Source organism: Chryseotalea sp. WA131a, from assembly GCA_025370075.1.
Lineage (GTDB): Bacteria > Bacteroidota > Bacteroidia > Cytophagales > Cyclobacteriaceae > ELB16-189.
The window spans coordinates 1,211,104-1,268,774 of the sequence record CP073016.1; the positions used below are offsets into that span (position 1 = coordinate 1,211,104).

The window sequence follows — 57,671 nt, forward strand, 5'->3', positions numbered from 1 at the left end:
ATTCTATACGATCCTATCCACATCCTATTTGGCGTAGGCTACTTTGATCTGAACATGAATGATCCCAATTATTATTTTTTGAATTTCGTATTCGTAGCCTGTTATTTGATTATTGCAGGATGCACCTTTTTTTTGAAGGTGAGTTTTGAAAAAGCAGAAAACGAAAACGTTGCCCTGATTTCGGCATTATCCAAACGAGAGCAAGAATTACTTCATGCCAAACAGATTATTGAAAAGCAAAGTGACGAATTAACAATCGAGAATGTGAGCTTAAATCAAGAGCTTATCACCAAAAACGATCAATTGACCGCTACCAACGCAGAACTGATCCGTCACAACAACGAACTGCAACAATTTTCATACACGGTATCACATAACTTGCGTGGACCGGTGGCTAGTTTATTGGGATTGATTAACCTCACCAATGCCAATACGCTAAGCGAAGACCACCGTGAATTGGTAGAACATCAGAAAAAAGCAATTGCCAGTTTAGATGCCACGATTCGCGACTTGGGAAATATCATAGATATTCGCAATGCAGTGTCAAAAGTAAAACAACAAGTACGATTTCAAGAAGAGCTTGATCATATCATCACCTTGTTGCAAAGGGAAGTTGAAAAAAACAATGTTTCCATAGATGCCAATTTTGACAATATAAAGGAGATTTATTCCGTTCGCCCTATGGTGAGCAGTATCTTGTACAATTTGATCAGCAACGCCATCAAATACCGATCACCCGAACGCAAACTTAAAGTTTCAATAAAAACGGAGCGAGTAGATTCTTTTGTGAAAATTTCTGTTTCAGATAATGGTTTGGGATTGGACATCAATCGTTTCAAAGAAAAACTTTTTGGATTGTACAAGCGATTTCACACACATGTGGATGGCAAAGGGCTTGGTTTGTTCTTGGTTAAACTGCAATCCGAATCGCTAGGAGGACGAGTGGAAATTGACAGCGAACTTGGCGTGGGTTCAACTTTCAACATTTATTTGGCCGACACCATCAATCCCGATCATCAGATCATCATGGATAAAGAATGGGGAAAGTTGTTCTACGATGCCACGGAAGATACTGCATACGTCATCTGGAAACGAGCACTTACATTGGTTGAATTTAAAGAATTTTTTCAGCGATGTATAGATTACAATAACACCCAACCATGTAACAATTGGATTGTGATCATCAATGAAGGGACAAAAGCAGAAAAGGCAGATGAAGAATATGATAAGGCACGTATGGATTTTATCAATGAGATGAAACGATCGCCTTTAAAACAGCTAGCCTACGTGATCGCAAGAGAAAATGAACCTGAGGACTATGAAAACTATAAAAAGAAACTGATCAACTTTTACCAAGGTCGAATCAAATTTTTTAACAACTTAGCTGAAGGTAAAAATTGGATTCAACAGAATCGCCAAAAGTAGTTAACTGCAATTCTTCTCGCAGTACAAATGCCTTTTTCATTTTTCTTGATTAGCCTTGGCAACTCCGAAAAATCAAGCGTTTACATTCCATCGCTGAAGGCGGCCCCTATCATTTGGTGCGCCTCCTAAATGACGCCATCGACATCAGCCACCACTGCCGCCAACGCCACTTGCTCCACAAACTCGCGGATACCAATGCTGTGCGAGGGGTCGGCCAGCAGTAAGTTTTAATTGTATGAGTATATGCCTTTAATTTTTTTTACAAACTGATCTGTATCCTCCGCAATATTCTTGCTGTTCTTCATTAGTGATACAAAAGCGCTTCCTACAATTGCCCCAGAACTGTATTGGCAAGCTTGCGAAAAAGTGGCCGGATTTGAAATACCGAAACCTATCAAAAAGTGATTCTTCAACGTTAGATTTGCCAACTTTGCAAAGTAGTTAATTTGTTCATCTGCAAAAATTCCCTTTGCTCCGGTGGTACTTGATGAAGATACCGCATAAATAAAACCATTCGTGGCTGCATCTATTTTTCTGATTCGTGCTTCAGAAGTGGTGGGCGAAATCAAAAAGGTATTGCAAAGATTGTTTACTTCGAATATCGTTCGATATGAATTCTCAAATTCAATCATGGGCATATCCGGCAAGATTAAACCATCTACACCTGCCTTGGATGCTGCCCGGCAAAATGCTTCCATCCCAAATTGCATAATTGGATTCAAGTACCCCATCAAGATAATCGGCAGTTCAACCACTCTTCTGATTTCGGCTACTTGTTCAAGAAGTAGCTTCACGGTCATTCCGTTTTGCAAAGCGATGTTGTTGCTTTCTTGAATCACGGGGCCATCGGCTATTGGGTCTGAAAATGGGACGCCAATTTCGATGATGTCTGCACCTGCTTTCTCCAAGGCAATTGCAATGGCTATCGTATCCTTTAAATTTGGGAAACCAGCAGTATAATAAACTGAAAGCAGGTTTTGCTTTTTCGTTTGAAACAATTCAATAATTCTATTTTTCATTTTCCTCAAAAAATCCAAACACTAAAGTGAATCTGAGACAGCACATCTCATCATGCATAAGCACAAATCAAATTCACAAGCCACAAATCAAAAAAAACTTAACTCAAAATTTAGAAAATCAGTACTTCCCCCATTTAATATACGTTTCCAAATCTTTGTCTCCCCTTCCCGATAAATTGATGACTACCACGTCATCTTCCGCAAACTCAATCTTCTTCAAAACCGCTATCGCATGGGCAGATTCAATGGCTGGAATAATCCCTTCTGTGCGGCTCAATTCAACTCCAGCTTCCATCGATTCATCATCGGTGGCACTCATAAAGTTTACCCGCCCCGCTTCAAACAAGTGCGCATGCTGCGGGCCAATACCCGGGTAATCCAAACCCGCTGAAATAGAATGTGGCTCTACTACTTGCCCATCGTCCGTTTGCATCAACAATGTTTTACTTCCGTGCAAAACGCCTGCTTTGCCCAAGGCTGTAGTAGCTGCCGAATAGCCTGAGTCAATGCCTTTTCCTGCTGCCTCTACTCCCATCAGGTTCACATGTTCATCATTTAAAAAATAATAGAACGCTCCGGCTGCATTGCTTCCTCCGCCAACACAGGCAATCACATAATCAGGAAAAGGATTGCCCAATTCGGTTGTCAACTGCTTCTTTATTTCTTCACTGATCACCGACTGAAATTTCGCCACCATGTCTGGATAAGGGTGTGGCCCCACCACCGAGCCGATGATGTAATGTGTATCGGTTGGATTGTTGATCCAATGGCGCATGGCTTCGTTGGTGGCATCTTTTAAGGTCTTACTGCCGCTGATAGCGGGAATCACTTTCGCGCCAAGTATGCGCATGCGCTCAACGTTGGGTCGTTGACGAGCCATATCCAATTCACCCATGTACACCATGCACTCCATGCCCATCAATGCACACACGGTAGCCGTGGCCACACCGTGCTGTCCCGCTCCAGTTTCGGCAATGATTTTCTTTTTGCCGAGCTTTTGAGCAACCAAAATCTGGCCAATGGTATTGTTGATTTTGTTCGCACCTGTGTGGCAAAGGTCTTCACGCTTTAAATAAATTTTCGCGTTGTACCGCTCCGATAATCGAGCAGCATAATACAATGGCGTTGGCCTTCCTACGAAATCGCGGAGCAACTGCTCAAACTGTTTTTTAAATGCTGGGGTTGAAATGATGTTCAAATAGCTGGCACGAAGCTCTTCCACATTAGGGTACAACATTTCGGGGATAAACGCTCCACCAAAATTTCCATAGTACCCATTTTCATCCACTTGATAATTCATCTTGTACGATTTATGATTTTAGAATTAAGAGTTTAGAATTGATGCTTCTAAATAGTTCATTATGTCTTTAACAGATTTGAGATTTTTGATTCCAGGAGAATGCTCTACTCCGCTGTTGAAATCGAAGCCAGCACAATTCATATCCTCTAACGCGGACACATTGGTTAAGTTATTCGAATTCAATCCTCCGCTCAGTAAAAAAGGAACTTTCTGGTTGTACTTCTTCAACAGCGTCCAATCAAACGAAGCATTGTTGCCTCCATATTTTTTTCCTTTGGTATCGAAAAGAAAGTAATCAACGTGTGGTTGATAGTCAATCGCGAAATCAAAGTCAAATTCAGCATCGATGCGAAAAGCCTTAATGATTTTCAAGTTGTATTTCTTCAACTCGATTAGCTGCTGAACCGATTCATCTCCATGCAACTGTATAAAACTTAAACTATGTTTTTCGGAAAATCGCAAAATTTCACTACTCGTTTCATTTACAAACACGCCTACTTTATCGATTGTATGAGGAATAACAGGCATCACAAAATCATTACCTACAAACCGTGGTGACTTTTCATAAAAAATAAACCCCATCCAATTAGGCGAAAGCCTAGCCACCTCAACAATATTTGTCGGGTCTTTCATGCCGCAGATTTTTACCAATTTTTTCATCTCCAAAATCTCACATCTAACTTCTCACATCCTCCAATCTTTTCAACTGCCTCACAAACTCCTTCGCAGCCTCTTCAGGCCTATTGTGTTGCATAAAATTCTGACCCATTAAAAAACCTTCGTACCCAAACTTCTTCAATTCAACAATGGCTTCTGGTGATTCGATTCCACTCTCGCTCACCTTCACAAATAAATTGGGAATATGAGCGGCCAAATCACGAGAAACATCCAAGCTAACATTAAAAGATTGCAAGTCGCGATTGTTGACACCGATTAAATCGATCTCATCTGTAATGCTGCGTTTCAATTCCTCTAGCGAATGTACTTCCAATAAAACCTCTAAGCCCAATTGCTTTGCTTGGATGGCAAATTGCCGTATCTCCTCTGGTGAAAGTACCGCAGCAATCAATAAAATGGCATCTGCCCCAATGGACTTTGCTTCAATGATTTGATATTCGTCAACGGTAAAATCTTTGCGCAGGATGGGGCAGAAATTAAACTTGCGCGCGATTGTCAAATCATCGTTGCTTCCACCAAAAAATTCTTTATCGGTAAGAACCGAAAGTGCTGAAGCACCCGCCTGCATGTAACCAATGGAAGTTCGCTCAACAGAAACAGAATTATTGATCATACCTCGGCTGGGCGACTTTCGTTTTATCTCGGCAATGATTCCTGATTTATCGCTGCGCTGAATGCATTTCTTTAGCGAAACGGTGGGCGATCCGAAATAAATACTTTGCTCCAACAACTTCGTTGGATACAGCGATTTCCGATCGGCAACTTCTTTGCGCTTGTGCTCAATTATTTGGTTCAGGATATTCATTTTGTCAATTCGGTAATTCGCTGATTAGAAAATTTGAAAATGAAACTAGGTGTTTAACAATCTTTTGAAGCAATCTAGTGCTTTGCCAGATGTTAGTGATTCTGCCGCTCTCGCCATTCCTTGAGCAATACCTGCTGATTGATTGGCGCAATACAAGGCCATGCCTGCATTGGCAACCACCACCGCGTTTTGTTGCGGAGTTCCCTTTCCTTCCAATATTTGCATGAATAATTTTGCTGAGTTCTCTACCGTATCACCACCTTTAATTTCACTCAGCGTAAGTTTAGTCAAACCTAACTCGCGCGGGCTCATTACTTTCTCTCCATTGTTTGAGTAAAATTTAAAAGATCCTGTCAGCGAAATATTAAACGTATTTTTTCCATCTCCACCTGTGCCGCATACATCCATCGCGGGCACATCTAGTTTAACAGGTACACACAATTCCAACATAGCATCGCGAAAGCCCTCCAACTCTTCTGTCTTGATGCTGCGCATCATGTACACGGTCATGAAAGAAGACATTTGCGCGGGGTTGTATTTTCCAGAAGCCAAGTCAACCAACACCGGCCGGGCGGTTTCTTTGGTGAGCGAATGATGGTCAATTAATTCATTTAGTACCGTATTCATATCTTAGGAATTAGGACTTGAGGCTTAGGGTTGAATAGTGAATGGTCGTTGGTCAATAGTAAGTGGTAAGTAGTCGCATTTTCAAATTATATCATTTTCAAATCTTCAAATTGATCTATTTCAAATTGATTTATTCTCAAATTAACAACCAGTTCTTCATCATCTGTTTTCCATATTCCGTCATGATCGACTCGGGGTGAAACTGCACACCACGCACATCATATTTTTGATGAGCGATTGCCATCACCAAGCCTTGTGCATTGTTGGCCGTAATTTTAACTTCCACAGGCAACGTGTTCGGATCTACCACCCACGAGTGGTAATGACAAACGGTAAACTCCATCGGCAACGAATCAAACAATTTTTCTTTGCTATCCATAATCTGCAAAGTAGAGGTAACCCCGTGCAACACATTGGGCAGGTTATACAAAGTACCGCCAAAACTTTCGGCAATGCCCTGATGACCGAGGCACACGCCCAAAATACTCTTGCTTGGTGAATATTCTTTGATCAAGGCTTTCATTATACCCGCCTCTTTCGGAATGCCCGGGCCGGGTGAAAGCAATATTTTATCATACCGACTCACATCTTCCAATCTGATTTCATCGTTGCGATAAATATCCATTGCATAATCTAACTCACGAATGATGTGAACCAGGTTATAGGTGAAAGAATCGTAATTATCGAGGACTAGAATTTTCATCTTTAAAAAAGAAGTTAGGAGTTAGGATATCGGAGACACTAGTGTATGCTTATTTCTACTTCTTAATCTCATATTTCGGTTTTGTTTCATTATAATTAACTTCTAAATCAATTCCGCCATTCCGATCGCCTTTCGCAAAGCAGCTACTTTATTATTCACTTCTTGCAGTTCGCTTTCGGGCGATGACTTAGCGACCACGCCAGCACCTGCTTGAAATACAAGTTGATTGTTTCGGCTCAAAAAAGTCCGAATCATAATGGCGTGATTAAAGCTATTGTCAAAACCCAAGAAACCAATTGCTCCACCATAAAATTCTCTGTTCAAGTTTTCATATTGATTTATTAGCGAAAGTGCCATGGGTTTGGGTGCGCCCGATAGGGTGCCTGCCGGAAAGGTATCGGCCGCCACTTGTAGCGTACTTGCTTTCTCTTTCAACTTTCCTGATACCTTTGAAACCAAGTGAATGACATGCGAATAATATTGAATCTCTTTGAACACTTCTACCTGTACGTTTTCAGAGCTGCGGCTCAAATCGTTCCTTGCCAAATCCACCAACATCACATGCTCGGCATTTTCTTTCTCATCGAGGCTCAACTTTTCTGCTAATGCGGCATCTTCCCCATCGTTTCCGGTTCGCTTAAATGTTCCGGCTATTGGGTAAATATGTGCCTCGCCATTTTTGATTTGTATTTGCGCTTCAGGTGATGAACCAAAAATTTTGAAACTTCCAAAATCAAAATAAAAAAGATAAGGCGATGGGTTAATCGATCGCAGTGCCCGGTAAACATTAAATTCATCTCCCCTAAAGGGTTGAAAAAATCTGCGCGATAGCACGATTTGAAAAACATCGCCTCGATGGCAATGGGTAATTCCTTTTTCCACCATCGCTACATATTGCTCATTGGAAAGGTTTGATTTTTCCGTTTCCGTTGCCTCAAAAGAAAAGGTTGCAAATCGGTTGCTGTAAATAAGTTTTTCTAGTCGATCAATTCCACCCCGTGGTTGCTCGAATCCTTTTACCTGGTTTTCAAAAAGATGCAACTCATTGCTGAAATGATCGATCACAATTACATACCGAAACAATTTGTAAACGGCATCAGGAATGGAGCCCTGACTACGCTGTATGTCCACCTTTTCGAAGAAGCGAATACTATCGTACGACAAGTAACCAAAAAAGCCTGCGTACGGATACTTGGAAAGGCCAGCTTGATAGGTGAATGTATTTTTAAAATCTTCTAACGCTTGCAATACCTCATCTGGAGAAATTTGTTTGATCACCTCTCGCCCATCCGGAAAAGTTAACACCAGCGACTGATCGGCAAGAGTAAAAGAAGCCACGGGGTCGCAGCCTATAAACGAAAGACTATTTTCATGACCATGATAATCAGAGCTCTCCAATAGCACACTTCCGGCATACACATCGCGGAGTTTTAAATAGATATTGACCGGTGTTATGGTATCGGCCAATAACCTGCGAACGGATGTTACAAGTTCAAAATTCATTTTCTCAACTGGTTTAAAATAAAAAAACCCGCCCCGAGGGTATCGGAGCGGGCTTTTATTAGTTTTTATTTTACTTATAAAGCAGCATGGCACCCACCCTGTTCAGGTTGCTGCCACCACCAAATCATAGTAAAGTTAAATTTCATTTTATGCGGTTGCCTTCTTTGCCACTTTTTTCACTTTCTCTTTTCCTTCTGTAGCCACTACTTTTTTCTTAGAGGCTGATCGCTTCAGTCTTTCCTTAATTTGCTTCTTTCTGCGAGAGTTGCCGTAGCTACCGATTGATATCTTTCCTTTTTTTGATTTTTTGTCCCCTTTACCCATAAATAATGATTATGCCGCAATAATAGGCACTCTTTTCAAAATAAAAAAAGTAATGCAAACAAAATCTCGATTAATCGGTTAATTTTAAAAGAGATTAAATCATGATTTATGGCCAAAGCTACCGTTGAAGTCATTGCCGCGCTGCGAAATACCGCAAAGAAGTTAGAACAAAACAACCAATACCAATGGGGGCATATGGGCTTGTGCAACTGTGGATTTTTGGCACAAGAGGTTACGAATTTAAGCAAAGTGGAAATCCACACACGTGCCATGCAAGGACATGGAGATTGGACCGAGCAACTGAACGACTACTGCCCTACCAGCGGGCTGGCGATGGATAATCTTATCTCGGAATTGATCCGGTTTGGGTTTGATGCAGATGACTTAATGCATTTGGAAAAATTGTCGGACGGCAAAGTGCTTTCTCAATTGCCATTGGAGAAAAGAAACCTCCGATACAATTCCAAAAAAGATGCCATTGCTTATCTGAGTGCGTGGGCAAATCTGCTGGAAGAGGAATTGATTGGAAACATCAGCCTTTCAGATCTGCATGCAAAAAAGTTGGCTGTATTATAATGGCCAAATCCAACAACATCATTCACCAATATTTTAAAAAAGAATTAGGCGGAAACAAGATATTGGTGAAAATCAATCCGATCTATTTTACGGGCACAGAGATTACCGTTACCCCTGATGGCTCCGAAATGCGTGAGCTAGAGTTTGATTCCCAACTATTTGACGATCTGAAGCACGATGGTTTTGCAGAGGTAAACGCCATCGAATTTAATCTTTATTTGGCGGGCTTACTTTGAGTGTTATCTTTGCAGCGGCAAACTGGCACGACCAGCTCCTGCTGAACTCCCCCAGGATCGGAAGGTAGCAAGGGTAGGCGGTTGTAGCGGTGCGATGTTAGTTTGCCATTTTTATTTTCTGATCGGGTCGGGTTGAATCAGAAACCTGCAAGCAAGATTTAAAGCTCATCTGATTATCCCTTATCTAAGAGTTGCTACTTAGCTCTGTTATTTAGAAATCAATCCCGCTAGGGATTTAAGGTTTGTAAAATGGTTATGGTTATGGTTAGCGAACCCGTCCCGCTAGGGACGGAATGTTTATTCCAACGTTATTATGGCTATTCAAAAAAGCTAAAACCAATGAGGTTCAATTATTTCATTTTAGTCTTAACATATATCAATCCCGCTAGGGATTTAAGGTTTGTAAAATGGTTATGGTTAGCGAACCCGTCCCGCTAGGGACGGAATGTTTATTCCAACGTTATTATGGCTATTCAAAAAAGCTAAAACCAATGAGGTTCAATTATTTCATTTTAGTCCTAACATATATCAATCCCGCTAGGGATTTGATGTGTCTTGTCCTGAAATAGGTTGACACTAAAGTCAACCCAAATGAATCACATACAATTAAAAGAAAGTATTATTGCGGAGTATTTATCCACTGGGTTAAGTTTTCGCAAATTGGGCTCCAAATACGGGGTGAATTTTCGTAACGTTCACCGCTGGGTAATGCAATACCAAGGCCGCATGAATAAATCAGCAATTAACAAACGTACAAAGGCCATCGCAGATTTAGCCAAAGAAGCTCTACCCACAGATGTAAAACAGCTTCAATCGGAACTGCGTAAGGCCCGGCTGCTTAATGAAGTTCTCACTGAAGTAATTAACATTGCTGAAGAGGAACTTGGCTTGCCGATCCGAAAAAAGTCTGGCACCAAGTAGTTTTAAGAATTGTTCAAAGAACGCCTTCCCAATCTATAGGGATGCTTTGTTCATTACTTGGTTATAGTCGACAGGCGTATTACCAGCAAATTAAAGTTCAAGCACGGGAAGCCTTGCAAGAGGATTTACTGGTGCAAGAAGTGGTGCGCATCCGCAAAACACAAAAACGGATTGGCACTCGAAAGTTATTGATCATGATGAATGTTTTTATGCACAACCATGCGATCAGCATAGGCCGTGATGCCTTCTTTGAGATATTGCGTAACCAAGGGTTATTGGTTAGAAAAAGAAAACGCTCCAAGCCCCAAACAACGTTTTCCAATCACTGGCTGCGAAAGTACCAGAACCTCATTATTGGTTTTGTTCCCAATGCACCTAACCAACTGTGGGTAAGCGATATAACCTATATCCATTTAGAAAAAGGCTTTGCCTATCTGAGTTTGGTTACAGATGCCTACAGCCACAAGATTATTGGGTTTTATCTCTGCGAAGATCTTTCTGCTAAAGGATGTGTGCTGGCATTAAAAATGGCATTGAAGGGTAACCCCTCCCATGATAACCTTATCCATCATTCTGATAGAGGGCTACAATATTGTAGTCATGATTATGTGTCATTATTGGAAGAAAACCATATTCAAATTTCGATGACACAAAACGGTGACCCTCTTGAAAATGCAATGGCCGAAAGAGTGAATGGAATTCTTAAAGATGAATTGTTGGAGATTTGTTATCCAACTTTTGCTCAGGCACAGGTAGCGATCGCGTCTGCCATTAGTATCTACAATTTCCAGCGGCCACATTCCAGTGTGGATATGCTCACTCCTGTTGTAGCGCATACTAAATCAGGAGAGCTGAAGAAGCATTGGAAGAATTACTATGTGATTAACAAAAGAAAGGAGGCTGTTGTATGTGAAAATGCCTAACGGCAGGTTTTGAAAGGCATAAACCAGAACGCGTATTGCAAGGTAAAATCCGCCCATTGACTGTAAAGCCATGGGCGGATTAATACGCTATCTGACCAGGGTTATTCCTGATGGGTTGCTCCTCAGCATTGCCCACGTCCGCTTCACCTGGTTCAACAAATGTAAACGGTTTGCAGGATTAAACTTTAAGTGTAAACTTGAGGCAGAATTAATCATTAAAAACTGTCAACTTTTTTTAGGACGAGGCAATGTTTGTAGAATGGTTATGGTTAGCGAACCCGTCCCGCTAGGGACGGAATGTTTATTCGGCTGGTTTTAGGATAAATCGTTCGTCAAAAGCCACCTCGAATTTCTCCAATAATTGTTTGTATTCTTCAATAAAAGATGTCTTAGCGTGATGCCTTTTTTGATTCATTATATAATTGTAAACGCTGTCTATTTGGCTATGCCCATAAGAAAAAGCACCATACCCTTCTTGCCATTGAAATTTGCCTTTGATAAAACCTCTCTTATTGATCCATTCTGATGATTCCCCTTTCACCACGCGCATTAAATCAGACATGGATTGTGTGGGATGTAAACCGACAAACATATGTAAGTGGTCTGGCATTCCGTTGATGGCTATCATCTTATGTTTGGTGTTCTTGACAATACCAGTGATGTATTTGAAAAGCTCTTCTTCCCAAGACGCCTGGATTAAACTGATGCGATTTTGAACTGCAAAAACAAATTGGATGTGAACTTGCGTATAGGTATTGGCCATTTCTTTCCAGGTTTCCGATAAAACATTCCGTCCCTATAGGACGGCTTCTTCAACGTTCGTTTTTCTACAAAGATAAAGTCCCTCACGTGACTAACCACAGAAAGAGTTTAACAGCGAAGCGAGTTCTACTTTTGAATAATCCTGTTCTTTACGATTGCGAATCGATTCAGGAGGGTTAAACCTTAGGCCTTTACGTGAGAATTTAACCAAGCCCAATTGCCTTCTCCACCATTTTTTTAGATCCTACATAAAACGGGGTGCGTTCGTGCAAATCTTTTGGTTTTATTTCCATCACCCTTCCTTTACCGTCTGATGCCATGCCGCCAGCTTGCTCGGCAATAAACGAAAGCGCATTGCACTCATACATCAATCGCAACTTGCCTTTTGGGTCTTTTGCCGTAGCCGGATAAATGTAAATACCGCCCTTCAACATATTGCGATGGAAATCCGCCACCAGCGAACCGATATAACGAGCCGTATAATTGTTGTCTTTGCAATATTGAATGTACTCTTTTACGGGTGGTGAAAATGAATTGGCAGAGCCTTCGTTGATCGAATAGATTTTTCCGTTCTCTGGCATGGTCATATCGGGGTGCGATAAAACATATTCGCCTAACGTAGGCTCATAGGTAAAACCATTTACCCCGTGGCCAGTAGTATAAACCAACATCGTGGAAGAACCGTACAAAATATAGCCAGCCGCCACTTGCTCTTCGCCTGTTTGTAAAATGTCACTTTCATTGATGGGCTCACCTTCTTTGCTCTTTCGTCTGTAAATCGAAAAAATAGTGCCGATGCTCACATTCACATCAATGTTGGAGGAACCATCCAGCGGATCAATGGCAATCACATACTTGCCTTCGTTGGTTAGATCCACAAACGATTCGGTCTCTTCGCTGATCAATGCGCAAGCCTCCCCTCCTTTAGTAAGTGCGCGGGTAAATCGTATGTTCGCCAACACATCCAATTTTTGTTGTTGCTCGCCACCTGTGTTTTGGCTGCCCATCGCACCCATAATATCGATCAAACCAGCTTTGTTGATCTCGCGGTTCACCACTTTGCTGGCCAACGCAATGTCGCGCAGCAACTGCGAAAGTTCACCGCTGGCATATTGAAATTGATCTTGATTGTTTTTGATAAATCGATCGAGTGCGGTACCGATGGGCAAGGCAATGCGAGAAGCTTCCATGTGTTTTGCTAAATTTGGCCACAAATATATATTGCAAACGTTTGAAATAAAGTAAAATCGATGGATATCTTTAAGTTTGGAGGTGCTGCCCTTCAACAACCTGACCGCCTTCGTCAAGTAGCCTACATCATTCAACAACAAGCTCAGGGGCAAGCAGGTCAAAAATTGGTGGTAGTGGTTTCGGCCATGGGTAAAACAACCAATGCGTTGGAAGAAGTGGTCGCATTGGCCTTGGCAAAAAAAAACTTTGCATCTGAGTTGGAGAAAATAAAAAGCTACCATTTTCAACAGGCAGATGCCTTGCAACTTGAAAAAGTAAAACCTGAATTGGAAACTATTTTTCGCGATATAGAATCCACGGCTGCACAATTGGGCGAATACGATTTTATTTACGACCAAGTCGTTTCGCAAGGCGAAATAGTATCATCGATTATTGTTGCCCATTATTTAAAATCGCAGGGGATTGATGTGTGTTGGGAAGACGCCCGGACATTAATCAAAACAGACAATGCTTACCGCGAAGCAAAAATAAATTGGCGCGAAACAGAAAATAGAGTCAATCGATTACACAGCCAATCGATTACCCTTACACAAGGTTTCATTGGCTCAACCGACCAAAATTTTACTACTACGCTGGGGCGCGATGGGTCGGATTTTACGGCTGGCATTTTTGGCTATTGCCTGAACGCCAAATCAGTTACCATTTGGAAAGATGTGCCTGGTGTAATGAGTGCCGACCCTAAGCGAAGAAAAAATGCAATTGTTTTTGAAGAGCTTCCGTACAAGGAGGCGGCCGAGATGACCTACTTTGGTGCATCGGTCATCCACCCCAAAACCATTAAGCCTTTGGCCAACAAAGGCATTTCACTGTATGTAAAAAGTTTTATTGACCCTGGTTTACCTGGAACGAAAATCCATGAATGCCGTGTAGATAAATTGCCACCATTGATTGTGTACAAAGAAAATCAATGTTTGATTTCGTGCAAGGTTACCGACTACACGTTTGTTGACGAACCGCAATTGGCCATCATTTTCAAATCCATTAGCGACCATAACGTGCGCATCAACCTGATGCAAAACTCTGCCATTTCGTTTTCGTTCTGTGTGGATTATCGCGAAAGCAAGATCATGAAATTGATTGACGATTTAAGTCAACAGTTTGAGGTGTATTTCAATACCCACCTCACCTTGATCACCATCAAAAATTATGACACTAAAACGGCTGCCGAGTTTAGCGGACTAAAGGGTGTAATCTTAGAACAATCGTCACGATCTACTTTACAGGTTTTGTTGAAAAACTAGAATCCTATACTTAATATAACTTTACGCAAGCAGTTGCTTAGTAGCTCGTAGGATATAAAAGCGCAAAAATTAACGATAAACTCTTCACGGGAACATCCGCCATCAAAATTCTTTCTACATCGAACTGCGAAACGACAATCACAATACCCAAATTCTTTTTCTTAGATTTGAATTTTTAAAATAGACCCAATGGAATTAATAAAAGTAACGGAACAACGAGAGCCCTTTGTAGCAGTGGTAGAACTCAACCGCCCCAAAGAACTGAACGCCCTTAACCATCAGTTGATGCAAGAGTTGCTTACCGCCCTTCAGCAACTGGACAAAAACGAAAATGTGCGCGTCATCATCCTCACCGGAAATGAAAAAGCTTTTGCAGCCGGTGCCGACATTAAACAAATGGCCGACAAAACGGCTATGGAAATGTTGATGATTGATTCCTTCAGCACGTGGGACCAAATCAGAAAAACAAAAAAACCGATCATCGCAGCGGTAAGTGGTTTTGCGTTGGGTGGTGGCTGCGAACTGGCCATGATGTGCGACATCATCATCGCCTCTGAAACAGCCAAGTTTGGCCAACCCGAAATAAAAATCGGTACCATACCCGGTGCGGGCGGCACGCAGCGGCTAACCAAAGCATTGGGCAAAGCAAAATCGATGGAGCTTATTTTGAGCGGTCGCTTCCTCTCTGCCGAAGAAGCTGTTTTCTATGGCTTGGCCATTAAAGTAGTACCTGTTGAAATGTATTTGCACGAAGCAATTACACTCGCCAAAGAAATTGCTCAGATGAGCCCCGTGGCTGTGCAGTTAGCGAAGGAAGCCATCAACCGTTCGTTTGAAACCCAACTGGATGAAGGCCTCGCATTCGAGCGGAAAAACTTCTACCTCACTTTTGCCAGCGAAGACCAGAAAGAAGGGATGAAGGCATTTGTGGAAAAGCGCAAACCCGAGTATAAAGGAAAATAACTAACTAGGGTCGCTGACCAACGTGCGCCCAATATAAATAATGTTACAGCTAGCTAAAGCAAGTTGTTGGTCAGCGACCAACAACAATCCATAAATAAATTTTAGACCAACGACAACTGGGGGCTCATCTTGCCCGCTTCCGCCAAAGTCCCCGAGGCGGGAGACTCTGCGGAGAAGAAAGTCATTTAGTAACTCTCCTATTTATTTCCGAAATCAAGGACTCCTTATCAGCTTTACTTAATCTCCTCGTGCTAAAACTTTGAGTTTCATCATTCTTCATCACAAAGACAATAAAATCATCATAGTTGCCAGTCTGTTCATAAGCCTTTCTTATGCTAGATATTTTAATTTCCTTTTTATAGGAAACTCTCCAACTGTTAGAAATAACTAAATAGGAATCAGTCAAAGCAAAAGCATTCATTGTATTTTTAAAACCAAAGTATAGTACTCCGTTTAAAAGAATCAAGTATGCAAAAGGTTTAAAATCTAATAACAAATCAGATTCAATTAAATAATATAGAAAGGCAATATTCCCAACAAAAAAGGATAGACTTACTATAAAATCACTTGGTTTATATTCTAATGCTTTCACTTTTTCTTTGAACTCTTTGTTGCATTTTCTAAATTTTCCAATGTTCACGTTGGTCGCTGACCAACGTGCGCACAATATAAACAAACATTACAGCTAGCTAAAGCAAGTTGTTGTTTAGCGACCAACAACAACTCAAAAATAAATTTTAGACCAACAACAACTGGGGGAAGGTCACTTACAAAATCTCTCCATTTCATTTTTAATAAGCTCGATATCAGTATCACTAAATAACGTACTATCATTCCAATAATTATTCTGAATAAATAATGTACTATCAAATATTATTTTCTTGTTGAGAAATAAGCACGAACTTAGATAGGTTTTATTAACCTTTATCGCGTTATACATCATTGCCATTTTTTGTCTGTCTGTATACTTATGATTCAAATCCACGCCTAGATCAAAAAAACCAAAACAAAAATTTGTAGAAGTAGCAAACGAAGTCACCTTATCAGCAAAAGATCTAAAACTTTGCTCTTCCAAATGAAAAACCCATTGCTTTAAATATAGGGAATCGTTGTTTTGCCAAGCTCTATCCAATTCGTTAACATCGAACACAAATTCTTGTCTCTTGACATGTAACCCATCGCCACAAACAGGAGGCTCTCTCTTACAACTTAAACAACTAAGGCAAAATAATATAACTAACCTTCTCATTTCTTTTTGGGTTTATCTTGCTGCTTTTTCGGTGAATTAGATTTCGAGCTCGATTTATCAAATTGACTAACCAGAGTCCCCGAGGCGGGCGACTCTGCGGAGACGGAAACTGCCGAACTGACATCAAAATACTTCACAAAAGCCTTAAAATCCTTAATGCGCTCGCTATCGGGCGACAGTCTATCCCTTATAAAATCTTGATAGACATCTAAAATTTCGGCATACCTGGGATTTTTGGTAAGCTTTGCAAGAACTATCCCTGTGGTCATTTGCCATGGTACATGAGGATAGTAAGTGAGCAGCCTCATTGGTTCCCCTTTCCTTACCCAGCTATTTGTAATGAAATCAGCCTTTTGGATTGTATTTGTCTTTTCAATAAAGCTTAAAGCACCATTTCGGAAAAATTTTTTCATTAGTATTGACAACGCCCTATCTATACTCTTTTCATTTGGTTCCAACTCTATCTGCAGGCAATCATTGTCATTGAAAAAACCATCTTTATTCTTAGGGTTTAACGCAATACCCAACCTAGATGACATCGCTAAGTAATCTTTAAAATACTTGGATTCCCATGACACCACTTTCTTCGCAAGTTCAGTTACCTCATCATAACTTGCAATGATATCTGACTCCAAGGCAATGTTTTTTTCATAGTGCAAAAATCTAACGCCAAAAATATGATGCACCTTGTCTCCATTCAAAATGAAATCAGCATTATGCTCCTTGTCCAAATCAATTCTGTTTACTTCAAAGTTGTGTAAAATCAATTCTTTGCTAAGTCGATCTACTAGAGTTTTTTCAATAAGCTTATGCTTCATGGCCACTATTTGATTTTTTCAAAGAACTGAGAAATTTTTCTGCCCGCAGGATTTAGTTTGACTTTGCTGAAGTTATGTTCAACCTTTTTCTTATCAATTTTCACCCCCTCGCCAATTCTCTTTCCAATATCCTTTCCCTTCAATGTAACCTCTTCGCCCGCATTATAGCGTTTTTGGTTTTCTGTCGGCCTACCAGTATTTGTTTTCGCCTCAATTGTCTCTATGACTTCCCAATGTTCACGTTGGTCGCTGACCAACGTGCGCACAATATAAACAAACATTGCAGCTAGCTAAACCATGTTGTTGGTCAGTGACCAACAATAACAACCCAAAATACGAGAGTTTTGTTTACGCTTTGTGTTATTGCTGCAGAAGTTGCCACGAAACAGATTAAAAAGCTAAAAGTATTTTCTTCAATAGAATGATGTGTTCACGCAATAAGATATGTAAATTTGAACAGTAAATTAAGCTAGTTTGATCTTCTATACACTTGGCATCCGTCTTTTGGCCATCCTTTATCGATTGGCCGTTCCGTTTAATCTGAAAGCCAAGCAGTTTGTAAGAGGCAGAAAGAATCTTTTTGAAAAATTAAGTGCCCGGTTCACAGGCAACTCCTACAAAATTATTTGGGTGCACTGCGCCTCGTTGGGCGAATTTGAACAAGGCCGGCCCATCATTGAACTCATCAAAAAACAACGGACGGATATTAAAATATTCCTTACTTTTTTTTCTCCTTCTGGATATGAAATTCGTAAAAATTACGAGGGGGCAGATTTCATTTATTATTTACCTTGGGATACCCGCAAGAATGCTGAAAAATTTATTGCCATCACCAAGCCTTCGCTCGCCATTTTTGTGAAATATGAATTCTGGTACAATTATTCAAACGAGTTAAAAAAGAAAAACATTCCGTTGGTATCTGCTTCCTGCATTTTACGGCCCAATCAAGTTTTCTTTAAACCGTATGGCGGTCTTTTCAGAAAAATACTCAAGAACTTTACTGCCTATTACGTTCAAAATTTAGAGACAAAAAAACTGTTGGCTTCTATCGGGATACCGAGCACCATTGCAGGCGATACACGGTTTGATCGTGTGCTGCAGATTATTGCCAACGCAAAAGAAGTGCCCCTCGCCAAAGCTTTTAAAAACGAGTCGCAACTTTGGGTAATTGGCAGTTGCTGGCCAGAAGATTTGGAAGTGTTGTCTTCTTTTATTCACGACCATTCGTATCATTTAAAATTTATCATTGCCCCGCATGAAATCAACGAAAAGTTCATAGTGGAAATTGAACGTTCGTTGCAAGTAAAAACCATTCGTTTTTCCAAAGCCAGTTTTGATAATGTGGCCGATGCTTCTGTCATGATTATCGACAATATCGGCATGCTCTCAACGCTTTATCGGTATGGGGAAGTAGCCTTTGTTGGTGGGGCTTTTGGCGATGGGCTGCACAATATATTGGAGGCTGCATGCTATGGGGTGCCCATTTTCTTTGGCGACAAGAATTACGAAAAGTTTCAAGAAGCGCACGACCTGATTATGCGTGGCGGGGCATTTGAAGTAAGCGGCTATTCAGACTTAAAGTCTAAGTATGAATTGCTGAACAATAAGCCAGAAAATTATCTGCTGGCGTGCGAGGTAACAAAATCATATGTTGAGGAGAACCGTGGCGCCACCATAAAAATTGTGGACTATTGTTTAAAGCTTGTGTAACATGACAGGCATCGTTCTCAAATCTACAGGATCGTGGTACGAAGTGTTGGTAGGAACTACACTCATGCAAGCAAGAGTACGGGGCAAGTTGCGCTTGGATGACATCAAAGAAACTAACCCGGTTGCAGTAGGGGATTGGGTAACGATAGAAGCAGAAGGCACCAATGGCGTAATATCCGAAATACAGCCACGTAAAAACCAAATGCTTCGCCAATCGGTAAAAAAAACGGGGCACTCACATGTATTGGCTGCCAATGTTGATCAAGTGTTGTTGATGGCAACCCTTAAGCAGCCCCGCACTTCATTGGGTTTCATCGATCGCTTTTTGGTATCAGCCGAATCTTTCCGCATTCCGCAAGTGCTGTTGTTCAATAAGAAAGACTTGTTGAATGAGGCATCATTGGAAGATCAAAATATCCTTATCCAATTATACAGTTCATTAAATGTTATTACCCATAGTTTACAAGCCGTTTCCGATGATTTGACTTTTGTTCATCAATTGCTAGCCGACAAGGTAACACTCATTGCGGGTCACTCTGGCGTGGGTAAGTCTACCTTATTGAACCGGTTGTCCTCTACCATCCAACAATCCACAGGAAAAATTTCTTCCTTCTCCAATAAAGGCACGCATACCACCACCTTTGCCGAAATGTTTCCGTTAAACGAGTCCACTTTTATAATCGATACTCCCGGCATAAAAGAATGGGGATTGGTTGACATGGCACCTCAGGAAATCTCAGACTATTTTGTTGAAATGCGAGAATTGCGTTTGCAATGCAAGTATGGATCGAAGTGTTTGCACCTGCAAGAACCCAAGTGTGCCGTCATGGCAGCCGTTGAAAATGGGGAAATAGCCGTGAGCCGCTACGAAAGTTACGTAAGCATGGTGCTGGGAGAAGATAATCGGAAGTAAAGCTTCAAGAATTTCAAAGCCAAGTGAAGTTCAAATAATCGAACAGAAGTTCTACATTCATACAACAGACGTTTTTTTAAAGCATTCTGTTCTTCAATTGTTTTGTTGAGAAGGGCAATTTTTTTGCATACTTGGTAGGTTGACCACCGTTGCGGGCTATTGCGAACAAATTGTGTAGCTGACATAGACGAAGCCAAGATCCTTTTCTTGACCAACGGTAGTGGCGTGTAGAAATAATTGAACTCACGTGATGATCGGATCAAAAAATCGAAATCCTCAAAAGCTAACGTTTCGTCATATCCGCCAATTTTAACAAGCACTGATCTTCGAAACATGAGTGTAGGCGGGCAAATAAAATAACGATCAATTAAGTTCTTGTAAATATTCCCTTCCGGGATATTGGCGTGCGGGTGCTTTTGTGAGTGAACCGAAATCTCCTTGCCAAACTCATTGATGATAAAAGCATCCGAAAAATTTACCTCGTATGATTCACCTTTTTTTAAAAACTCCCGAACACCTACCTCTACCCGAGTGGGCATTAGGATGTCATCGGCTGATAAGTCGATAACAAATTCGCCTTTGGCCAATGCAGCTACTTCATTCAATGAGCTACAATAACCCATGTTAGACATATGATTTATAAAATGAACATCGGGCCGATTGGATAGTTGTTTTCCTATTTCCTTCACGCTACCATCTGTGCTACCGTCATCCAACACAATTACCTGAATGTTTGTGTAGGTTTGGTTAAAAACAGAATGCAACGCCTGCGCTACAAATTTTTTATGATTATAGCACAAACAAAAAATGGTAACAAGTGGGTTCACAAAACTTTTAAGTAACTTCTTTTTACCGTGGTAATGGCACCGATACTTTTTTTGAAATGCAAGAGCGGTCGATTAATGGAATTATTTAACATGGCAGTTCCAAGGTCAACCCATTGATACCCTTGTTTCTTTGCAACACCATACAATTGATCTAATAAAAATGGAATGGGACTAAGCTTATCAAACTTTCTCAGATGGCCATAATAAAATGTGTACAAAACCGAATTGTTGACTTTGATCACAATGGCCGCGGCCGTCATCTCATCTTGGTGAGAAACGGAATACAATAAAAGATTTTGCGGTAACCCTTTACTGAATTTTAGCATATCCGAGTAGTTCATGGACAAAGCTTGGCCCCGCTCCTGCCGGCACAGGGACAAAAAATTATACACTTCTTTTAATTTTTGGAGCGGCTCCGCTTTAAACCCCAACTGAAAAGCACTTTTTCGTAAACGATTTCTTTTGGCGGGTACCATTTTACTCAACAACGAATTCTGATCTATCTGAACTAAACTTGCCACTTCTTCTTCATATTGAAATCCTGCTTGCGTCAATACTTGATGAAGATTGTTATTGGGTTTCGGCTCAAGTAGTTGAGGAGCGTTCTTTATCCGCACCTCCGTTACTTTTTTGTTCTTTAAATCGTCTAAAATAAACCGCAGGAAAGAAGTTAACTGCGCTGAGCTTACTTGCTTTTTAATTTCAAAGCCAGAAAAGGGAGCGCGGAAGGGGCTGCTGGCTACTTTCAACTTTAGATTGAAATAAACTTCCGCTACAACTGATTTGCCTGCTGCTGCGGTGTAGTGCCACCAACCACTTTTCGATTGAGTGACCAAATGAATTGGGTTATTGTAAATGAAATGAGATGATTGAAAAGAGAAATCAACTACACGGGCACATTTAAAGATAAGCTCCACACCTAATACGGTATCCCTAATTTTTTATAAATAAAATGCATTAGCCAGGCGGGTCCGATCATCAAAAATTGAACATCTTTTAAGAAGGATGGCTTCTTGCCTTCCACTTTATGTCCATAAAACTGACCAATCCATGCGATCACAAATATCCCAAGGCTCACCGCCCACAGAGGGGCAACATTCGCCATCACAATTTGGCGCATGACAAACAGACAAAGCGAACCAAAGAACAACATGCCAATGGCTAATGGAATAGAAAGAGTGATATAATAAATTAACGCAACGGCCAGCATAACGGCAGCCCAATTGGCATACATCGCACCTTCACCGAATAGCGATTGTAAAAATCCAGCCGGGATCGAACCAATCAAACCCACTACGCTAAAGAAAATCAACGGCACGCAAATCCAATGGATCAATTTGTTGGTGGCATTTTGATGGCTTTCGCCATATTCTGATAGGAGCGAATCAATTTTTCTCATAAGAATGATTTTTGATAAAATTACGTGAAACTAAACCCGTTGTCAAGTTTTGGTTTTTACCTTCGTCCAGTCTTTGAACTGCCAAAAAATAGTGCCCGTAGTTAAGTGGTTTCCTTTCTCATCATGAATTTTTACTTCGCATGGCACCACCACCGCATCTTGCGTGGCCAATGGTTTGATCACTTTTTCTTCGAGCCACTGGGAGGTGATAGCAAATTCTGCCGTGGCATCCATCTTGCCTTGGTAATGATAGTCCATTTCCAATCGCTGCATGATGATGCGGTACTTTTTGATATCCAAAATACTGAGCAACAAAAATCCGGTAGTAAACTCTGATATCGTGGCCAACCCACATGCGTGCAAACCGCGGATGTGATTAAAATTACTTTTTTGATACGGTATTAACGTCTTCAAACGATAATCTTCTAATTCCACAATTCTAAAACCATGAGGCTTGTTAAAAGGGATCATACGGGTCAGCGACCAGTTCAAAACCTTTAAATAAAAAGAAGAATGCTTTGCTTTTTGGAGTAGTTGGGCGGCTTCAAACATGGGCATAATTTTTTAACTAGAAAGTTTAAAGATAAGGTTTTAGATTCAATCCATGAGCATGGGGGTAGGCGACATAACGGAGTAATCCTAAACACCAATTCTAAATGCCCAGCACCTAATGCCAATGATTCAATCCCCCAATACCGAAAAAACCAATCTCTAAATAATTTTATTACCTTGCCTCGCTATTAAAATTCTTTCATGCCCGATAAGAAAAGACCTTCGCTGATTCAAGCATTCATACCCATTGTTTCATTAGTAATTCTATTGGCTATCAACGTACTTGTTTTTGGTGCTGGGGCAACCGATGGCCCAAACCAAATAGCTTTGATATTGGCTTCCGGGGTGGCGGGTTTAATTTCTTGGCGACTTGGCTACAGTTGGGAAAATATTGAAGGGAGTGTAGTCAAAAGCATTAGCTCGGCCATGGGAGCGATGTTGATTTTATTGGTGATCGGCTCTTTGTCGGGAACGTGGCTTATCAGTGGCATTGTGCCCGCCATGATATATTTCGGATTAAAAATTCTGAACCCCACCATTTTCCTTTTTGCTGCTTGTATTGTGTGTTGCATCGTTTCGCTTGCCACCGGCAGTTCATGGTCTACCATTGCCACGGTGGGCATTGCCTTACTGGGCATCGGAAAAACGTTGGGCATTCACGATGGTGTCATCGCTGGGGCCCTTATATCAGGTGCTTATTTTGGTGATAAGATGTCGCCTTTGTCGGATACTACCAATCTGGCGCCTGCCATGGCTGGCACGGATTTATTCACACACATTCGCTACATGGTGTTTACCACTGCACCCACCTTAGTGATTACGCTCATCATATTTTTTATTTGGGGATTTACATTAGATACACATGGGCAAGCTAATACGGATGTATTGTTGGCTATTGATAAAGCTTTTGATTTGAATCCGATTTTATTTGTCGTGCCTGCATTAGTATTGGTAATGATTATGCGCAAAGTGCCTGCCATACCAGCCTTGCTAGTAGGTGCACTTTTAGGTGGCGTTTGTGCGATTATTTTTCAACCGCAGATTGTTGCTCAAATTTCAGGTATTGCAGATGACCCCACTAAATCCGCGTTTGTTGCCGTGATGAAATCGATGGCCAACGCGATCAATATCAAAACAGATAACGCCATGATCACCGAGCTGCTTTCTTCCGGTGGAATGGCCGGGATGTTGAACACGATCTGGTTAATTTTAGGTGCCATGATTTTTGGTGGCGTGATGGAATCCAGTGGATTACTGCTCCGCATCGTAGAAGAAATTATCAAATGGGCACACTCTACCGGTTCGCTGGTTTTATCAACCACTGTCACCAGTATCTTTTTCAATTTGACAGCCGGAGATCAATACATGGCCATTGCCATCCCTGGAAGAATGTTTGCTGACACGTACAAAAAACAAGGTTACAAGCCTGAGTTGTTGAGCAGAACATTGGAAGACGCGGGAACAGTTACTTCCGTATTGGTTCCGTGGAATACCTGTGGTGCTACCCAATCAAAAGTGTTGGGCATTTCTACCTGGACGTATGCGCCCTATTGTTTCTTCTGTATTATCAGTCCGTGCATGACGGTGCTTCAAGCTTATCTCAATTTCAAGATCCGTAGGTTGAATGACAAGGCATCCTGAAAAGATAACGATTACTAATGAAGAGATAAACGTTCTTCCCCTCGGAGCATTTGAAGGTGAGGTAGTGGTTATTTCAGATGCTTCGGCAACCGAAATGGCATTTGACGAAATCAATCGCCATCGTGTGGTTGGTTTTGATACAGAGACCAAGCCTGTGTTTGTGCGCGGCCATTCTAACAAAGTGGCACTCATGCAAATTGCCATCCCCAAAAAAGTCTTTTTGTTACGGTTGAACAAAACAGGCATCACCCCGAGCATACAACGGTTTTTAGAAAATGAAAAAATTGGCAAGGCAGGTGTTGCTTTGCGCGATGATATAAAGGGGTTGCAAAAATTAAAACACTATGCACCTGCTGGATTTATTGAATTGGCCGAGATGAGTAAAAACGCAGGATTGGAAGTGGAGAGCGTGAAAAAATTGGCTGCCCTCCTATTGGGCATTCGCATATCCAAGGGCGCACAAACCAGCAACTGGGAGGCTGGTCACCTAAACGAAAAACAAATCAGCTATGCCGCCACCGATGCATGGGTTTGTTTGGAGGTTTATAGCCATTTGAAAAACAAAGGTTTTACATTGGTATAAGTTACCACTGGGGCAACCATAAAGTTGCCGTGTATCACAAAAAAATCGCTCAACTTATTTCTTCTTCACCTTCGCGCAGAGCAGTTTGAATATAATCTTCATCTGGTTCTGCTTTTCCACTCGATAAAGTATCCCCAATTGATTTTTCTGTTATCGCAGACCAAGCCATTGCTTATGCTGCTGCGCTTTGCAAGAAAATGGGTGCTGAACTTACCTTGCTGATCAAAAAAATTACGAACCAACAAACTCAACTGGTCATTACTTAGGCTTCAGAAGCCTTGCAACCAAAATACCATGAAGGCACCAAATCCTAATAAATGACGTCCAACTTCTCTTTCATCTCCTAACATATTGAAGGTTCTTGTTAAGACGAACCATTGCGAAAGTACCCCGTAGGCACCAAGTCCGCATCGGCAATCTCCAACTTCTCTTTCATCTCAAAACAGAGTGCTTTCAACTGCTGGCTGGTGTAAGCAGCATGCCTGTCAATGGATTCAATCTCAATGAAACAATCTCCTTCCAATTGGTCGAGGTGGATTTTATGGATGCCCAGCAAATAAATGGTGCGCTCTTTTCTTACTTGGCCCACCACCGCAGAATGGCTGTGCAGTGCGGCAACTTCCTGAGGTGTGGGGTTTAAGTCGTAGCGGAATACCAGCGTCTTTTCAATGCCGGCTTCGTTCACCCGTTGGTAGTGTGTAATCAAATTCTCGATCATTCCTTCGCGCAACTTCAGTTTTCCAGTCTCAGTTGCGAAGTAAGTATCTACTTGTTGGTCGGTGCCCAAACATCGTGCGCCAACCTGTTGTAGACGCGTTCGCACTCCGTCAAAACCTTTGGCGCGAGCCTTGATCGTGAAGTCTTGGTAGGTAAGTGGTTTCATCAAAGTGGCTGAAGTAAAAATATTTAATAAAATCATAACCACACACCATGATTATCGTTCTTTATTACATTAATTTTGTATAAACTTTTTTTGAATGCCTTTTATCTAACACAAACAACACACGCGAATTGAAAAAATCGATCACCCATCTTGAGACTTTCGGCCCATCGGCCAATCTCGCCAGTGCCTCTGAAGCATTGTTCAACGCTCCCCTCCCAGCCTGCCCACCGATCAGGCATCCGCATAGGCGGATTAGAATCTGATATCGTCAACTCACAAACAGACGTTTGGTGAAGGCCACTGGGTGACTTTCTCCCCGAAGTGCTTGGTTCGCTTCGATCTCATTTTTCATTCAAATCCTCAATTAAAAGTGACGAACAATATCATCGTCAGAACAGCCATTGCTGCTGACACGCATTACGCAGAAACTATAACCACCGAGATGGCCGAGTCGGCCAAGGCACGTGGCACCGGCATTGCTAAACGCTCGCCCGAGTACATCCAGCAAAAAATGACAGAAGGCAAAGCTGTAATCGCGCTTATGCCAGATGGCACTTGGGTGGGCTTTTGTTACATCGAATCGTGGGAACACGAAAAATTTGTGGCCAACAGTGGCCTGATTGTTTCGCCAGCATTTCGCAAAACGGGTGTGGCCACCGAAATCAAACGTAAAATATTTGAGCTTTCGAGGGAGAAATATCCCAGTGCCAAAATTTTTGGCTTGACCACGGGTTTGGCCGTGATGAAAATCAATTCTGATTTGGGCTACGAACCCGTAACTTACAATCAATTGACCAACGATGAGCAGTTTTGGAAAGGCTGCCAAAGCTGCGTGAACTACGAAATTTTGATGAACAAAAACCGTCAGAATTGTATGTGCACTGCCATGCTCTACGACCCAGTGGAAAAGTCGAAAGAAGCCGAGGCAAAAAAGTTTCCCGAAGCTTCAGCTCAAAACTATTGGGGCAGGGATTTACGCAAAGACAATAAGGTATTCGACCGCTGGGTGCGTTTCAAGCAGTTTGTATTGCTGAAAGGTTGGAAGAAGAAAAATGAGAATACCTCAAATGAAAAGAGAAGTTCGATATTGAGCTTTTTGTTTTTCTGGTAGGCTGAAAGTAGGCAGTCGGCAGTAAGCAGTCGGCAGGCTCACCAACAACTTAAGACATCAACACCTTAACACGTCAACACATCAAAATGAAAAAAGTAGCACTAGCATTCAGTGGCGGACTAGACACCTCCTACTGCGCAAAATATTTGTCGGAAGATTTGGGATACGAGGTTCACTCCATTACGGTGAACACGGGCGGATTTGATGCAGCCGAAATGCAGGCCATTGAAACACGCGCCAAAGGTTTGGGCATGGCATCACACAAAACGGTGGATGCAACCAAATCTTACTATGAAAAAGTGATTCGATATCTGATTTATGGCAACGTATTGAAAAATGCTACCTACCCGCTCAGTGTAAGTGCCGAGCGCATGTCGCAGGCATTGGCAGTAGCCAACTATGCCAAAGAAATTGGAGCCGATGCCGTAGCACATGGAAGCACTGGCGCTGGCAACGACCAAGTGCGGTTTGATATGATTTTTCAAATTTTATTGCCTGGTGCTGAAATCATCACACCCATCCGCGAAAAGCGGTTGAGTCGCGAAGAAGAAATTGATTACCTAAAAGGCAAAGGCGTAGATTTCAATTTTGAAAAAGCAAAGTACTCGATCAATAAAGGCATTTGGGGCACTTCCGTGGGCGGAAAAGAAACCCTAAACTCGATGGGGCAACTGCCAGAAGAGGCCTGGCCTACGCAAGTGACGAAGCAAGGCCATGAAGAAGTGAAAATTGGTTTTGAAAAAGGTGAACTCGTTTCCATCAACGGAAAAAAATTCCCGCACCCTACCGAAGCCATTCAATACCTTCAATCCATTGCCGGGCCTTACGGAATTGGCCGCGATATACACGTTGGCGATACGATTATAGGTATCAAAGGCCGTGTGGGTTTTGAGGCAGCAGCACCTGTGCTCATTATTAAGGCACACCATGCATTGGAAAAACACGTGCTCACCAAATGGCAATTGAGTTGGAAAGATCAACTCGCGCAGTTCTATGGTAACTGGCTTCACGAAGGTCAGTACCTCGATCCCGTGATGCGCAATACGGAAGCATTCTTACATGACTCACAGGAAAATGTAACAGGCGAAGTTTCGATTACGCTTTATCCGTATCGTTATCAAATCAACGGCATCGAATCTCCATTCGATTTAATGTCAAGCAAGTTTGGAAAATATGGCGAAATGAATTTGGGATGGACAGGAGATGATGTGAAGGGCTTCACGAAGATATTTGGGAACCAGGTAGCAATTTATCACAGCATTAAAGTTGAAAGTCCAAAGTAGAAAGTAGAAAGACGACTAAACAATGAACTTTCAACTTTCAACTCAGATAAAATGAAAATAAAAGCAGGCATCATTGGCGGAGCGGGTTACACCGGTGGAGAAACAACAAGACTATTGTTGAGTCACCCCAATGTGGAATTGGTTTTTGCGCAAAGCAGAAGTCAGGCAGGAAAACCACTCAATTCGGTGCATCACGATTTGGTTGGTGATACAGATTTGAAATTTTCAGAAGGCTTCAATCAAACGGTAGATGTGTTGTTTCTCTGCCTTAGTCATGGTGAAAGCAAAAAACTATTGACCGAGAATATTTTTCCATCGACTACTCGTATCATCGATTTGGGAAACGATTTTCGATTGGGAGAAAAAGCAGGTAACCGTGAATTTGTGTATGGGCTTCCTGAATTTCAACGCGAAAAAGTAAAATCGGCAAAAAATATCGCCAACCCTGGCTGCTTTGCAACTACTATACAATTGGGGTTATTGCCATTGGCAAAAGCTGGTTTACTGAAAGAAGTTCACACTACAGGCATCACAGGCTCAACAGGTGCAGGACAAAAATTACAAGACACCACGAACTTTACATGGCGCGCCAATAACATCTCAGCCTACAAAACACTGACCCATCAACACTTGGGCGAAATCAATCAGACTTTGAAATCGTTACAATCCAATTTTGTTGAAGCAATCAACTTTGTGCCTTGGCGTGGAGATTTCACACGCGGCATATTTGTTACGTCTGTTTTGGATTGTAATTTGACTTTGGTTAATGCTAACAAATTGTACAAAGACTATTATGCAAGTCATCCATTCACGAACGTGGCTGATGGAATGATTGACATGAAACAAGTGGTGAACACAAACAAGTGTCTACTATTTTTGGAGAAAATTGAAAACAAACTTGCCATTCACTCAGCAACCGATAACTTATTGAAGGGCGCAAGCGGGCAAGCCGTGCAGAATATGAATTTGATGTTTGGATTTAATGAAAGCGATGGGCTAAGATTAAAACCAATTTCATACTAGCTTCCCACAATGAAAAAAGCAGTAAAACATTCATCCCAAAAAAAAATATCGAACGATAGACTATTCGAACAAATATCGCTGCTAATTGTCGATAGCAAACAACGCGTAAGCACAACTGTAAACCAAGAACTAACACTTCTCTACTGGAGTATCGGGAAGAAGATTCAGGAGGATATACTGCAAAACAATCGCGCAGATTACGGGCAAAAGGTGGTAATTACACTTTCAAAAAAGCTTACAAAACAATTTGGTACCGGATGGAGCAGACAACAACTTTGGAATTGTCTCTACGCTGTAGAGACTTTTCCCTCTATTAAGATTCTCTCTACACTGTCGAGAGAATTGAGTTGGTCTCATCTGAAGGAATTGATTTACCTGAAAGACGAGCTACAGCGAACATTTTACTCGCAAATGGCCGTTGCCGAAAAGTGGAGTGTACGCCAACTGCGCGAAAGAATTGACAGCATGTTGTTTGAAAGAACTGCTATTTCCAAAAAACCGGAAAAACTTATTGCTCAAGAATTATCTATTCTGAAAAAGAAAAAAAAGGTGAGTCACGATTTGGTTTTTAGAGACCCTTACGTTTTAGATTTCTTGAATTTATCGGATTCATATAGCGAAAAAGACTTAGAGAGTGCCATCATCGCTGAGTTGCAACGGTTCATTGTGGAATTAGGGACCGATTTTGCTTTTTTAGCCAGACAAAAAAGAATACTGATTGATGGCGAAGACTATCGAATGGATTTACTATTCTACCATCGACAATTGAGGCGTTTGGTTGTGATTGATTTAAAATTAGGAAAGTTTAAGCCAGCCTACAAAGCACAAATGGAACTCTATCTCAATTGGCTCGAGAAAAATGAAAAAGCAGAGGGAGAGGAGACCCCGATTGGATTAATTTTATGTGCAGACAAAAGTGATGAGCACATTCAACTTCTCACCCTCGACAAAGGGAATATAAGAGTAGCTCAGTATCTCACCGCCCTTCCATCCAAAAAACTGTTACAACAAAAACTAAAGCAAGCCATTCGTCTTGCCAATAAACGATTTTAAAAATGAAACTCTTTGACGTTTACCCGCTCTTCCCCATCGAACCCGTAAAAGCGCAAGGCTCGTGGCTGTGGGATAAACAAGGGAAAAAATATTTGGATTTGTATGGAGGTCACGCGGTGATTTCTATCGGGCATAATCATCCACACTTTGTTGAAGCGCTCAAATCGCAGTTGGATAAAATCAGTTTTTATTCCAACAGCATTAAAAATGAGTTGCAAGAAAAACTGGCAGAGAAACTCGGTCAGCTTTCAGGCTATCCAAACCACCAACTATTTCTTTGCAACTCAGGTGCTGAGGCAAATGAAAACGCGTTAAAGCTCGCCTCCTTCGTCAACGGGCGGAAAAAAGTAATTGCGTTTAAAAAAGCCTTTCATGGGCGAACGTCTGGTGCAGTGGCTGCTACTGACAATCCGAAAATTGTTGCGCCTTTTAATGCCGGTCATGAAATTGTTTTTCTTCCATTCAATGATGAAGCTGCTTTTCTCAATACCCTTAACAAAGATGTTGCAGCAGTTATCATCGAAGGCATTCAAGGTGTAGGTGGTATTCATGTTCCCAATCCGTCCTTTCTTCAGTTGCTTTCCAAAAAATGCAAAGAGATTGGTGCGTTGCTAATTTTAGACGAAGTGCAATCCGGGTATGGAAGAACCGGGAAGTTTTTCGCCCATCAATTTGCAGGCATAGAAGCAGATTTAATCACGATTGCGAAAGGCATGGGCAACGGTTTTCCGGTGGGCGGTGTTTTAATCCACCCTGACATAAAGCCTTGGAGCGGAATGCTCGGAACTACTTTTGGCGGAAATTATTTGGCGTGTGCAGCTTCGTTGGCGGTATTAGAAGTTATCGAAAAAGAAAACTTATTGGGTCACGCCACTGACCTCGGCAATTACTGGATGCGCAAACTCAAAAACTTTTCGGAGATTTTAGAAGTACGCGGCCAAGGGTTGATGATTGGATTGGATTTACCGGAGTCATTTGCTGCGTTAAGAAAAGAGTTGCTTTTCAAGCATCATATCTTCACGGGCGAAGCCAAACCAAATACAGTCCGCCTGCTGCCTTCGTTAGCATTGTCTAAAAATGATATAGATTTGTTCTTGGAAGCAATTGACAAAGAATTAAAAAATGGATAGCAAATGAAAAAATTTATCTCAGCAGAGGATGCAGTCGATTTCCACTCGCTCATCATCAAAGCATTGGAATATAAACACGAACCTCTGAAAGATATCCAAAAAGGGAAAGGAAAGAGAATGGGTTTACTTTTTTTAAATCCAAGCATGCGTACCCGTTTGAGCACAGAGATTGCTGCGAAAAATCTGGGTATGGACATAATTGTATTCAATGTGGGCCAAGACGGATGGTCTTTTGAATTTGAAGACGAAGCGATTATGAGCGGTTCTACAGTAGAGCACGTGAAAGAAGCAGCGCCTATTCTGGGAAAATATTTTGATGTGTTGGGGATTCGCACGTTTCCTTCACTCAAAAACAAGGAAGATGATTATAGCGAATTGTACATTAACCAATTTGTGAAATATACGGGCGTTCCGGTTATTAGCCTGGAGAGTGCAACCTTGCATCCACTCCAAAGTCTTACAGATTTAGTGACCATTCATGAGTTGTTCAAAGAGAAAAGGAAACCCAAAATCGTTTTGACATGGGCGCCACACGTGAAAGCTTTGCCACAATGCGTAGCCAATAGTTTTTCGCAATGGGTGAATGCTTGGGGTGGAGCTGAATTCATCATCACCCACCCGGAAGATTATGAATTGGATCCGAAATTCACAAAAGGCGCAACAATTACACATGATCAAGAAGAGGCTTTACACAGGGCCGACTTTGTCTATGTAAAAAATTGGAGCACTTACAACGACTACGGTAAAATCTATACCAATGACCCCGAATGGATGCTCACCAATGAAAAACTTGCATTTACGAACCACGCGAAAATAATGCATTGCCTTCCCGTCAGAAGGAATGTGGAGTTGAGCGATGAGGTCCTGGATAGCCAAGCGAGCCTGGTAACACACCAAGCGAGCAACCGCGTGTGCGCTGCCCAAGCAGTAATCAGCGAAATACTAAATGGTTTTGTTGCGTGGTAGTAACCAGCAGAAAACGAAAATAAAAATGAACAAACTATACATCATCAAAATCGGAGGCAATGTGTTGGATGACGAGCCCTCGTTGAAAAAATTCCTGAAGGACTTCGCTTCTATACAAGCTCCAAAAATTTTAATTCATGGAGGTGGAAAAATCGCTACTAAGTTGGGTGAGCAACTGGGAATACAATCTAATTATTTGAAAGGAAGAAGGATCACCGATGCGCAAACTTTAGACTTAGTAACGATGGTGTACGGTGGACTGGTGAACAAGCAGATCGTAGCGCAACTGCAAGAGTGGCGCTGCAACGCAATGGGTGTGACGGGAGCCGATGGCAATTTAATCAAAGCCACTAAGCGACCCGTTGGAGAAACTGATTTCGGATTTGTGGGCGACATCACTGCCAATAGCGTGAACTCTACATTACTCTACTTTCTATTGAAGCAAAATGTGATTCCGATATTCGCTCCGCTTACCCATGCTAACGGCACCATGCTCAATACGAATGCGGATACCATTGCCTCTGTGTTGGCTATTTCACTGAGCAAACATTTTGATGTGAGACTGATTTTCTGTTTCGAAAAAACAGGTGTGCTACAAGATGTGAAAAACGAAAAATCGGTGATTACGAATTTGAACAAGTCCACTTATCAAAAATTATTGAAGGAAGGTTTGTTTCACGATGGTATCTTGCCCAAACTCGAAAATGCTTTTAACGCCATTGAATCGGGTGTGAGAGAAGTGTTGATTGGCGAGCATACTAACTTGCTGGCAAACACGGGTTACGAAACCAAAGGCACATTGATTACACAATCTTAAGTTGAGAGAGCACCTACCCGATATCGCCACCGATTTATTACAGCAGCTGATTTCTGTTCCTTCTTTCAGCAAGGAAGAAGATAAGACTGCGGGATTGATCTACGGTTTTTTGAACTATCATCACATCCAAGCCAAGCGGAAAGGAAACAATGTGTGGGCAATCAACCAGCATTTTGATCAAGCAAAACCAACGCTATTGCTCAACTCACACCACGACACCGTCAAGCCAAATTCGGCTTACACGCGCAATCCTCTTTTGCCAACGGTGGAAGACGGAAAACTCTATGGCCTTGGAAGCAATGATGCGGGCGGCCCGTTAGTATCACTGATCACTACTTTTTTTTATTTGTACTTGCGTGATGATTTGAAGTACAATTTAGTGCTTGCTGCCACTGCCGAAGAAGAAATTTCCGGAACAGATGGCATTGAATTGATATGGAACGAGCTACCAAAAATTGATTGCGCCATTGTGGGTGAACCCACCTTGATGGACATGGCCGTTGCTGAAAAAGGATTGATGGTCTTGGATGGCGTTGCGTATGGAAAAGCTGGGCATGCAGCCCGTGAAGAAGGTGTCAATGCGATTTACGAATCGTTGAAAGATATTGAGTGGTTTCGAAGTTATGAGTTTCCAAAAGTCTCTGAATCACTGGGCAAAGTAAAAATGTCGGTTACTGTGATACAGGCTGGCCAAGCGCATAATCAAGTTCCGTCAGAGTGCCACTTTACTGTAGATGTTCGGGCAACGGATGCTTACACGCTTGAAGAGATTTTGGAGACGATAAAAAAGAACGTTAGGTGTGAAGTGACACCACGTTCATTGAGACTTCGTCCTTCAGGAATCCCAAATGAACATGCTCTTTACAAAGCAGGCGAAAAATTGGGCATTCGGATGTATGGGTCTCCTACTACATCCGACCAAGCTTTGATACCCGTTCCATCCATCAAACTAGGTCCGGGCGATTCTGCGCGTTCGCACAGTGCGGATGAATTCATTTACCTTCATGAGATTGAGGATGGGATAAATGGGTATATTAAATTGATTGACACCTTATGAGCGAACGAGTCAGAGTTAAGAAAACTGAAATCCTTTCCAACAACTGGTACACGTTGAAGAAAGTTATTTTTGACTATCAACACAAAAATGGAAATTGGATTGAACAGAGTCGCGAAGCTTACGACCGCGGCAACGGAGCTACCATTTTGCTGTTTAATCAACTCACTAAAACCGTTATTCTAACACGGCAATTTCGTTTGCCTTCTTACATCAACGGCAACTCAACCGGCATGTTGATAGAGGCGTGTGCTGGTTTGTTGGATCTAGATAATCCGGAAGATTGCATCCGCAGAGAAACAGAAGAAGAAACAGGTTTCAAAATTCGCGATGTAAAAAAGATTTATGAAGCCTATATGTCTCCAGGGTCGGTCACTGAAATTCTTTATTTCTTCATTGCTGAATATTCAAAAGATATGAAAACATCTATGGGCGGTGGTGTAGATGAGAACGAAGATATTGAAGTGATGGAGTTATCTTTTGCGAAAGCCATTGACATGGTTGCAAGCGGAGAAATCAAAGATGGCAAGACGATTATGTTACTACAGTATTTACAAATCCATTATCCCGCATTAAAATGAAACTTTGGCAAAAAGATAAAGATGCCCTTGCAGAAGTAACACGTTTCACTGTTGGGCACGACCGTGAGTTGGATCTTCACCTGGCTGCTTTTGATGTACTTGGTTCATTAGCGCATACCCAAATGCTGGAGTCGGTAGGGCTATTGAAAAAAGAGGAGTTGTATTTGCTTACCGCTGAATTAAAATCCATCTATCAACAAATCCAAAAAGGAGAATTCAAAATTGAGGAAGGTGTAGAAGACATTCATTCGCAAGTCGAAATTTTGTTGACTAAAAAATTAGGCGATGTGGGCAAGAAAATCCACAGTGCCCGCTCGCGCAACGATCAAGTGTTAGTGGACTTGAAACTTTTCATGCGTCATGAAATTCAGGAGTTGGTAGGTCATATTGAAACATTTTTCAATCTGCTTATCGCCAAAAGTGAAGAGCACAAAAGCAAATTGCTGCCTGGCTACACGCATTTGCAATTGGCCATGCCCTCGTCATTCGGTTTGTGGTTTGGCGCTTACGCGGAAAGTTTAGCGGATGATTTGATTACCATCGAATCTGCTTTTAGAATTGTAAATAAAAATCCGTTGGGCTCGGCAGCAGGCTACGGCTCTTCGTTCCCCATCAACCGAAAAATGACAACCGAATTGTTGGGCTTCGATGACTTGCATTACAATGTTGTATATGCCCAAATGACACGCGGCAAAACGGAGAGAATTGTAGCACAAGCCTTGAGCAATGTGGCTGCCACACTGGCCAAATTATCCATGGATGCCTGCTTGTACTTGAATCAAAACTTTGGATTTATCTCTTTTCCAGATGAGTTGACCACCGGCTCCAGCATAATGCCGCATAAAAAGAATCCTGATGTATTTGAACTCATCCGCGCCAAGTGCAACGATTTGCAGACATTGCCTAACCAAATTGCCATGATGACCACTAATCTTCCATCGGGCTACCACCGCGATTGGCAGATTTTAAAAGAGAAAATCATTCCGGCCTTTAAAACATTGAACGATTGCCTCGAAATGACTGGGCTGATGCTGTCAGCCATTCAGGTGAAAGAAAATATTTTGGATGATGAGAAATATAAGTTTTTGTTCAGCGTGGAAGAAGTTAACAAATTAGTACTTGCTGAAATTCCTTTTCGGGATGCATATGTGCAAGTTGGAAAAGCGATTGAGGCAGGAACGTTTAATTACTCAACCGAAATCCATCACACCCATGAGGGGAGCATTGGAAATTTGTGTAACAACCAGATTGAGAAAAACTTTCAAGCAACAGTGGGAAAATTTGGGTTTAAGCTAATTCAAAGTAAAATCGAAAAATTACTCTTACAGCATTAAATGAAAAAATAACATTCTTGTCCGACTAAACTAGTCTAAAAAGTCATATTTCCGTAGGGGAATTAGGTCTTAAAATGACGCTTCGTTTTTAGGGGTAGTTGCCTTACGCGATGAACAAAGGAGGGTCGCTGCTTTTTCGCCAAGCGGTATACGTATCTTTGATGAAATCGAACAAGGCAACATAACTCATCAAATGTAGCCGTATCACAGTAATCATATTGGCAAATGATTTTTTAGTCTGTGCTTTTTTGCGGATAACGACCATTAATAGTTGAGCTATGAGCACTGCATACACTTGTATTTTAATCGCATTCTCGCTGTTACCCCAGAAGTAGCGCAGTGGAAAATTTTGTTTGATTTGTTTGAACAAGAGCTCAATCATCCATCTACACTTGTAAATCAAAGCGATTTGCGCACAGGGTAGCGTAAAGTTGTTGGTTATGAAGATGAACACTTTGCCATCATCGGATTTGAAAGTAATCCGTCTGAGTTTTAATCGCAAGGTCTGCTCTGCGGTTTTGTAGCCCACTGTGACGTACTGCTCTTTGAGAACACCCTTTGCATTTTTCCTTTGAGTGTTGTCGATAATTACTTTGGTGACATGGTACACGGCATTGCTTTTCATGCGTGTTACGAACCATACTTTTTGATTTGTCCACTTTACAAATTGATGATACAGGTTATACGCCTTATCAAATACGACAAAGCTATTGGCCGGTAACTTAATGTGGTAGAGGAATTTACGGTCATGTACCTTGGCTTCGGTCATTCTTACAAATTCAGCCACACCTGAAAAGGCATCCATCAAGGCATGCACTTTGATACCACCTTTCTTGCGTGAACCATCCAGCGGATTACGACCAACTCCTCGTAGAATGTCGCTAAACAAGCGGATGGTAGTACTGTCTATGATTTTCAAGTTACGTATACTGAGACCTTTCAACCGGCTGTCCGAGATAAAACTGTGATATTGCTTGAGTAATTTGAAGTAGATCGTTTCAAATACCAGATAACTGCGATTGTTGTTTGCATCGGATAGCGTACTACGAGCGGGAGCCTGATCGAAACCAAGATGTGTCAGCTTTCCTTCGCAGGCCAATATGCCCTCACAAAGCTCCCGAAGGCCATTACAATAACTGAAAACACCGTATAAAAGACTTACCAGATGAACTCGTACTGGGAGACGTTTATAATACCGATTGCTTCGATGTTGCTTGCTGGACTGCTTGATAATATCCGTGGATATGCAAGAAAGTATTTGAGAAAGAATCGGCTGTCCGACAAATTTTTTACCTTTATTCATGGCTATGTGAAGTGTGGTAACTAAACGTAACCATAAAGGGTGACCTTAAAAAGGACGCCCTTTAAAAATTTTAGTCGGACAATAGTGATATGTTTTCTAGATTTCTATTTTCGATTCTCAAGTTTACTGATGCCTGAGTAGGATTAGGAAACACTACACAACTTATCTCTTGATTGTGGGAATCGTCAACGGCAGTGACAGTAACAGAGGGCTGCAACACACCTTGACTAATCGAACCATTGACATTGCCAAAACTATTATAAGCAATCTGCCCAACTGAATAAGTGACCGAGCCACTACCACTGCTCGTCTTTCCACCAGAAGTCAGAACAGCATTCTGAGCACAAAGCCCATGCACACCACACAAAATATATAGCAATTGCCATGTTGGTTTCACATATCAAATCTAAATAGATTTGGGCTAACTGGCAACATTTATCCGGGTGCATTTCAAATTGTCGCTCTTAGGCTGCTTTTTTGAATTCGGTTTGCACGAGTTTAATGACCTTGTTCCATTGCCCATTCATCTTTGTTACCCGTAGGTTGAGCATGTTTTGAGTCCCTCTTTTAGTCCACCTTTGCCCTGAGAGTTTAAGTCTTTTTTGTACGACTGTCCGATGGGCTGATTCTATGGCGCCTGATCCAATAAGTCCGCACCCTATGGTTGAATATCTCTTGTAGTCCATTCTGTCTTTGTTGGCTTGGTAATATTCCAGGACTTTTCGGGCTTGTGGATGGCCAGGCGATAATTTTCTGATGCTGTCCATTACTAAATCCACATCACTGTTCAACAAAAGTTTCTTTTGTGATTCAATCCATTGACCTGCTTGTTGTCTATCTTCCTTGAAATAAGATTCCGAAAATGGGTACAAATATTGGGTGGCATGATGGTAATCCAAAATTGATAGGGCATTGGGGAAAGTATCCGTTATCCAGTTCCGGGTCCACGGTGCGCCATCGCAGATAAAGACCAGCCGCCCACCCAATGAGCCATAGGATTCGATGGGCCCATCGGTTTGTCCGATGAAGGAACGATGATCCCCTAAATGGGCGATATACTGTGATTGCTTGATCCAGCCAGGCTTTTCATCTGTTTTAACGCAATCAGAGGAATTGAATATCCGGCCCACCTTTACCTCTTTCCATTTCTTTTCCCGTGTCAATATCATTGATCCATAAACCTCCACATACAGAGTAACTTGTTGTTTTATGGGCGGGAGCGTTCTTCCTTCATTTACTGTTTTGCCAAGTTCCGCCCCATAGGTATCGGTGACCCGATAGACCTGTGCGGCACTTACTTCTGCTTGTAAAAATTGTTTGAGCACCTCATGGCCCTTGCCATAACAATCCAGTTGGCCCGCATACACCATGAGTTCTTGCATCATTGGGCTGATTTGAAAACCATTCTTGCCTTCACTAAAGGCATTGCGCTTGTCAATTTCTATTTGGCCCAGGGTCGTAAAGTTTTTTTTTTGCCTGTCCGTTGGAACAGCACCCAGATTCTTTTCGAGGACCTCTCGGCCAAGGTCGCGCCACAGTTCCAAAAACAATTTTTCGCAAGTATAAAAGCTGTCCAATTGGTTCAGCTTTTGAAGGGCATCGTAACGTTGTTCCGCTACGGCTAAAAATTCCTCCTTGCTCATAGTATTTACAAAATCCCGACAATTTGAAATGCACCCATTTATCCTCTCAATTGGAAAGTTGTTTGCTCATTTACATTGCTCAAATTGCACTTACTTAAGAAGTAAAAAAATCTCATCACTTTTCTCCCTTTATTTCATATTATTCCGAACCGTCCATTATCTTGCACGCATGGATAGTTTTGTTGTTTCCGCCCGAAAATACAGACCACTCGGTTTTGACGAAGTGGTTGGGCAAGAACACATCACCACTACGCTCAAAAACGCCATCGACAATAATAAGCTTGCACAAGCATTGCTTTTTTGTGGGCCGCGCGGTGTGGGCAAAACCACCTGCGCGCGCATTGTGGCACGCATGATCAACGGCTTTGAAGAAAAGGCTGAAGTCAACTCGCTGAATATTTTTGAGTTAGATGCAGCCTCCAATAACTCAGTAGAAGACATCCGTAACCTTATCGACCAAGTTCGCTACTCTCCTCAATTCGGAAAGTTTAAAGTTTATATTATTGACGAGGTGCACATGCTCTCTAACTCGGCCTTCAATGCTTTTTTGAAGACGCTGGAAGAGCCACCCCCATACGCCATCTTTATTTTGGCCACCACCGAAAAACACAAGGTCATTCCTACCATTCTTTCACGATGCCAGATTTTTGATTTTAATCGAATTCAAGTTTCGGATATTGCCAAGCAGTTAAAAAAAGTTGCTGACCGAGAAAAAATAAAAGTTGAAGACGAGGCATTACACCTCATCGCCCAAAAAGCAGATGGTGCCTTACGCGATGGTCTTTCCATTTTCGACTTGATGGTCACGTTCTCTTCAGGCAAAGCGGTTACTTTCAAAGACGTTATCAATAATCTGCATATTCTCGATTACGAATATTACTTTAAAGTGGTGGATGGACTGATCGCAGAAAATTTCACACAGCCTCTTTTGATATTGGATGAGATTTTACGAAAGGGTTTTGACGGTCATAATTTTATCATTGGATTGAGTGAACATCTGCGTAACCTAATGGTATCGCAAGATGCACGCACCGTTGCCTTAATGGAAGTACCCGACTCAGTAAAAGAGAAATATTTAAAACAGTCGCTGTCTATCTCACCTTCTCTCCTACTCTCGTGGCTTAGCATTGCCAACCACTGCGACATCAATTACAAAAGCAGCAAAAACCAACGACTGTTGGTAGAACTCGCGTTGATGAAAATGGCCAGCGTAAACTCCGTTTTCAAAAGCACTGCTTCGGATGTCGAAGCGGTAAAAAAAAAAGTGAACCAAGCCTAGTAACTTCCAATAAAAGAGAGATCGTTTCTGAAAAAGTTGAATTACAACTCGACTCAGCTCTTATTGACCAAGTGGCATTACCTCCAAAAGAAACAAGTGCCGGTCCCATTAACTCTATAGAGCCACCTAAAGAAAACAGCAAAACCAAGACTACCCTTAACCTTGGAAATATTTTTAAGACCAATCCGATTAAGGAAACGTCTGAAGAAAAACCAAAGGAAACCGCTCTCAATCGCTCGTTTACTAATGATGAATTGCTAGAGGCCTGGCGTCTGTTTGCTGAAACAAGAAAAAACCAAGTAGCCGAGTTTCATTTGCTGAGTCGTGGGTACGAGTTGAAACAAAACAAGCTAATCATCGAGTTAGCCAATCCGGTTGAAGAACCGTTGTTGGCCGGTTTCAGAACAGATCTGACCACCTTTTTACGCGAAAAAGTTGGCAATAACACAATTACCGTTGTTGGGCAATTAAGGGAAATCTCTAAACAAAAAATGGCCTATACCAACAAAGAAAAGTTTGAGGCCATGGCAGAAAAAAATCCGGTATTGCTGCAATTGAAAGAAAAGTTTGGCCTCGATCCGGATTTTTAGAAAAAAAGTAAAAATCAGCAAACCTTCGGGGCAATTACTCGTTATTAGCATTACTTATAAACTAGATAGTAATGCTATCACTTCACCTGAGGCTTATTAAATCACTTACTTTTCTTGTACTATTTGTATTGATTGTGAATGGTTTAAGTATCGATTCACAAACGGATTATTCAAGTCGAGAAAAAGCCTCAACCGAAGAAACAATAGAAATCACAGAAGAAGCTATTGTCTCTGAAAAGCATGTTCAGAGTAAGAAAAGAAGCAATCTAGTTGGGATTAAAAAGGTGGAGGTGCAATCTAACCTATCTACTTTTAAAACACCCACTCCAGACTTATTCACTAAAACATCACGCTCTATTCTACATAGGGCATTGCTCATTTAAGAGCTTACATTTTTTGGTTTATCTAATAATCACTTCCTCGGTAGTGTATTCTAATTGTATAAATCTTAAACAGAAAATGTATGAAAAATCAACATAATTCGAATCAAAAATCATTCATCATGTGGTCTATAATCGTGCTGTACTTTGTATGCATGACGTTTGTTTCATTAACGGTTAAGTAGTCAAAATGAAAACCAAAAAGACCATGTTGGACTATTGCAAAAAAGTTTTGCAGTGTGTCAGTTTTGATATGCGATTGCTGCGCAAAGAATATCGAAAGTCAATACAATGGCTACCACCACACGAAGCAGCCGAACTTAAACAATGGATTAGAAACAAGAGAACTCAAATTGAAAGTATATGAAACCTACAAACATAATTTCTGTTGCTGTACTAGTTGCCATCGTAAGCAGTTGCGCGGTGGTTAGGCAAGGTGAAGTTGGAGTAAAAAGAAAAATGGGAAAGCTGAGCCCCAAAATAAATGGACCAGGTGCTGTTTGGTTCAATCCCTTTACCTCAACCATCATTAAGATGCCCATTCGCACCATGAATATGGAAATCAATGCCAACCTACCCTCGAAGGAAGGGTTAAATGTGGTGGCCATCATCTCCATATTATATAGAATGCAGCCTGACAAGGCTCCGCCCATTATCGAAACAATTGGGGTTGGTAATGAGATCAATGTAATCAGCAGTGTGTTCAGGTCGTCTGCGGCCGATGTTTGCTCGCGCTTTTTTGCCAAGGATATGCACTCTGCCCAGCGTGCCAACATTGAAAAAGAAGTGACAGAGCAAATGTCTAAAATTCTTTTGCCGAGAGGCTTTGAGATTGAAGCGGTGTTGCTCAAGAACATACAATTGCCAACTGGCTTAGCGCGGGCAGTAGAAGAAAAACTGGAAGCCGAACAGCAAGCGCAACGAATGGAGTTTTTGCTAGACCGTGAAAAAAGAGAGGCTCAGCGCAAAATCATTGAAGCCGAAGGTATTCGCGATTCACAAAAAATAATCGCGGAGGGATTGACAAAGGCAATCATTGAATGGCAAAGCATTGAAGCTTTTCGTGAGTTAGCGAAATCGCCCAATTCAAAAATAATTATGACGGATGGAAAGACTCCATTGTTAGTTAACCCAACCACCGACAAATAGGTAAATAACCAGAAAAGGGAGATCGATAGAGGATGACATCTCCCTTTTCTAAATCTCAAATCTAACCAAATGACAAAATCAAATTTTCCAATTTCAGTAACCATTTTCCTCGCAGTGCAATTCATATCAATAGTGGGTGAGGCACAACTAAGTATTGCCAATACCGAATTCAAAACGCTAGCTACGGCTTTTGCTCATCGAGAAGAAGCTACTTGGTTAGACTTGAGCAAACAGGGGTTGACGGAACTACCCGACTCTCTTTTTGCTTTAGTGAATTTACAATACTTGGATTTGGGCAAAAATAATCTCACCACTATTTCAGGTAAAATAAAAAATCTCAAAAAACTGAAATACCTGGTACTGTCATACAATCAAATCAAGCAACTTCCTGATGAGATGCGAGAGCTTACCTTGCTTCAAAGCCTCTATCTTGACCATAACAAAAATCTTGAAATCGATCAAGCGATTATCATATTGGCTAATCTTCCATCGCTAAAAATGCTAAGCTTGGCTGGTGATAATATCTCGGTAGTACCTAAAAGTATCACGAAAGTAAAACGGCTTGAAACACTGGATTTTTCAGAAAATACAATTACTAGTCTGCCAACAAACATACCTGAGCTACGCCAGCTTCGTGTATTGTACATCAACAACGATGCTTTTTTTAATCTTGAAAAAAATATTCGGCTGATCAGTAAAATGAAAAAGCTAAAGGAGTTGCATATTGAGAATGATGGGATAACGAGCCTACCGCACAATATAAACGAACTAAAACAAGTGGAATACCTCTTTTTAGTCGGAAATAAAATAAGCGAAATACCAGCCGAAGTAAACGAAATGAAACGACTTCGCATTCTAGATTTGTCGGACAACCCGCTTCCTCCACTTCTTGACGAACGAGTATTGGATCCAAAAGTGATCATTCGCCTCAACCGCAAAAATTGACCCTTGCACCAATTAAAAGTTGATAACTGTAACCCTTACCCACTACTATGAAATGGATTGTATTAGAAGAAAACCCCTCACAGGACCAGTACATTGCTGTGATGGTAGCGGAAGAAAACAAAACTTTGAGAATCGAAAACAAACCTTGTTCGATATTTAAAACAAGCGAAGAAGCAATGTATCGGGCAAGGCAACTGCGAGAACTTTACAAGGTGCCTAGCATAAAGATATTTTACTCAGATACGACCCTCTACGACTTCTAGCTTGCTCGTTAAAAAATACAAAACCGCTAAACATAAACATGAAAAACGCATACCTGACCAAACTAGATGCAACCGTATTGCTAATCTTTGTAGTTGCTTCATTTCCATTGCATTCACAAGTAAAAAACTCAGCAGAATTAGAGAAAGCAAAAAAGGAACTGCAACAAGAACGTGAAAATATTTTTATACAAGCTCTGCATCTATCTACCACGCAGGCAAGTGTCTTTCACGTAATTTATGTCGATTTCAATAGAGAAAAAAGCAGTTTAGATGGCGAATTATTTTCGCTGATTGTTAAGTATGGCAATAACTACCAAAAGCTAGATGCTACTTTGATGAGCGAATTCATAAAGCAATCGGAAAACTATCAACGCAAAGAATTAGCTCTACGAAAAAAATACTATAGCCGATTGAGTAAAGCTATTTCGGTAGAATTGGCTTCGCAGTTTTATGAGGTAGATGACTTTGTTTCCACCAGTCTTCGGATGAATGTTTTATCGGGGCTTCCCTTTACGCAAAGCATAACAAAACTATTGGCAACCCAATCCGCAAATTGAAAAAGTTAAATCTGTTAAAATAATTGACTGCCAAAATTTTACAACCTAATTCATCCATCTAATGAGCGAAACAGGAATACTTTGGGTAACCTTTAATGCCTTTGTCGTTGCCATGTTAGCAATCGATTTGGGAATATTTCATAGGAAATCGCACGAGGTTGGCGTGAAAGAAGCGCTTACTTGGACGTGCGTTTGGATAACCTTGGCCATGCTTTTTAACCTGTTTACTTATTACTATTTCGATAAAGGTAAAGCGCTGGAATTTTTTACCGGTTATCTCATCGAAAAATCTCTGAGTATCGATAACATCTTTGTTATCATTTTAATTTTCTCTTATTTTAAAGTGCCTAAAGCTTACCAGCACAAGGTTTTGTTTTGGGGAATATTGGGTGCTTTGGTCATGCGCTTTATATTTATTCTATCCGGTGTAGAGTTGATTCACCGATTTCATTGGCTCATCTATATTTTTGGTGGATTCTTAATTATAACTGGCGTACGCATGCTCACCTCGGGGGATCAAAAAATTGAGCCTGATAAAAATCCATTAATTAAACTGGCAAAAAAGATTATGCCCATTACCACTGCTTTTGAAGGAGACAAGTTTTTTGTAAAGCGCAATGCCCGCACATGGGCCACTCCTCTTTTTTTAGTTGTGATTCTGATAGAAACCACTGATTTAATTTTTGCAGTTGACTCAATACCCGCCATTTTAGCTATTTCAGATGATACCTTTATCATTTACACCTCAAATGTATTTGCTCTTTTGGGGCTTCGGTCACTTTATTTTGCCTTGGCGGGAATAGAGCAATACTTTAAATACTTAAAATTTGGATTGTCGGCCATACTGGTGTTTGTTGGAATAAAAATGTGCATCGTTGATTGGTTTAAAATACCTATAGAAATTTCTCTCATCGTAATAGGTTTTACGCTGGCTATTGCAATGATTTGCTCAAGAATCTTACCGTTGCGCCCAAAAAATAATTAACAGCACCTCTTCCCAATTTCACCTACCTTATGAATCGTTTTTTTTATTTCTTGTATCTCTTGATTTTCGTTTGTTCATCTCAACTATTTGGTCAACAAAATCTTTTCAACATTCCCTCTGGTGACATTACCCCAAAAGGGAAGTTCTTTTATCAACACCAATTCAATTTCTATTCTGCGAATGAGCTAGAGTCAAAATCACACATCGTTTATGGCGTTGGAAAGGGATGGGATTTGGGGGTAAATTTTGTCGATCTTCCTCTCAGTTTTGGACAAGGCGGTCGGATCGTTTCTTTCAATGACAATAGCAAACGCAAACCCCTCTACCCGCTTTTGATGTTTACACTTCAAAAACAATTTGTTCTTAAGGCAGAGCACTGGTTCATTAATGTTGGAACACAGATAGGGCCAAATCTTAGCAATGAGTTTAGCAATAAACGAATTGCCGTGATGAATTATGCCTTGATTCGATGGCAACCTTCTAAGAAAGGATATTTGATTGCCGGCCCTTATCATACCAATGATGTATTTGTGGGTGGCCCTCCTAAGAATAATTTTGGGCTGATGTTTGGCTATGAATATAGACTCAACGATAAATGGTTGTTAATGGCTGACTTTATTTCAGGTTCGCACAAAAAATCGCAAACGGTTATAGGCGGTGGATACAATGTTAGCCATAAACTGCAGCTCTTTTTGGGTGGACTATTGGCTTTTCCAAACAACAAGCTTGACAATGGAGTTGTGTTGGAAATCAATTGGTACGGGTGGAATTTTATGGATGCACACTAAAGTGATGCATTCTTATGTTTAAAGGCCACCAATTACTAATCAGCTTTGCATCTTGAAAATATCAAAACAAAAGCTCACTAGTAAACCTAAACTTTAATGTAGATTTTCTTTTTATCCATACCATACCCAATGGTCCAGCAGGTCATCATCCACGTAAAGGCAAAAAGAAAAGAACCTAGGTAATCACCTGCCAAGGGTGAGAACACATCGGTAAACAAAAATTGATAAATGGGTTTATCACCAATATTGAATATCCAGAAAATTGTTAGTCCGATTTCTGAAATCAGATAAAGGAACAGCGTGTTTTTACCGAACACTTCAAAAAAATACGTCCATCGATTTATTTTCCTTATTTCAATTACATACAGCAATAAGGAAAGGATGATTACATCTAGCCCCACCGTGTAAAGCACAAAAGAACTGGTCCATAATTTTTTATTTATCGGAAAACCCCAATTCCACACTAAACCAATTGTAGCAAGCAAAACACCCGCCATCAACAACTTCGCAATCGTTTCAAAGGTCACGCCTCTTTCTTTGATATACTTGCCTACTAAATAGCCGCCCACTACATTCACGATTGCAGGGAGTGTGCTCAACAAGCCTTCCGGATCGAATGGCAGGCCTTCGCCTAAGTAAAGATGCTTCGAACCCAACAACCACATATCCAATTTTAGAACTGCATTGCCTTGTAAAGAGAGGTCACCAAAAGAAAGCAATAGCAGCCAATAGCCGACCAGAGCAACGGCTGAGAAAATCAGCAAGCCTTTTTCTTTGATGAAATAAATAAGGACGGAAGCAAAAAGATAACACAAGGCAATTCGCTGCAGCACTCCAAAAATTCTAGTCTCAGCCAAGGGCTTCAAGGCCCATTGCCCATCTATTTGTTGAACAAATGGAAACCAATACATTAAAAAACCTAACAAAAAAATAACAGAGGCACGCTTTACTACTTTATAAAAATAAGTCCGAGCACCAGCCGCTAAACTGCTAGTTAAACTAAAGCACATGGCATTGCCCACCACGAACAAAAAGGTTGGGAACACCCAATCGGTTGGGGTAAACCCATGCCAGTCGGCATGAAGCAAGGGGGCAAAGGTCGTTTCATGATTTCCGGGGGAGTTCACAATAATCATGAGCGTGACGGTAATACCTCGTAATACATCGATGGCCTGAAACCTCATACATTCGATTTTGAATAATACATGCTAAAAATGCAGCTATCTTCTTAAAATAAAAAGGCCAACAGTTTATTGGTTAGAAAAAATGTGCTAAAATTGAAGGTTAAACTCTAAACCCATGAAAGTAACCCGCTTAAGCATTTATTTACTTGCCATCGCAACCGCCTCTTTATTAGCGTCTTGCGGTTCCTCCACTAAGAAAGATGACCAAAGTTCTGACGAATTCAAGCAAGCTGAGGAGTCTTTGAAAGACCAAATCAAGGATGTCGTTTACAATATTCCTTCCCCCTCTGAAATTCCTTACCTACTTCAAGCTACAGGCGCTGAATTCAACCAATCCTTGTTGAACGACCGTAAAAAAGTAGATCAGTATTTGACTCGCAACGAAAAGGCCGCCCTGAACCTTGGCGTTTATGCAGCCGACATCGGCTACCTTAGCTCATACGAAAAAACCCAAGAGGCCATCGATTATTTGAGTTCAGCCAAAAAGTTGGCCGACAACTTGGGCATCAGCTCATTCGACCCGGAAGTCTTAAAAAGATTTGAAACTAACATATCCAACAAAGACTCACTTGCCACCTTATTGGATGGAGCGGTAAAAAAGACAGATAAATACCTGAAAGATGATAGCCGCACCAAGTTGGCTGCTCTTTTGGTGACGGGAAGTTTTGTGGAAGGACTTTCCATCTCTACCGGTTTAATTAAGACCTATCCTAATAACGTGTTGAAAGAGGCCGACCGGAACAACATACTTACGCCATTGATCCGCGTAATTTTAGAGCAAGAAAAATCAATTGATGAGCTAGCTAAAATGTTGGGTGCAGTAGATCAAGCAGAACCTGTTGCTAGCATTCAAGCAAACTTAACAGCCCTAAAGGCAAGCTACCGCGCGTTAGATATTGAAGAGAAAATCAAAAACAATCGTTCTGATCTAGTTTTATCCGATAAAAATTTGGTTGAAATTACCAAGATTGTTGATAAAATGAGAAAAGAAATAGTGGAATAACAAATCACCAACTCCATCGCGAAAGGCCGGCTACCACCGGCCTTTCTTTTTTCTAAACTAAAAATCTACTTTAGTATCTTTAGCCATTGATTCAAACCTATGAGCGAACCCGTACTAAAAGCCATCATAAAGCTATTTGCACTGGTGGCAAAAGAAGATACCGTTACCAAGCAAGAAAGAGAATTCATAGAAGTTTTTCTCTCCGATCACCTCAATCAGAAATCTGTTCAGTCTCATTTACAATTGTTTGACGAATATGTGCGTGAATCATCGGATAAGTTCGGGGTAGGTATCGATCAGGAATCCATTACCAAATTATGTCAAAGCATCAATCGAGAAGTAGACTATAAGCAGAAGTCAGTAATCATGCTCGAACTGATGAGCTTGATTTTGGCAGACGGAGACATTACGCCTTCCGAAGAGAACCTGGCCAAATCAATCGGGCAAGCATTTAATGTATCTTCACAGGATATTGAGTTGATCAAAATTTTTATCGTCTCAAAAATACCTGAACTAATTGACAATGAAAATATTTTGGTTGTATCCAATGAAGGCAAATCAGGACCTGGAACAAAAGTCATCAAGCGAGAAGAGTTGGACGGCTTTATGTCGGTGCTTCACCTAAAGTCGAGCAATCTTTTTTTCTTCCGTTACTTGGGTCATTCGGATGTTTATCTGAATGGTGTGCCTCAAAAACCGGGCAATATCAATGTGCTGGCCACGGGCAGCATTATGCGATGGAGTGCTGCTGATGCGGTTTACTATGGAGAGATTCTAAACAAATTTAAAAGCAAATCAGATCACTCGCGCACGAGCTTTGAAGCCGAAAAAATTTCCTACCGTTTTAAAACAGGCAAGTTCGGTTTGCGGGAAGTAACCATTAGCACAGAATCGGGTAACCTTGTTGCATTGATGGGTGCCAGCGGAGCGGGCAAATCTACTTTGCTACATGTACTGAATGGCACCGAAAAACCGTTTGAGGGAAAAGTACTCATCAATGGTATTGACATTCATAAAAACCCCGAAAAAATTGAAGGAGTGATTGGATTTGTCCCGCAAGATGACTTGCTTATTGAAGACTTAACCGTTTATCAAAATTTATACTTTGCTGCCAAACTTTGCTTTAGCCATTTAGAAGAATTACAGATTGATGAACTAGTTATAAAAACGCTGGAAGACCTAGGACTAACTCAAACTAAAGATTTGAAAGTAGGTTCACCCTTGCAAAAAACCATTAGCGGTGGCCAGCGCAAACGACTTAATATCGGATTAGAACTGCTGCGCGAACCAGCCGTGTTGTTTGTAGATGAACCCACTTCCGGGCTTTCTTCCAGAGATTCAGAAAACATCATTGATCTTTTAAAAGAGCTTTCCTTAAAGGGCAAATTGGTATTTGCCGTTATCCACCAACCATCGTCCGATATTTTTAAAATGTTTGATAAGCTGGTAATCCTTGATACGGGAGGCTATCAAATCTACTTTGGAAATCCAGTAGATGCCGTTACCTATTTCAAGCGCAATATCCATTTGATCAATAGCGATGAGGGCGAATGTCATGCCTGTGGTAATGTAAACCCCGAGCAGATTTTTAATATCATTGAAACCAAAGTCATCAACGAATTTGGTGACACCACAAATGAGCGAAAGTTTTCACCTGAGCAATGGAATGAAATTTTTTCGAAGCAAATAAAAATTCGCTCGGTGCTGCGCGCCAACGAAATTCCGCACTCCACCTTGCACATCCCCAGTTGGTTTAAGCAAACACGTCTGTTTTCCATGCGCGATGTGCTCTCAAAAATCAGCAACAAACAATATTTGCTCATTAATTTATTTGAAGCACCGATGTTGGCATTTATATTGGCGTTTATTGTTCGCTATTACAATGTAAACGACCCCTTCAAAGCCGGGTATGTGTTCAGTAAAAACTTAAACTTGCCTGCTCATTTGTTCATGAGCATTATTGTTGCTTTGTTTATGGGGCTTACCGTAAGTGCCGAAGAAATTATCCGCGACCGTAAAATTCTAAAGCGAGAAAAGTTTTTACATCTGAACAGAAGTAGTTATATCATTTCAAAGATTTCTATTTTGTTCATAATCTCCGCTCTTCAAACAGCTTTGTTTGTGGCGGTGGCAAACTACATTCTTCAAATTCAATGCGTGTACTTCATCCATTGGGGGATTTTGTTCACGGTATCATGCTTTGCCAATTTGTTGGGTTTAAATATTTCCTCTGCATTTAATTCAGCCGTTACCATTTATATTTTAATTCCAATTCTGTTAATACCACAACTAATTCTAAGCGGTGTGGTGGTGAAGTTTGATAAGTTGAACCCGCTTATAGGCAACACCAGCACGGTGCCTTTTGTGGGTGACTTGATGGCTTCGCGTTGGGCTTTTGAAGCGGCCATGGTAGCGCAGTTCAAAGACAACGAGTTTGAAAAGGAATTCTACGTCTATGATAAAACAATGGCCGCTGCCGACTACAAAAAGATCTATATGATTCCAGAACTTGAGTCTCGATTGGACTTTGTTAATCTAAATCGTTCAAACAAAGAACCCGGGATTAGAAAAGAAGTTAGGGAGAAATTAGATTTGCTGAGAACTACCTTAGAGCATGAAGAAAAAGTAACAAAAAGTGGTTTTAGTCGAAATCAAGACTTAACCTTAGAACGCTATGACTCTACTATTAATCAACCCTTGATCGAATACTTAGAAACCTTGAAAAAGTTTTACATTAATCGCTATAACAAAGCTGATCAAGAAAAAGAAAAGAAGATTGAGCAAATGACCAATACTCCTGAAAAAGAAAAGAACTTTACTTCTAACAAAAATGCGTACCAAAATGAAGCCATTACCGAATTGGTCCGCAACACCATGGAACAAAATCGAATCATTGAAACCGATGGCAAATTCGTCCAAAAGATCTACCCGATATATAAATATCCAGATCCTGACCACATGGTTGACTTTAATGCCCAGTTTTATATGCCGGCCAAGCATTTCTTAAACCGAAACATTGACACCTTCTTTTTTAATTTAGGTGTGATTTGGTTGATGACGTTTGTGCTTGCTTTATCATTGTATTGGGAGGTACTACGGAGAATCATCGACCAACTTAGTAACATCTCCAATCCGCTTGAAAAACGGATGTAAACACTTACTTCACCATGTTTTTTGTTCTTTCCAAAACATTGAGTTACCTAGCCATGCCGCTGGTAATCATTTGCATCCTATTACTGGCTTCTCTTTTGATCAAATCAACTCGCTCGAAAAAAAATCTACTTCGGATTGCTATTTTCTCGTTACTATTCTTTTCAAATGACTTCATTTGCAACGAAGTAGTTCTCTGGTGGGAGGTTCCCCCTACTCCATTTCATCAAATCACCAAAAAGTATGAATACGGAATTCTGTTAACGGGTATAACCAAATCAGAAACAGAACTTAAGGATAGAGTTTTTCTAAGTCGTGGGGCCGACCGCATTACCCACACGTGGCAACTTTTTCAATCGGGCATCATCAAAAAAATATTGATTTCGGGAGGTAATGGCAATTTAAAAAAAGTAAAAAAACAGGAAGCCGATAACGTTGCTGACGTACTTCGATTAATGGGCGCACCTGACTCGGTGCTCATTATTGAAAATGTTTCGCGCAATACGCATGAATCAGCTATGGAAATCGCCAATCGATTCAAAGGACAAATCAAACCAAGTGAATGCCTGCTCATCACCTCTGCTTTTCATATCAGAAGGTCGGAGGCTTGTTTTATACATGAGGGTTGGCTGGTGGATACATTTAGTACTGATTTAAGTTCTCACCCAAGAAAATTTACTTTTGATGTTCTGTTCATTCCCAAAACAGAAGCGCTGAGCAATTGGCAATTGCTGATAAAAGAATGGATTGGTATGATAGCATATAAATTGGCCGGATATATTTAGTATGCCTAGAAACTACCTTCGCGATGCTGGCTGGTTGATTCTTGTATTGATATGCGGCATCGCCCTCATCAGTTTTGTTCCTGATCTTAAAATCGGAACGGTTGAAATCAAAAAAATGGATTTGCTCAGCGACCTTCGTCCAGCCAAGATTCCAATCAAAAAAAAACTAATTGCCGCTAAAAAGGATTCTGTCAAGACAATCAAAAAAGAACCTTCGCAACCGAAAAAAAATTGCCAACCCGATATAACCTGTTTGGAAGATTTTAGCGGTGATGCCAACATGCAATTCTTCTTCCGGTCGCTTTCCAAAACAAAATCAGAAGCTGTTCGAATAGCCTTCTTTGGCGATTCGTTTATTGAAGGAGATATACTTTGTGGAAGCTTTCGTGATACCCTTCAACAAGTATTAGGTGGGCGGGGTGTTGGCTTTGTGCCCATTACATCTGAAGTAGCGCAATTCAGAACAACTATTCAACACCAATTCGAAAATTGGGAAACGTACTCAATCGTATCAAAAAGAAATGAGATGCATCCGCTGGGGATTTCAGGGCATTGCTTTGTGCCACTTCCAGAAAATTATGTTGAATACAAGCCTACCAAAAAACGCTCAACAGATTTCAGTCAGGTAAGAATATTTTACAAAAACCCATTGCAATCGTCCATTGACTACGTGGTGAATGATTCGTTGCACGTAAAAACAGCACTCATGTCTTCCGGTTCCGTCCAACAATTTGAAATTTATCAGTCAAAAATTCAACACTTGAGATTGAGCTTTACTGAAACCGACAGTTTAAAATTATACGGGGCCAGTTTTGAAAATGGACCTGGGCTATATGTAGACAACTTTTCAATGCGCGGAAACTCTGGAGTGGGGTTATCAATGATACCCGAAAGCTCCTTAGCACAATTCAATGCATTACAGAACTACAAGCTCATTATTTTACAGTACGGATTAAACGTAGTGAGCCTTACCGATTCAACTAATTTTACCAGCTATCAAATAAGTATGGTACGCGTCATCAATCGACTAAAAAGAATATTTCCTGAGTCGAGTTTCTTATTAATCAGCGTAAGCGACCGGGCCAGCAATCAAAATGGAAAGTTTGCTACTTATCCAGATATTCCACTGATGCGCGATGTGCAGCGAGAAATTGCCAAGCAATGCAAAATCACTTTTTGGGATATGTACCAAGCGATGGGTGGCGAAAACAGCATGGTAAAGTTTGCAGAAGCGAAACCTACATTGGCTGCCAAAGACTATACGCATCTTACCTATTGGGGCGGAAAAAAGATTGCGTTGAAACTAGTAAACACATTAATCTACGAACAAAAAAGATATGCTAAAAAGAATAATAGCAGGTAGTCTATTTTTGAGCATATACGGGGCAGTGTTTTCGCAAGACACCATTGGATATGTAATCAATCGCGACTTCGCATTTATCAACCAAGAGGAAAATCGTCTTCAAAACAGCACTTCCCTATCTACCTTTTTTGAAAAGCTGTACCTGCAGAAAAAAAACAAAAATCAAAAAATCAGCATTCTTCATATTGGGGATTCACACATTCAAGCCGATTTCTTGACCAGTCAAACGCGGCAATTACTTCAAACTGAGTTTGGCAATGCCGGCAGGGGTTTGATTTTTCCTGGGCGGGTAGCCAGAACCAACGAACCACAAAACATATACTCAAACACCAACACACAATGGGAAAGCAAACGGATAGTATTTACCGACAAACCACTGCCGATCGGCATTGGAGCGATCACCTTGCGCACGGTTCAGCCAAATGCAAAGGTTGGCATTCGCACCTTCAACTTACCGCCAATAAATAACGCATTCAATAAACTCACGCTGTTCTTTCAAAAGGATTCAGCTAGTTTCAATTTAGCAGTGAAAGATTCCGTTGGGCAAGATTTGGCCTATGTTGGGTCGTTTAGTTTAGATGGTTACAGAAATGCCTCCACCGTTCTTCTCCCCTATTACGTGAATAAAATTGAGTTACAATGTTTAGTTCCCTTACCTAAACAATCGCAGCTCATCCTGTATGGAATCAGTTTAGAAAATCAAAAATCAGGGGTACTGTATCATTCCATTGGCGGAAATGGAGCGAAAGTTAGACACTATTTAGCGGCCGAATATTTTGTGCAACAAACTGCACCTCTTCAACCGGATCTGATTATTATTTCGTTGGGAACAAATGAAGCAATTGAATACCCCTATGTCGATAGCCAATTCAACACCCAACTGTTGGAACTTATCACCAAACTGAAAGCAAACAATCCGCAAACACAAATTCTCCTTACCACCACTGCCGATTTTTATAAAAAGCGAACAAGAAGAAATCCCGGTGTAGAAGTCATTCGAAAAAAAATAATGGAAGCATGCGATCAAAACAATTGGGCGTTTTGGGATTTGTATGAAGTAGCAGGCGGCAAGCATGCATCCGACCAATGGAAAAAAAATAAATTGCTCCAATACGATGGTATTCATTTCACCAAAGCAGGCTACGAACTTCAAGGCACATTATTATACCAGGCATTTTTAAAAGCTTATAACGAATATGTTCTCTATCGACATCCATAAGCTGCTAGAGCTATTCGTTTACAACGCGAAAGAACCCATGATTTTCAACAGTGGGTTTTTTCTGTTTCTGTTTGCTGGTTTCTTTTTGATTTATGCATTCTTACACAAAACCGACCGTCCTAAAATTATTTTTGTCACGCTCTTTTCCATTTATTTCTATTACAAATCAAGTGGTTGGTATTTTTTGTTGCTGCTGGCAACCACGGGAGTAGATTTTCAATTGGCTGCCTGGATTGACCAAGCTAAAACACAATGGGAAAGAAAATTTCTGCTGGTAGTAAGTTTAGTTGCCAACTTGGGGGTGTTGGGTTATTTCAAATACACCAATTTTCTATTTGAATTGGTAACAGACGTATCAGGTGCTACATTTCAACACTTCGATATTTTCTTACCCGTGGGGATTTCGTTCTTCACTTTTCAATCAATGAGTTATACCATTGATGTGTATCGAAGAGAGTTAAAACCAGTTTCCAATATTCTAGACTATGCATTCTTTGTATCGTTCTTTCCGCAATTGGTAGCGGGTCCCATCGTACGTGCAGCAGACTTTATTCCGCAGATTCACCAGCCTACTTTTGTGACAAAGGAAATGTTTGGACGAGGTGTTTTTCTCATCGGCACAGGCCTTTTCAAAAAAGCTGTTATCTCCAATTACATTAGTCTAAATTTTGTGGACAGGATTTTTGACTCGCCCGCGCTTTACACAGGCCTGGAAAATTTAGTTGGGGTTTATGGATATGCCTTACAAATTTATTGCGATTTCTCAGGCTACTCTGACATGGCCATCGGCATTGCGTTGCTGCTTGGCTTTCACTTCGCCAAAAATTTTAACTCGCCCTATCAATCGATAAACATCACCGAGTTTTGGAGGCGGTGGCACATTTCGCTATCTACGTGGCTAAAAGATTATTTGTACATTTCACTAGGTGGAAATCGAAAAGGGATTTGGCGAACCTACCTCAACTTAATTATCACCATGTTGTTAGGTGGCCTGTGGCACGGGGCTTCGGGCAAGTTTATTCTGTGGGGTGGGTTGCACGGACTTGCATTAGCAGTTCACAAATATGTTTCTTCATTTAAAATTGTTTTGCCTCAGTTGTTAAAAGGTCCATCCACAGTGCTGAGCATTGTGGCAACCTTTCACTTTACTTGCTTCTGCTGGATTTTCTTTCGGGCAGAAACGATGGAACTGGCCGGGCAAATGATTTACCAAATTATGTTTCATTTTAACCCAGGTGTGTTTGGCTCATTCCTAGTGGGTTACAAAACAATTAGCTTATGGTTGCTTATTGGCTTTCTACTACATTTCACCCCACCCAGTTGGGAGCAATGGGGCGAGACAGCCGTTACCAAACTACCACTTGTAGGCAAGGCATTGTTCTTATTGGTGATCATCATGGTGGTCGTGCAAACCAAGTCATCCAATATTCAGCCGTTTATTTATTTTCAGTTTTAGGAGACCTACTTGCCAGTGGCTATTTTTGCCAACATGATAAAAGAAGCAAAGCTCAATAGGTACTTCGTAATCGATTTCGATAGCACTTTTACCAAGGTAGAGGCATTTGATGTGTTGGCCGAAATCATTTTTAAGGAGCATCCAGACAGTAATTCATTAAAAAATAAAATAGCCGACATCACCAATTTGGGGATGGAAGGCAAACTTTCATTGCGCGAGTCGATTGAAAAACGACTGGAGATATTGCAGCCAGAAAAGCGTCACTTGCCTCCACTTGTCAAAAAGCTAAAGGAGTTGGTGTCAGAATCCTTTAAACGAAACAAAGATTTTTTTGAAACCCATGCAGAGAATATCTACATCATCTCCAACGGGTTTCGTGAGTTTATTGAACCCGTAGTTACTGAGTATGGTATTCTTGCCCAGAATATATTAGCCAATGAGTTTATCTTTAACGAAACCGAAAAAGTAATCGGTTTTGACTTAACCAATCCACTATCGGCAAACAATGGCAAAGTTGAACAACTTAAAAGGTTAAATTTGCCTGGCGATGTGTACGTAATTGGCGATGGTTACACCGACTACGAAATAAAGCATGCAGGCTTGGCCAACAAGTTTTATGCCTTTACCGAAAATATAGAACGTGCCAACGTACTGAACAAAGCAGATCACGTGACACCAAGTTTAGATGAATTTTTATACCTCAATAAATTGAATACTGCCATTTCTTACCCAAAAAATAGAATCAATGTTTTGCTGCTGGAAAATGTACACCCGGTAGCATTGGAATTGATGAAAGCCGAAGGTTTCAATGTTGAAACATATCCTGCAGGATTGGATGAAGACGAACTTTGCGAAAAAATAAAAAATGTTTCGGTGTTGGGCATCCGCTCTAAGACACAAGTCACAGCCAAGGTATTGGAAAATGCCAGCCGATTAATGGTAATTGGTGCCTTTTGCATTGGTACCAATCAAATCGATTTGAAAGCCGCCACCAAAAAAGGTGTAGCCGTTTTTAATGCACCCTTTAGCAATACACGTTCAGTAGTCGAGTTGGCGATTGGCGAAATGATTTTATTGATGCGCAACATCATTGATAAATCTTCTAAAATGCATTTGGGCAAATGGGACAAATCGGCAAAGGGCAGTTTTGAAATCCGTGGAAAAAAATTGGGTATCGTTGGTTACGGAAATATAGGTGCGCAGCTTTCGGTGATTGCCGAGAACCTTGGTATGAAAGTATTGTACTTCGACCGGGAAGAAAAATTGGCACTTGGCAATGCCATCAAATGTAAATCACTGAACGAATTACTGGCGCAAGCAGATGTGGTTACCCTGCACGTGGATGGCCGCGAAGCAAACACCAATTTGGTTGGCGAAGAGGAATTTAAGTCAATGAAAGATGGGGTCATCTTTTTGAACCTCAGCCGTGGGCATGTGGTGGACGT

61 protein-coding genes and 1 other RNA gene (2 of these 62 only partly in view) are annotated in these 57,671 nt (G+C 41.1%); 39 read left to right on the forward strand and 23 right to left on the reverse strand.

Annotation, left to right across the window (positions count from 1 at the left end; genetic code table 11):
- Positions 1–1,425, forward strand: partial view of a hypothetical protein gene (locus KA713_05395; protein UXE68022.1) — the 3' portion only. The gene continues 450 nt to the left of window position 1, outside the view; the window shows 1,425 of its 1,875 coding nt (coding positions 451–1,875); the start codon falls outside the window, past its left edge; the stop codon is at positions 1,423–1,425.
- Positions 1,426–1,652: 227 nt separating this feature from the next.
- Here KA713_05395 and KA713_05400 read toward each other — a convergent pair whose 3' ends face one another.
- From KA713_05400 to KA713_05435, 8 genes are all read right to left on the reverse strand, one after another.
- Complete coding sequence (locus KA713_05400) at positions 1,653–2,444, reverse strand: tryptophan synthase subunit alpha (protein ID UXE68023.1); 792 nt, start codon at positions 2,442–2,444, stop codon at positions 1,653–1,655.
- A gap of 118 nt (positions 2,445–2,562) precedes the next feature.
- Complete coding sequence (gene trpB / locus KA713_05405) at positions 2,563–3,744, reverse strand: tryptophan synthase subunit beta (GenBank protein UXE68024.1); 1,182 nt, start codon at positions 3,742–3,744, stop codon at positions 2,563–2,565.
- 24 nt (positions 3,745–3,768) lie between these two features.
- The gene (locus tag KA713_05410) at positions 3,769–4,404 is read right to left on the reverse strand and encodes a phosphoribosylanthranilate isomerase (GenBank protein ID UXE68025.1); all 636 of its coding nucleotides are present in this window, start codon (positions 4,402–4,404) and stop codon (positions 3,769–3,771) included.
- Positions 4,405–4,420: 16 nt separating this feature from the next.
- Positions 4,421–5,227: an indole-3-glycerol phosphate synthase TrpC gene (gene trpC, locus KA713_05415; GenBank protein UXE68026.1), complete on the reverse strand. Its 807-nt coding sequence runs from the start codon at positions 5,225–5,227 to the stop codon at positions 4,421–4,423.
- 45 nt (positions 5,228–5,272) lie between these two features.
- Complete coding sequence (locus tag KA713_05420) at positions 5,273–5,854, reverse strand: hypothetical protein (GenBank protein UXE68027.1); 582 nt, start codon at positions 5,852–5,854, stop codon at positions 5,273–5,275.
- Positions 5,855–5,990: 136 nt separating this feature from the next.
- On the reverse strand, positions 5,991–6,557 hold the full coding sequence (locus KA713_05425) for an aminodeoxychorismate/anthranilate synthase component II (GenBank protein UXE68028.1): 567 nt from the start codon (positions 6,555–6,557) through the stop codon (positions 5,991–5,993).
- Positions 6,558–6,659: 102 nt separating this feature from the next.
- On the reverse strand, positions 6,660–8,060 hold the full coding sequence (locus KA713_05430; protein UXE68029.1) for a chorismate-binding protein: 1,401 nt from the start codon (positions 8,058–8,060) through the stop codon (positions 6,660–6,662).
- Between the two features lie 147 nt (positions 8,061–8,207).
- Positions 8,208–8,384 carry a 30S ribosomal protein THX gene (locus KA713_05435; protein UXE68030.1) on the reverse strand — a complete coding sequence of 59 codons (177 nt, stop codon included), beginning with the start codon at positions 8,382–8,384 and terminating at the stop codon, positions 8,208–8,210.
- Positions 8,385–8,492: 108 nt separating this feature from the next.
- On the opposite strand from KA713_05435, the gene KA713_05440 reads away from it, so the two are divergent.
- The 5 genes from KA713_05440 (at position 8,493) to KA713_05460 (ending at position 11,040) form a co-directional block, all read left to right on the forward strand.
- Complete coding sequence (locus KA713_05440; GenBank protein ID UXE68031.1) at positions 8,493–8,960, forward strand: hypothetical protein; 468 nt, start codon at positions 8,493–8,495, stop codon at positions 8,958–8,960.
- Positions 8,960–9,196 (forward strand): hypothetical protein, encoded by a 237-nt coding sequence (locus KA713_05445; GenBank protein ID UXE68032.1) that lies wholly within the window; start codon positions 8,960–8,962, stop codon positions 9,194–9,196. Before KA713_05440 ends, KA713_05445 begins: the two co-directional genes overlap by 1 nt.
- Before the next feature lie 14 nt (positions 9,197–9,210).
- Positions 9,211–9,308, forward strand: an RNA gene (gene ffs / locus KA713_05450) — signal recognition particle sRNA small type.
- Between the two features lie 479 nt (positions 9,309–9,787).
- A complete protein-coding gene (locus KA713_05455) occupies positions 9,788–10,117 on the forward strand; it encodes a transposase (GenBank protein UXE68033.1) in 330 nt (109 codons plus the stop codon).
- A 41-nt stretch (positions 10,118–10,158) separates the two neighbouring features.
- Positions 10,159–11,040: an IS3 family transposase gene (locus KA713_05460; protein ID UXE68034.1), complete on the forward strand. Its 882-nt coding sequence runs from the start codon at positions 10,159–10,161 to the stop codon at positions 11,038–11,040.
- Positions 11,041–11,341: 301 nt separating this feature from the next.
- Here KA713_05460 and tnpA read toward each other — a convergent pair whose 3' ends face one another.
- Both tnpA and fbp read right to left on the reverse strand, forming a co-directional pair.
- Complete coding sequence (tnpA, locus tag KA713_05465; GenBank protein ID UXE68035.1) at positions 11,342–11,803, reverse strand: IS200/IS605 family transposase; 462 nt, start codon at positions 11,801–11,803, stop codon at positions 11,342–11,344.
- Between the two features lie 202 nt (positions 11,804–12,005).
- The gene (fbp, locus tag KA713_05470) at positions 12,006–12,992 is read right to left on the reverse strand and encodes a class 1 fructose-bisphosphatase (protein ID UXE68036.1); all 987 of its coding nucleotides are present in this window, start codon (positions 12,990–12,992) and stop codon (positions 12,006–12,008) included.
- 60 nt (positions 12,993–13,052) lie between these two features.
- On the opposite strand from fbp, the gene KA713_05475 reads away from it, so the two are divergent.
- A complete protein-coding gene (locus tag KA713_05475; GenBank protein UXE68037.1) occupies positions 13,053–14,294 on the forward strand; it encodes an aspartate kinase in 1,242 nt (413 codons plus the stop codon).
- Positions 14,295–14,483: 189 nt separating this feature from the next.
- Complete coding sequence (locus KA713_05480; protein ID UXE68038.1) at positions 14,484–15,257, forward strand: enoyl-CoA hydratase/isomerase family protein; 774 nt, start codon at positions 14,484–14,486, stop codon at positions 15,255–15,257.
- A gap of 181 nt (positions 15,258–15,438) precedes the next feature.
- Here the strand turns inward: KA713_05480 and KA713_05485 are convergent, their stop codons facing one another.
- From KA713_05485 to KA713_05500, 4 genes are all read right to left on the reverse strand, one after another.
- On the reverse strand, positions 15,439–15,897 hold the full coding sequence (locus tag KA713_05485) for a hypothetical protein (protein ID UXE68039.1): 459 nt from the start codon (positions 15,895–15,897) through the stop codon (positions 15,439–15,441).
- Positions 15,898–16,020: 123 nt separating this feature from the next.
- Positions 16,021–16,506 (reverse strand): hypothetical protein, encoded by a 486-nt coding sequence (locus KA713_05490; protein ID UXE68040.1) that lies wholly within the window; start codon positions 16,504–16,506, stop codon positions 16,021–16,023.
- The gene (locus KA713_05495) at positions 16,503–17,324 is read right to left on the reverse strand and encodes a hypothetical protein (protein UXE68041.1); all 822 of its coding nucleotides are present in this window, start codon (positions 17,322–17,324) and stop codon (positions 16,503–16,505) included. The genes KA713_05490 and KA713_05495 overlap by 4 nt, the downstream gene beginning before the upstream one ends.
- 5 nt (positions 17,325–17,329) lie before the next feature.
- Positions 17,330–17,605, reverse strand: a complete 276-nt coding sequence (locus KA713_05500) for a hypothetical protein (protein UXE68042.1) — start codon at positions 17,603–17,605, stop codon at positions 17,330–17,332.
- Between the two features lie 193 nt (positions 17,606–17,798).
- Here KA713_05500 and KA713_05505 point away from each other — a divergent pair, with 193 nt between their 5' ends.
- The gene (locus KA713_05505; protein ID UXE68043.1) at positions 17,799–19,034 is read left to right on the forward strand and encodes a 3-deoxy-D-manno-octulosonic acid transferase; all 1,236 of its coding nucleotides are present in this window, start codon (positions 17,799–17,801) and stop codon (positions 19,032–19,034) included.
- A 1-nt stretch (position 19,035) separates the two neighbouring features.
- Positions 19,036–19,947 carry a ribosome small subunit-dependent GTPase A gene (gene rsgA / locus KA713_05510; protein ID UXE68044.1) on the forward strand — a complete coding sequence of 304 codons (912 nt, stop codon included), beginning with the start codon at positions 19,036–19,038 and terminating at the stop codon, positions 19,945–19,947.
- Here rsgA and KA713_05515 read toward each other — a convergent pair.
- From KA713_05515 to KA713_05530, 4 genes are read right to left on the reverse strand one after another with little or no spacing between them, the layout of a single operon-like run.
- Positions 19,908–20,774 (reverse strand): glycosyltransferase, encoded by an 867-nt coding sequence (locus KA713_05515; protein UXE68045.1) that lies wholly within the window; start codon positions 20,772–20,774, stop codon positions 19,908–19,910. The two genes, rsgA and KA713_05515, sit on opposite strands and share 40 nt — an antisense overlap.
- Positions 20,771–21,691, reverse strand: a complete 921-nt coding sequence (locus tag KA713_05520; GenBank protein ID UXE68046.1) for a GNAT family N-acetyltransferase — start codon at positions 21,689–21,691, stop codon at positions 20,771–20,773. Before KA713_05520 ends, KA713_05515 begins: the two co-directional genes overlap by 4 nt.
- A gap of 2 nt (positions 21,692–21,693) precedes the next feature.
- On the reverse strand, positions 21,694–22,173 hold the full coding sequence (locus tag KA713_05525) for a DUF962 domain-containing protein (GenBank protein ID UXE68047.1): 480 nt from the start codon (positions 22,171–22,173) through the stop codon (positions 21,694–21,696).
- Positions 22,174–22,215: 42 nt separating this feature from the next.
- Positions 22,216–22,725, reverse strand: a complete 510-nt coding sequence (locus KA713_05530) for a DUF4442 domain-containing protein (protein UXE69042.1) — start codon at positions 22,723–22,725, stop codon at positions 22,216–22,218.
- A 201-nt stretch (positions 22,726–22,926) separates the two neighbouring features.
- Here KA713_05530 and nhaC point away from each other — a divergent pair, with 201 nt between their 5' ends.
- A complete protein-coding gene (gene nhaC, locus KA713_05535) occupies positions 22,927–24,366 on the forward strand; it encodes a Na+/H+ antiporter NhaC (GenBank protein UXE68048.1) in 1,440 nt (479 codons plus the stop codon).
- On the forward strand, positions 24,350–24,949 hold the full coding sequence (locus KA713_05540) for a 3'-5' exonuclease domain-containing protein 2 (GenBank protein UXE68049.1): 600 nt from the start codon (positions 24,350–24,352) through the stop codon (positions 24,947–24,949). Before nhaC ends, KA713_05540 begins: the two co-directional genes overlap by 17 nt.
- Positions 24,950–25,313: 364 nt before the next feature.
- Here the strand turns inward: KA713_05540 and KA713_05545 are convergent, their stop codons facing one another.
- Entirely contained in the window at positions 25,314–25,868 is a 555-nt protein-coding gene (locus tag KA713_05545; protein ID UXE68050.1) for a CYTH domain-containing protein, read from the reverse strand.
- A 406-nt stretch (positions 25,869–26,274) separates the two neighbouring features.
- Here KA713_05545 and KA713_05550 point away from each other — a divergent pair, with 406 nt between their 5' ends.
- The 10 genes from KA713_05550 to argH all read left to right on the forward strand — a co-directional run bounded on the left by KA713_05550 (position 26,275) and on the right by argH (position 36,184).
- Positions 26,275–26,943, forward strand: a complete 669-nt coding sequence (locus tag KA713_05550; GenBank protein UXE69043.1) for a GNAT family N-acetyltransferase — start codon at positions 26,275–26,277, stop codon at positions 26,941–26,943.
- 86 nt (positions 26,944–27,029) lie between these two features.
- Complete coding sequence (argG, locus tag KA713_05555) at positions 27,030–28,226, forward strand: argininosuccinate synthase (GenBank protein UXE68051.1); 1,197 nt, start codon at positions 27,030–27,032, stop codon at positions 28,224–28,226.
- A 51-nt stretch (positions 28,227–28,277) separates the two neighbouring features.
- Positions 28,278–29,249: an N-acetyl-gamma-glutamyl-phosphate reductase gene (locus tag KA713_05560; GenBank protein ID UXE68052.1), complete on the forward strand. Its 972-nt coding sequence runs from the start codon at positions 28,278–28,280 to the stop codon at positions 29,247–29,249.
- Between the two features lie 9 nt (positions 29,250–29,258).
- On the forward strand, positions 29,259–30,302 hold the full coding sequence (locus tag KA713_05565) for a DUF1016 family protein (GenBank protein ID UXE68053.1): 1,044 nt from the start codon (positions 29,259–29,261) through the stop codon (positions 30,300–30,302).
- A 2-nt stretch (positions 30,303–30,304) separates the two neighbouring features.
- Complete coding sequence (locus tag KA713_05570) at positions 30,305–31,432, forward strand: aspartate aminotransferase family protein (GenBank protein ID UXE68054.1); 1,128 nt, start codon at positions 30,305–30,307, stop codon at positions 31,430–31,432.
- 3 nt (positions 31,433–31,435) lie between these two features.
- Positions 31,436–32,398, forward strand: coding sequence for an acetylornithine carbamoyltransferase (locus KA713_05575; GenBank protein ID UXE68055.1), 963 nt, complete (start codon positions 31,436–31,438; stop codon positions 32,396–32,398).
- A gap of 25 nt (positions 32,399–32,423) precedes the next feature.
- Positions 32,424–33,215, forward strand: a complete 792-nt coding sequence (gene argB, locus KA713_05580) for an acetylglutamate kinase (GenBank protein UXE68056.1) — start codon at positions 32,424–32,426, stop codon at positions 33,213–33,215.
- 1 nt (position 33,216) lies between these two features.
- Complete coding sequence (locus KA713_05585; protein ID UXE68057.1) at positions 33,217–34,272, forward strand: M20 family metallo-hydrolase; 1,056 nt, start codon at positions 33,217–33,219, stop codon at positions 34,270–34,272.
- Positions 34,269–34,850: a GDP-mannose pyrophosphatase NudK gene (nudK, locus tag KA713_05590; GenBank protein ID UXE68058.1), complete on the forward strand. Its 582-nt coding sequence runs from the start codon at positions 34,269–34,271 to the stop codon at positions 34,848–34,850. Before KA713_05585 ends, nudK begins: the two co-directional genes overlap by 4 nt.
- A complete protein-coding gene (gene argH / locus KA713_05595; GenBank protein ID UXE68059.1) occupies positions 34,847–36,184 on the forward strand; it encodes an argininosuccinate lyase in 1,338 nt (445 codons plus the stop codon). Before nudK ends, argH begins: the two co-directional genes overlap by 4 nt.
- A gap of 103 nt (positions 36,185–36,287) precedes the next feature.
- Here argH and KA713_05600 read toward each other — a convergent pair whose 3' ends face one another.
- The 3 genes from KA713_05600 to KA713_05610 form a co-directional block, all read right to left on the reverse strand.
- Complete coding sequence (locus KA713_05600; GenBank protein UXE68060.1) at positions 36,288–37,487, reverse strand: IS4 family transposase; 1,200 nt, start codon at positions 37,485–37,487, stop codon at positions 36,288–36,290.
- Between the two features lie 70 nt (positions 37,488–37,557).
- Complete coding sequence (locus KA713_05605; protein UXE68061.1) at positions 37,558–37,884, reverse strand: hypothetical protein; 327 nt, start codon at positions 37,882–37,884, stop codon at positions 37,558–37,560.
- A 67-nt stretch (positions 37,885–37,951) separates the two neighbouring features.
- Positions 37,952–39,130, reverse strand: a complete 1,179-nt coding sequence (locus KA713_05610; GenBank protein ID UXE68062.1) for a UPF0236 family protein — start codon at positions 39,128–39,130, stop codon at positions 37,952–37,954.
- Between the two features lie 169 nt (positions 39,131–39,299).
- On the opposite strand from KA713_05610, the gene dnaX reads away from it, so the two are divergent.
- From dnaX to KA713_05660, 10 genes are all read left to right on the forward strand, one after another.
- Positions 39,300–40,409, forward strand: a complete 1,110-nt coding sequence (gene dnaX, locus KA713_05615; GenBank protein UXE68063.1) for a DNA polymerase III subunit gamma/tau — start codon at positions 39,300–39,302, stop codon at positions 40,407–40,409.
- A gap of 71 nt (positions 40,410–40,480) precedes the next feature.
- Positions 40,481–40,999, forward strand: a complete 519-nt coding sequence (locus tag KA713_05620; GenBank protein UXE68064.1) for a hypothetical protein — start codon at positions 40,481–40,483, stop codon at positions 40,997–40,999.
- Positions 41,000–41,070: 71 nt separating this feature from the next.
- Positions 41,071–41,382, forward strand: coding sequence for a hypothetical protein (locus KA713_05625; protein UXE68065.1), 312 nt, complete (start codon positions 41,071–41,073; stop codon positions 41,380–41,382).
- A 187-nt stretch (positions 41,383–41,569) separates the two neighbouring features.
- Positions 41,570–41,746 carry a hypothetical protein gene (locus tag KA713_05630; protein UXE68066.1) on the forward strand — a complete coding sequence of 59 codons (177 nt, stop codon included), beginning with the start codon at positions 41,570–41,572 and terminating at the stop codon, positions 41,744–41,746.
- A complete protein-coding gene (locus KA713_05635) occupies positions 41,743–42,528 on the forward strand; it encodes a prohibitin family protein (protein UXE68067.1) in 786 nt (261 codons plus the stop codon). Before KA713_05630 ends, KA713_05635 begins: the two co-directional genes overlap by 4 nt.
- 69 nt (positions 42,529–42,597) lie before the next feature.
- Positions 42,598–43,473, forward strand: coding sequence for a leucine-rich repeat domain-containing protein (locus KA713_05640; protein UXE68068.1), 876 nt, complete (start codon positions 42,598–42,600; stop codon positions 43,471–43,473).
- Positions 43,474–43,520: 47 nt separating this feature from the next.
- Complete coding sequence (locus KA713_05645) at positions 43,521–43,736, forward strand: hypothetical protein (GenBank protein ID UXE68069.1); 216 nt, start codon at positions 43,521–43,523, stop codon at positions 43,734–43,736.
- 38 nt (positions 43,737–43,774) lie between these two features.
- Positions 43,775–44,293, forward strand: coding sequence for a hypothetical protein (locus tag KA713_05650; GenBank protein UXE68070.1), 519 nt, complete (start codon positions 43,775–43,777; stop codon positions 44,291–44,293).
- Positions 44,294–44,354: 61 nt separating this feature from the next.
- On the forward strand, positions 44,355–45,278 hold the full coding sequence (locus tag KA713_05655; GenBank protein UXE68071.1) for a TerC family protein: 924 nt from the start codon (positions 44,355–44,357) through the stop codon (positions 45,276–45,278).
- A gap of 29 nt (positions 45,279–45,307) precedes the next feature.
- On the forward strand, positions 45,308–46,066 hold the full coding sequence (locus KA713_05660; GenBank protein ID UXE68072.1) for a hypothetical protein: 759 nt from the start codon (positions 45,308–45,310) through the stop codon (positions 46,064–46,066).
- 86 nt (positions 46,067–46,152) lie between these two features.
- Here the strand turns inward: KA713_05660 and KA713_05665 are convergent, their stop codons facing one another.
- On the reverse strand, positions 46,153–47,250 hold the full coding sequence (locus KA713_05665) for a DUF1624 domain-containing protein (GenBank protein UXE68073.1): 1,098 nt from the start codon (positions 47,248–47,250) through the stop codon (positions 46,153–46,155).
- A gap of 115 nt (positions 47,251–47,365) precedes the next feature.
- Between KA713_05665 and KA713_05670 the strand changes: the two genes are divergently transcribed.
- The 7 genes from KA713_05670 to serA form a co-directional block, all read left to right on the forward strand.
- Positions 47,366–48,253: a hypothetical protein gene (locus KA713_05670; GenBank protein ID UXE68074.1), complete on the forward strand. Its 888-nt coding sequence runs from the start codon at positions 47,366–47,368 to the stop codon at positions 48,251–48,253.
- Between the two features lie 99 nt (positions 48,254–48,352).
- Positions 48,353–51,406: an ATP-binding cassette domain-containing protein gene (locus tag KA713_05675; protein ID UXE68075.1), complete on the forward strand. Its 3,054-nt coding sequence runs from the start codon at positions 48,353–48,355 to the stop codon at positions 51,404–51,406.
- Positions 51,407–51,420: 14 nt separating this feature from the next.
- On the forward strand, positions 51,421–52,188 hold the full coding sequence (locus KA713_05680; GenBank protein ID UXE68076.1) for a YdcF family protein: 768 nt from the start codon (positions 51,421–51,423) through the stop codon (positions 52,186–52,188).
- Between the two features lies 1 nt (position 52,189).
- The gene (locus KA713_05685) at positions 52,190–53,551 is read left to right on the forward strand and encodes a hypothetical protein (protein UXE68077.1); all 1,362 of its coding nucleotides are present in this window, start codon (positions 52,190–52,192) and stop codon (positions 53,549–53,551) included.
- Positions 53,526–54,770 carry a hypothetical protein gene (locus tag KA713_05690; protein ID UXE68078.1) on the forward strand — a complete coding sequence of 415 codons (1,245 nt, stop codon included), beginning with the start codon at positions 53,526–53,528 and terminating at the stop codon, positions 54,768–54,770. Before KA713_05685 ends, KA713_05690 begins: the two co-directional genes overlap by 26 nt.
- Entirely contained in the window at positions 54,748–56,226 is a 1,479-nt protein-coding gene (locus tag KA713_05695; protein UXE68079.1) for an MBOAT family protein, read from the forward strand. Before KA713_05690 ends, KA713_05695 begins: the two co-directional genes overlap by 23 nt.
- Before the next feature lie 33 nt (positions 56,227–56,259).
- On the forward strand, positions 56,260–57,671 hold the 5' portion of the coding sequence (serA, locus tag KA713_05700; protein UXE68080.1) for a phosphoglycerate dehydrogenase. 493 nt of this gene lie beyond the right edge of the window; the window shows 1,412 of its 1,905 coding nt (coding positions 1–1,412); its start codon is at positions 56,260–56,262; the stop codon falls past the right edge of the window.

Bases quoted from the DNA above. Each gene is read 5' to 3' on its own strand.
- KA713_05400 (UXE68023.1), bottom strand. From the start codon at position 2,444: ATGAAAAATAGAATTATTGAATTGTTTCAAACGAAAAAGCAAAACCTG.
- trpB (UXE68024.1), bottom strand. From the start codon at position 3,744: ATGAATTATCAAGTGGATGAAAATGGGTACTATGGAAATTTTGGTGGA.
- KA713_05410 (UXE68025.1), bottom strand. From the start codon at position 4,404: ATGAAAAAATTGGTAAAAATCTGCGGCATGAAAGACCCGACAAATATT.
- trpC (UXE68026.1), bottom strand. From the start codon at position 5,227: ATGAATATCCTGAACCAAATAATTGAGCACAAGCGCAAAGAAGTTGCC.
- KA713_05420 (UXE68027.1), bottom strand. From the start codon at position 5,854: ATGAATACGGTACTAAATGAATTAATTGACCATCATTCGCTCACCAAA.
- KA713_05425 (UXE68028.1), bottom strand. From the start codon at position 6,557: ATGAAAATTCTAGTCCTCGATAATTACGATTCTTTCACCTATAACCTG.
- KA713_05430 (UXE68029.1), bottom strand. From the start codon at position 8,060: ATGAATTTTGAACTTGTAACATCCGTTCGCAGGTTATTGGCCGATACC.
- KA713_05435 (UXE68030.1), bottom strand. From the start codon at position 8,384: ATGGGTAAAGGGGACAAAAAATCAAAAAAAGGAAAGATATCAATCGGT.
- KA713_05440 (UXE68031.1), top strand. From the start codon at position 8,493: ATGGCCAAAGCTACCGTTGAAGTCATTGCCGCGCTGCGAAATACCGCA.
- KA713_05445 (UXE68032.1), top strand. From the start codon at position 8,960: ATGGCCAAATCCAACAACATCATTCACCAATATTTTAAAAAAGAATTA.
- KA713_05455 (UXE68033.1), top strand. From the start codon at position 9,788: ATGAATCACATACAATTAAAAGAAAGTATTATTGCGGAGTATTTATCC.
- KA713_05460 (UXE68034.1), top strand. From the start codon at position 10,159: ATGCTTTGTTCATTACTTGGTTATAGTCGACAGGCGTATTACCAGCAA.
- tnpA (UXE68035.1), bottom strand. From the start codon at position 11,803: ATGGCCAATACCTATACGCAAGTTCACATCCAATTTGTTTTTGCAGTT.
- fbp (UXE68036.1), bottom strand. From the start codon at position 12,992: ATGGAAGCTTCTCGCATTGCCTTGCCCATCGGTACCGCACTCGATCGA.
- KA713_05475 (UXE68037.1), top strand. From the start codon at position 13,053: ATGGATATCTTTAAGTTTGGAGGTGCTGCCCTTCAACAACCTGACCGC.
- KA713_05480 (UXE68038.1), top strand. From the start codon at position 14,484: ATGGAATTAATAAAAGTAACGGAACAACGAGAGCCCTTTGTAGCAGTG.
- KA713_05490 (UXE68040.1), bottom strand. From the start codon at position 16,506: ATGAGAAGGTTAGTTATATTATTTTGCCTTAGTTGTTTAAGTTGTAAG.
- KA713_05495 (UXE68041.1), bottom strand. From the start codon at position 17,324: ATGAAGCATAAGCTTATTGAAAAAACTCTAGTAGATCGACTTAGCAAA.
- KA713_05500 (UXE68042.1), bottom strand. From the start codon at position 17,605: ATGTTTGTTTATATTGTGCGCACGTTGGTCAGCGACCAACGTGAACAT.
- rsgA (UXE68044.1), top strand. From the start codon at position 19,036: ATGACAGGCATCGTTCTCAAATCTACAGGATCGTGGTACGAAGTGTTG.
- KA713_05525 (UXE68047.1), bottom strand. From the start codon at position 22,173: ATGAGAAAAATTGATTCGCTCCTATCAGAATATGGCGAAAGCCATCAA.
- KA713_05530 (UXE69042.1), bottom strand. From the start codon at position 22,725: ATGTTTGAAGCCGCCCAACTACTCCAAAAAGCAAAGCATTCTTCTTTT.
- nhaC (UXE68048.1), top strand. From the start codon at position 22,927: ATGCCCGATAAGAAAAGACCTTCGCTGATTCAAGCATTCATACCCATT.
- KA713_05540 (UXE68049.1), top strand. From the start codon at position 24,350: ATGACAAGGCATCCTGAAAAGATAACGATTACTAATGAAGAGATAAAC.
- KA713_05545 (UXE68050.1), bottom strand. From the start codon at position 25,868: ATGATTTTATTAAATATTTTTACTTCAGCCACTTTGATGAAACCACTT.
- KA713_05550 (UXE69043.1), top strand. From the start codon at position 26,275: ATGGCCGAGTCGGCCAAGGCACGTGGCACCGGCATTGCTAAACGCTCG.
- argG (UXE68051.1), top strand. From the start codon at position 27,030: ATGAAAAAAGTAGCACTAGCATTCAGTGGCGGACTAGACACCTCCTAC.
- KA713_05560 (UXE68052.1), top strand. From the start codon at position 28,278: ATGAAAATAAAAGCAGGCATCATTGGCGGAGCGGGTTACACCGGTGGA.
- KA713_05565 (UXE68053.1), top strand. From the start codon at position 29,259: ATGAAAAAAGCAGTAAAACATTCATCCCAAAAAAAAATATCGAACGAT.
- KA713_05570 (UXE68054.1), top strand. From the start codon at position 30,305: ATGAAACTCTTTGACGTTTACCCGCTCTTCCCCATCGAACCCGTAAAA.
- KA713_05575 (UXE68055.1), top strand. From the start codon at position 31,436: ATGAAAAAATTTATCTCAGCAGAGGATGCAGTCGATTTCCACTCGCTC.
- argB (UXE68056.1), top strand. From the start codon at position 32,424: ATGAACAAACTATACATCATCAAAATCGGAGGCAATGTGTTGGATGAC.
- nudK (UXE68058.1), top strand. From the start codon at position 34,269: ATGAGCGAACGAGTCAGAGTTAAGAAAACTGAAATCCTTTCCAACAAC.
- argH (UXE68059.1), top strand. From the start codon at position 34,847: ATGAAACTTTGGCAAAAAGATAAAGATGCCCTTGCAGAAGTAACACGT.
- KA713_05600 (UXE68060.1), bottom strand. From the start codon at position 37,487: ATGAATAAAGGTAAAAAATTTGTCGGACAGCCGATTCTTTCTCAAATA.
- KA713_05610 (UXE68062.1), bottom strand. From the start codon at position 39,130: ATGAGCAAGGAGGAATTTTTAGCCGTAGCGGAACAACGTTACGATGCC.
- dnaX (UXE68063.1), top strand. From the start codon at position 39,300: ATGGATAGTTTTGTTGTTTCCGCCCGAAAATACAGACCACTCGGTTTT.
- KA713_05625 (UXE68065.1), top strand. From the start codon at position 41,071: ATGCTATCACTTCACCTGAGGCTTATTAAATCACTTACTTTTCTTGTA.
- KA713_05630 (UXE68066.1), top strand. From the start codon at position 41,570: ATGAAAACCAAAAAGACCATGTTGGACTATTGCAAAAAAGTTTTGCAG.
- KA713_05635 (UXE68067.1), top strand. From the start codon at position 41,743: ATGAAACCTACAAACATAATTTCTGTTGCTGTACTAGTTGCCATCGTA.
- KA713_05640 (UXE68068.1), top strand. From the start codon at position 42,598: ATGACAAAATCAAATTTTCCAATTTCAGTAACCATTTTCCTCGCAGTG.
- KA713_05645 (UXE68069.1), top strand. From the start codon at position 43,521: ATGAAATGGATTGTATTAGAAGAAAACCCCTCACAGGACCAGTACATT.
- KA713_05650 (UXE68070.1), top strand. From the start codon at position 43,775: ATGAAAAACGCATACCTGACCAAACTAGATGCAACCGTATTGCTAATC.
- KA713_05655 (UXE68071.1), top strand. From the start codon at position 44,355: ATGAGCGAAACAGGAATACTTTGGGTAACCTTTAATGCCTTTGTCGTT.
- KA713_05660 (UXE68072.1), top strand. From the start codon at position 45,308: ATGAATCGTTTTTTTTATTTCTTGTATCTCTTGATTTTCGTTTGTTCA.
- KA713_05665 (UXE68073.1), bottom strand. From the start codon at position 47,250: ATGAGGTTTCAGGCCATCGATGTATTACGAGGTATTACCGTCACGCTC.
- KA713_05670 (UXE68074.1), top strand. From the start codon at position 47,366: ATGAAAGTAACCCGCTTAAGCATTTATTTACTTGCCATCGCAACCGCC.
- KA713_05675 (UXE68075.1), top strand. From the start codon at position 48,353: ATGAGCGAACCCGTACTAAAAGCCATCATAAAGCTATTTGCACTGGTG.
- KA713_05680 (UXE68076.1), top strand. From the start codon at position 51,421: ATGTTTTTTGTTCTTTCCAAAACATTGAGTTACCTAGCCATGCCGCTG.
- KA713_05685 (UXE68077.1), top strand. From the start codon at position 52,190: ATGCCTAGAAACTACCTTCGCGATGCTGGCTGGTTGATTCTTGTATTG.
- KA713_05690 (UXE68078.1), top strand. From the start codon at position 53,526: ATGCTAAAAAGAATAATAGCAGGTAGTCTATTTTTGAGCATATACGGG.
- KA713_05695 (UXE68079.1), top strand. From the start codon at position 54,748: ATGTTCTCTATCGACATCCATAAGCTGCTAGAGCTATTCGTTTACAAC.